This is a genomic window from Nonomuraea sp. N2-4H, from assembly GCF_045291505.1.
Classification (GTDB): domain Bacteria; phylum Actinomycetota; class Actinomycetes; order Streptosporangiales; family Streptosporangiaceae; genus Nonomuraea; species Nonomuraea fastidiosa.
Genome location: NZ_CP147987.1, coordinates 8,137,280 through 8,194,339, shown reverse-complemented (window position 1 = coordinate 8,194,339; position 57,060 = coordinate 8,137,280). Strand labels below are relative to the sequence as shown.

Here is a 57,060-nt window from a genome sequence, read left to right as displayed (position 1 = left end):
CCCGCCGGGCCGCGCTTCGGGTCCGCCTGCTGCTGGTCGGGCGAGTAGTCGCCGACATACAGCTCGCCGGTCCTCTTGTTCAGCTCGATTCTGAACGGGTTACGCAGCCCCATCGCGTAGATCTCGGGCCTGGTGCCCTTCGTGCCGGGCCGGAACAGGTTGCCCTTGGGGATGGTGTAGCCGCCGCCGTTCTCCTTGGGCTTGATGCGCAGGATCTTGCCGCGCAGGTCGTTGGTGTTGCCCGAGCTGCGCTGGGCGTCGAACGCGGGGTTGCGGTCCGGCCGCTCGTCGATCGGCGTGAAGCCGTCGGAGGAGAACGGGTTGGTGTCGTCGCCGGTGGACAGGTAAAGGTTGCCCGCGGCGTCGAAGACGATGTCGCCGCCGACGTGGCAGCAGATGCCGCGATCCACCGGCACGTCCAGGATGCGCTGCTCGGAGCGCAGGTCGATGGTGGATCCGGTGAAGCGGAAGCGTGACAGCCTGATCAGGCCCTTGAACGGGGCGAAGTCGGCGGGGGTGCCGGTGACGGGTGCGTCGCCCTCGTTGACGTCAGGGGTGGCGGGATCGTCGACGGGGGTGTCGAGCGGAGGCGAGTAGTAGAGGTAGACCCAGTCGTCCTTCTTGGAGCCTTTCCCGAAGCCCGGGCTGAGCGCGATGCTCTGCAACCCCTCCTCGTCGTGCTGGTACACGTCGAGCTTGGCGGCGAGGGTGTTGAGCCCGGTCTTCGGGTCGTGTAACCAGACCTCGCCGCGCCTGGTGGTGTGCAGCACCCGGTTGTCGGGTAAGACCGCGAGGTCCATGGGCTCGCCCGGATGGTCGTTGAGCGTCACCTTCTGGAACTGGTCGTCCGGCGGTGGGGCCGCCGTCTCGGCGTGCGCCGCGGACTGCGCGCCGAACGGCACGATCATCGCCGCGGCGGACAGCACCGCGATCATGGTTCTCGCTCTCACGCCTCTCTCCTTCGGTCTACTCGGGTGGATAAGAGAGGGCAAATTAACGTGAATGTAACCCGAGTTACGCCGATCGAGGAGGGCCTAATTCACGCCCGCCCGCGTATCTCCCGCCCCCGATCGCACTAAGTGAGAAAGGCGTACGACAACGCGATCGCCCCTGCCGGAGCAAGGGGCGATCGGGATCGTCTATAACGTCAGTTCTTCTGCTCCTCCATGGTGACGGTCACCGTGGACTCCTTGCCGTCGCGCTGGTACGTGATCTGCACCTGCTGGCCGACCTTGAACCCGCGCACCTGGCCGACCACCGTGTCACCGCCCTGCACCGGCGTTTCGCCGATCTTGGTGATGAGGTCGCCCTCCTTCAGCCCCGCCTTGTCGGCCGGGCTGCCCTTGGTCACGTCGCGGATGAGCGCGCCGGGCACGTCGCCGGTCGCGTCGGTCACGCTCACGCCCAGGTAGACGTGGGTCACCTTGCCGTTCTTGACGAGCTGCTCCGAGACGTGCTTGGCGGTGTTCACCGGGATCGCGAAGCCCAGGTTGACGCCTTCAGGAGCGATCGCGCTGTTGATGCCGACCAGCTCGCCTGCCGCGTTGACCAGCGCGCCGCCGGAGTTGCCCGGGTTGATGGCGGCGTCGGTCTGGATCATGCCGCCGAGCGTGGTGACCTCCTCGGCCTGCCCCCGCCCGCCCCAGCCCGGCGGGAGCTGCTGGTCGCGCGGGCCGCTGCCGGCCGTCACCGTACGGTCGAGCGCGCTGACGATGCCCGCGGTCACCGTGCCGTCCAGGCCCAGCGGGCTGCCGATGGCCAGCACGTCGTCGCCCACCTTGAGCTGGTCGCTGTCGCCCAATGCCACCGCGGCGAGGCCCGAGACGTCCTGCGCCCTGATCACGGCGAGGTCGGTGGCCGGGTCGGTGCCGACGACCGTGGCTTTGGCCATTTTGCCGTCGTTGAACTTCACCGTCAGTCCGCTGTCCTGCCCGGACACCACGTGGTTGTTGGTGAGGATCAGCCCGTCGGCCGACAGGATCACGCCGGAGCCCTCGCTCGTACGGCCCTGGATCATGACCACCGACGGCTGCACCTTCGCCGCCACCTCGGCCACCGTGTACTGGTCCGAGGCGGTGCGGAAGACCGGGCTCGGCGTGTTCGGCGTGGCGGTCGCCGCCGGCACCGGGGTGCCGCCTCCGGCCAGGGCCGCCCCCACGGCCCCGCCGCCCACCGCGGCGGCTCCCAGCGCCGCGACGGCGGCCAGCGCCAGCCCGGCGATCGCCTTGCGGGTCAACGTGAACGCGTGCTTGCGCGCGGGCGGTGGCGGCGGCGGCATCGAAGGGATCGGCCGGGTGAACCCTCCGGCGGACGGTGGGGTCGCACCGAACTGGCTCCAGCCGTCGGTGCGAGGCTCGCTCGGCTCGTTCGCGCTCATGTCATCTCCTCAGGTCCCGATGACACAAGCGTGCGCGCTGATCCGTAAACACCGGCTAAGCAGGGGATCGCGCGCGTTCGCACCCCCTGATACCGGCCTTATCACCGCTGGTGGCAAGCCGCGGGCCCGGAAGAATCCGCCCGGAAAAAGAGATGAGATGTGAGAGTTCTCGACACCCTCACATCTCCTGACGGTCCCTCGGCGTATCAGCGGCGGCGCCGTCGGCGCCGTCGGGCCCGTCCGTAGGTGTCGCCCCCGTTGCCCGGCGTGGGCTCGGGCGCGAACGGCAGGCGGAAGGCTCTGAGTCCGAGATAACGCTGTATGGCCATCGTTCCCCCTCGTGGAAGCCGTGGGGTTCGGCACACCGGACGGCTGCGCGTCCGGCGGTGCCGGACTGAAGCCCCCATACCCGCCACGCTCGGCCAGTACCCTGACCTGCGAAATCCGGTTACTTGTTGGAGAGCTTGCGGCCCTTGAACGTCGGGTGCTTGGTCTCCCAGTAACGCCAGCCCTCCACGCGGGAAGGCACGTTCGCGATGCCGGTGGCGACCCTGTGGCGCTCGCAGGTGCCGAGCACGTTCCAGGCCGACCAGCCGATGCGGTAACCGAAAACGCGGTACCACATGTTGCCGTACTTGCCCGGGCTGATTTCCCGGGTGTATTCGTGCCCGGTGAAGACCATGTGCCGCTCTTCGAGGTGCGGCAGGCCGAGCCGGCGCAGGCTCTCCACCACCGACTTGGTGTCGGGGGTGCCGTCCTCGTCGTCATGCGTAAAGGTCTTCTCCAGCGTCTTGGTCTTCTCGTTCTCGGCTTCGAGGAAGGCGAGGACCTCGTGCTCGCGCGTGACCGACACCGTCATCGAGCCGCCAGGGCCGTCGATGAAGCGGGTGCGGGGCACGAAGAAGTTGCGCGGCGAGAGCTTGTGGATCCGCCAGAACGTGTGCGGCCTGCAGTTACGGCCGCCGTCCTCGTCCTTCCTGCCGGTGTGGAAGCCCCTGTCGCTGTGGATGCCCTTGAACTTGCGCAGATGGTGGTCGTCGCGGTTATCCGCGCTCGCCGCAGGTGCCATGGTGACCGCAAGCGCCACCGCGAGCAGCCCGTGCACCGCCGGCCTCGCCATTTTTCTCATTGGGGTGAGCATTTACCGTTCCTTTCGGAATACGACCCATGGTCGCCAGACCGGTACGATGCTTACAGTTGCCGCGAGCCGAATGACAACGCCACGCCGCAGCCGAATATCCCACACCCGGAAAGAATCGGTGAAAAGCACCAACTGCGAATGGCTTTTCAGTAAAGAAAAATTAGCGCCTCGGCCTATGCGTGCCATATGACACCCTGCGCGATGTGTCGCCTTCGTCCCGTGATGTCGGTATATCCATTTGGGCAGGCGTTGAGGAACATCGTTCGCACCGTACGTACCTCCCTACGGCAGTTACCGGGTTTCGGGAGGTACGTAATGCACCGCAGAGTCGCCCTGCTCTCCGCCGCCGCGCTCGCCCTCGCGGGCGCCCTGGCCCCCATGGGCACCGCGAACGCCGCCGGCGGGCCGGACTTCCGGCGGCCCGCCACGTGGACCGCCACGGATTCCTGGTCGGAGCGCAGGACCGTCTCGCAGTACTGGACCGCCAACCGCATGCTCGCGGCCAAGCCGCTCAACGCCCCCGCCCCCCGGCGCAACCAGTGGCGCGGGCCGTCGCGGGGCAACCCCTGGTCCGCGCGGCCCACGCGGGGCTCGGCCGGGAGCCGTACGACCTGGTCGGCCCAACAGGGGACGGGCCACTACGGCAACGGCGGCCAGGGCACGGGCAACCGCGGCACCGGCAACCCGGGCACGGGAGGCCAGGGCAACCAGGGCAACGGCGGTCAAGGCAGCGGCGGCCAGGGCAATCAGGGCAACGGTGGCCAGGGCACGGGCGGTCAGGGGAACGGCAACCAGCAGCGCAGCGCCGTCAACAACAGCCCCGGCCTGCGGTGGACCGACGGCGGCGCCGTCGTCCGCACCACCGGCCGGGTCTTCTTCACCACCGCGGACGGACGCAACTCCTCCTGCTCCGGCACGGCCGTGACCAGCGCGAACGAGAGCGTCGTCATCACCGCGGGCCACTGCGTCAAGCTGAACGGCGCCGCCCACCGCAACTGGGTCTTCGTGCCCGCCTTCGAGAACGGCCGGCGGCCGTTCGGCACGTGGGTGGGCACCAGGATGTTCACCACCCAGCAGTGGAACGCCCGCGAGGACATCAACTTCGACGTGGCCGCCGTCGTGGTGGCGCCGCTCAACGGGCAGACGCTGACCGACGTCGTCGGCGGGCAGGGCGTGGCGTTCAACCAGGCCAGGAGGCAGCAGATGTTCTCCTTCGGGTACCCGGCGGCGGAGCCGTTCGACGGGGCACGGTTGATCTACTGCAGCGGGCGCGTGTTCAACGACACGGTCATGACGCAGGATCAGGGGCTGCGCTGCAACATGACCGGCGGGTCGAGCGGCGGGCCCTGGTTCCTGAACTTCGACCCCGCCACCGGGCTCGGCTCGCTCAACTCGGTGAACAGCTTCACCTATAACTTCGCGCCGGGCTTCATGTTCGGACCCTTCTTCGGAGACGAGGCGATGGCCGTCTACCGGGCCGCCGAGAGCGCCGACGCGGTCTGACCGGCGGCCCTGACCGAAAGCGGACAAGGACGGCGGCCTGGGACGGCGGTCCTGTTCCTGGGACGGTGGTCGTGCTCCTGGGACGGTGGTCGTGCTCCTGGGGCGGTGACGGTGACGCGCGCGCTCGGGGCGGGCGTCACCGTCGCGTCATGTCACACCCAAGATCGTCACGTAATCACACCAGTCACTTAAATCCCACAAGCCTCAAAAATATCCGAAAAACAGGGCATTGACGAAAAATCCTTACATGGTACTCATAGATCGAGTCGGAAACCTTCAACCCCCCGCAGAGATCGTCAACGAGCGCACCCAAGGAGGACGCGCATGGCGCGAAGCAAGGCCACCGACCCGCCCGCCGACTTACTCGGCCCCGTCCAAGGAGAGGTCTCCTGGTTCTGCTGCGGCACCGCCTGGGGCCCGTGCAGCAGCACCGGCAAGGGGGCCTGCGGCACCTGCAACTCAGGAAACCTGCAGCACGCCTGGCCGAACGCCTCCGACGCGTGCTGGTCCATCACCCGTCCCGACCGCTGCGGCGTCAGCCTGTCGCGCCGGACGTGCGGCTTCCGCCACCGCATCACCTCGCTGTGCGGCGGCGGCAGCGTCGTCACCGCGATCGCCGACTGCGGCCCGCAGACCGACCTGTTCTGCGGCGAGCGGAGCTGCTGCGGCTCGACCTGCGCCAGCAACCGGCTCATCGACCTCACGCCCGCCGCCTACAGCCAGATCGCCAGCCTCTCCTCCGGCCTGCGGCCGGTCGAGATCTCGACGGCCTGAAGGGCGGGGTACTCATGCGCAGCAGAAGAGACCTGCTCAAGTCGGCCGTGCTCGGTGGCGGCGCGAGCGTCGTCGCCGCGACCGCGATGGGCTCGCTCGGCCCCGAGGCGGCCTTCGCCGCCACCGCCCCCACCAAGCAGAAGGTCGAGCCGGGCGCGCCCGACCCCGACTTCGCCGAGGGCAGGATCCGTTCGATCAAGGACGACACCATGCTCGTCCTGGGCTCGAACATGGTCCTGCACACGATCAGGGTGGTGAACGGCACCAGCCTGTGGAAGCTCGGCCCGGTCGGGTTCGACGCGGCCAAGCCGGGCGACGGCCTGTACGCCAGAGGCGTCCGCATGCCGGACGGCGTACTGGCCGCCGAGTCGGTGTGGCTGAACATCGTCAACATCAAGGGCCACATCACGAACATCAAGGACCAGACGCTCCACCTCGATCACAACGGGCAGGAAGTGCTCTGCCACGTCGTGGCCGGCACGTCCGTCGCCATCCGCTCCGACGGGCCGCCGACCACGGACCTGTCGCTGCTGCGCGTCAGCCAGCACGTGCAGATCCTGGGCGCATGGCGTCCGGATACCAACGAAGTGGACATCGCCACGGTCTTCTCCCCGCACTAGGAGGCAGTTCGTGAACGGGATCGCCGCGTCGCAGCCGTATGTGATCGCTACCTTCCTCCTCTGGGCAGGTCTGCTGAAGCTGCTCAGCCGGCGGATGCGGGCACAGGCCGGGCGCACGGCCCTGGCCCGGCTCACCGGCCCGGCGCGCGCGGTCCCCGCGCTGCGGCTGGTCGGTCTGGTCGAGCTGGCGGTGGCGGCCGGGCTGCTGGTGCCGTCCGCCCACCCGTGGAACGCGGGGGCGGCGGCGCTGCTCTCGGCCGGGTTCCTCGCCTACCTCGGGTACGCGCACGTCGCCGCGCCGACCGCGTCCTGCGGCTGCCTCGGTACGCACTCGCGCCCCGTGGACGTGCGCTCCTTCGCCCGCGCCGCGCTGCTGCTGCTCGCCGCCGTGCTCGCGGCGCTCGCGCCCGAGGGCACGCTTCCCGCAGCCGTCGTCGCCGTGGTCGTCGTCGTGGAGGTGCTGGCGCTCCTCGCGCTGTCGTCGGAGCTCGACGGCTACTGGCTCACGCCGCTGCGCCGCCGCCTGGTCCGCCTGGTGGCCGCGCCGCCCCCGGACGGGGTGCCGCTTGAGGCGTCCCTGCACCTGCTGCGCCGCAGCCCCGCGTTCTGCTCGGCGTCCGCCCAGCTCACCTCGGACGTCCAGGAGACGTGGGACGAGGACGGCATCCGCTTCGTGGTGTACGGGGCCCGCGACCGCACGGCCGTCTTCGCCATCCCGCTGGGCGTCGACGACCCCCGCCAGGTCAAGGTGGCTCTGGTCTGATCCGGTGGCGCCGCCGCACACAGCCTGCGATACTCGAAAACCTGATCGAGGATTGGAGGGCCGGCGTGGCCGAGGTGCTGCTGTTCCATCACGCGCACGGACTGACGGAGGGCGTACGCGAGTTCGCCGCCACACTGCGGGCGGCGGGTCACACCGTCCACACGCCCGACCTGTACGAAGGGCAGGTCTTCGACGCGCTGCAGGACGGCGTGGCGTACGCGCAGAAGGCGGGCTTCGGCACGATCGTCGAGCGTGGCAGGACCGCCGCGCTCGACCTGCCTGCCGAGCTGGTCTACGTGGGGTTCTCGCTGGGGGTGCTGCCGGCCCAGAGCCTCGCGCAGACGCGCGCGGGCGCGAAGGGCGCGGTGCTGATCGACGCGTGCGTGCCCGTCACGGAGTTCGGCGACGCGTGGCCGCAGGGGGTGCCGGTGCAGGTGCACGGGATGGAGGCCGACGAGATCTTCGCCGGTGAGGGCGACCTCGACGCGGCGCGGGCCCTTGTGGGGTCGGCCGCACACGCGGAGCTGTTCCTCTATCCCGGCGACCGGCACAACTTCGCCGACCCGGGTCTGCCTTCTTACGATCGGGCCGCCGCCGGGCTGCTCACCGAGCGGGTGCTCGATTTCCTCGGCGAAATCAGGTAGCGCGGGCGGCCGCCCGGTTGCTGGCGATGAGCTCGTGGTGCCTGACGACCTCGGCGATGATGAAATTCAGAAAACGCTCGGCGAAAACGGGATCGAGCTTCGACTGCTCGGCCAGGGCGCGCAGGCGGCGGATCTGCGCGGCCTCCCGCTCGGGGTCCGCCGGGGAAGCTCGTACTCCGCCTTGAGGCGGCCGACCTCCTGCGTACACTTGAACCGCTCGGCCAGCAGGTGGACGAGGGCGGCGTCGAGGTTGTCGATGCTGTCGCGGAGCCGCTGCAGCTCCTTGCGTACGTACGCTTCCTGATCAGGACGATTTTCCGAGGCTTTTTCCACAAATATCCCCTTTCATCCTTGGAAGGGGAAATCCTACCCACCGCCGGCTGACAAGCGGCGTGGCTCGCTGAGGGAGAGATTCCCACCCACCGCCCCCGTACGGCAACGCCGCCACACACGAACGTGCCGACCGGACGCGCAACCTCTTCCGCAGAGCCGGACGCGAGGGCAGGACGCGGGACCACCAGCCAGACGCGCAACCCCTCCCCAGAGCCGGACGCGAGGGCAGGACGCGGGACCCCAGCCAGACGCGCACCCCCTCCCCAGGGGCCGAGGCGGAACCCCCTCCCGGCCGGACGCGAACTCCCTCGGCCGGACGTCCGAACCCCTCCCCCGCCGGACCGCGGCGGGGGCGCAAGGCGGGCGGGCGGCGGGGGTCAGTGGCGGCGGGTGGCGTAGTGCTGGTGGATCAGGGTGGCGGCGCAGGCGAGGGCGGCCAGGCCGAAGCCGACGCCCACGTACACCGGCAGGGTCGACACCGACGTGACCACGTTGGCGACCGCGAAGACCGCGAGCAGCGCCCACAGCAGGGGGCGGCTGACACGGTGGCGGGCGGCGGGACGGATCTCGGTGGTGTGCTGGGTCATGGCGTAACTCCTTTGCCGTTGCGGTGCTCGACTCGCTGACACCGAAAACGCTACGAATCACCCCGGTGCCCCATCGATCCCGTCAACGCGACAACCCGCGTACAGGCTGCTGTACTCGCCGGCCACCCCCTGAGGGCACCACACAGCCCGTGAGCTGGTGAAACAGGCGCCCTGCCGCTCTGCCACCGGTCCCCGCACGACGCACACCCGCGAACCGGCGAGGCGCACGCCCCGGTCACTCACGCGCCCCGTGACCACGCCGGCACGCTCACAATCCGACGATCGGACGAGTGGTACAGCCTGCTGTACTCTTCCGGCCCGCCCCTGACGTCGGTGCCTGCTCGTGACCTACATTCAGGTGGCGAGGAGGTGCGGATGACAGGTCACGACATGGCGGACGGGCGAAGGCGTGCCCGTGCGCGGGGCCTGTCCGCCCGCGCCAGGACGACGCTCGACGGGATCGAGCACCTCGTCGGCGGCATCGGGACCGGCGCGCTGGCGCTGCTGGCGCTGGTCGGCCTCATCCTCGTGGGGGTCGCCTGCCTGGTGGGCGTGGGCCTGCCGCTGCTGCCGACGGCGCTGCGCGCGTTGCGCGCGGTGGCCGACAGGGAGCGGGCGCGGCTGTCCCGCTGGGGCCCGGACGAGCTGATCAGCCCGGATCCGGTGCCCGACGGGTGGCGGGAGGCCATCGCGCGGCCCGCGAGCCGCAGAGAGCTGGCCTGGGTGGTGCCGCACGCGACGATCGGCCTGCTCATCGGCTTCATGGGGCTGACGCTGCCGTTCAGCGCGGTACGCGACCTGCTCTACCCGCTCTACTGGCGGCTGCTGCCGCCGGGCGAGACGGTCGGGGCCGGGCTGTTCATCTGGGACGGCGACACCGTCGGCAGCGCGTTCGCGGTGAGCGCGCTCAGCCTGTTCTGGCTGGCGCTGACCTTGATCCTGGTGCCGCCGATGGCGAGGCTTCAGGCGTGGCCGGGGCGGAAGCTGCTGTCCGCCGACCCCACCACCGACCTGGCGCTGCGCGTCGCCCAGCTCACCGCCACGCGGGCGGCCGCGCTCGACGCGCACGCCGCCGAGCTGCGCAGGATCGAGCGTTCGCTGCACGACGGCACGCAGAACCGCATCGTGGCCGTCACCATGCTGCTGGGCGCGGCCCGGCGGGCGCTGGAACGCGATCCGGCCACCGCGGACGCCGTGCTCGAAAGCGCGCAGAACGCGGCCGAGCAGGCGCTGGCGGAGCTGCGCGGCGTCGTACGGAGCATCCTGCCGCCGGTGCTGGCCGACCGCAGCCTGCCGGACGCGCTGACCGGCCTGGCCGCGGGCAGCCCCGTGCCGTGCCAGATCGACGCCGACGTGCCGGGACGGTGTCCCGCCTCCGTCGAGGCCACCGCCTACTTCGTGGTGGCCGAGGCACTGACCAACATCGCCAAGCACAGCCAGGCGACGCGGGCCCGGGTCACGGTCCGGCGTACCGACTCCTGGCTGCGCATCGAGATCACCGACGACGGGCGCGGCGGCGCGGCCGAGTCCGGAGGGTCCGGGCTGAGCGGCATCCGCCGCAGGACCGAGGCGCACGACGGCACGTTCGAGCTGACCAGCCCCGTCGGCGGACCGACCACCATGATTGTGAGCCTTCCATGCGGATTGTGATCGCCGAGGACGACCCGTTGCTGCGCGAGGGTCTCGCGCTGCTGCTGCGCGCCGAAGGGCTCGACGTGGTCGCCACCGCTTCGGAGCCGGACGGCTTCCTGAAGGCGATCGACGAGTACGAGCCGGACGTGGCCATCGTGGACGTGCGCATGCCGCCCACCCACACCGACGAGGGCATCAGGGCCGCGGTCGAGGCCAGGCACCGGCTGCCCGGTCTTGCGGTGCTGGTGCTGTCGGCGTACGTGGAGCAGGCGTTCGCCACCGAGCTGCTGTCGCACGGCAGCGCCAGGCTGGGCTACCTGCTGAAGGAGCGGGTGGGCCGGGTGCAGGAGTTCCTGACGGCGCTGCACCGGGTGGCCGAGGGCGGCACCGCCATCGACCCCGAGGTGGTCGCGCAGCTCCTCACCCGCACCAGGCCGGACAACCGGCTCGACCGGCTCAGCCCGCGCGAGCGCGACGTGCTGGCGCTGATGGCGGAGGGGCTCGGGAACGCGGCGATCGCCGAGCGGCTGGTCGTCACCGACGGCGCGGTGCACAAGCACATCCGCAACATCTTCGCCAAGCTCGACCTCGCGCCCACCGACAGGACCGACCGGCGGGTGGCCGCCGTCCTGCAGTATCTGGAGAGCGGCCACCGGCGCGCGTGACGCGCGAGGGCGCTATGAGCCCAGGTCGCGGACGATGTTGTCGAGGCGGTGCGCCAGCTCGTCGAGCTCCCGGTCCGACGGTGTGCCGCCGGCGAACCTGGCCATGAGCTCGTCGCGGCTGGCGATCACCAGGCCCTTGTGCGCGTCGTCGATCTCCGAGGCGGGCAGGACCTCGCAGCCCCCGCGGATGAACACCAGCGTGGCGTCCGGGTGCCGGGAGTCCAGCAGCCGGCGCACGCATTCCCTGTCGATCAGTGACGTCGCGGACATCGCACCACTCCTCCGATCAGGCCCTCCCAGCAGGCCGTTTACCCGGTGAGAAGCGGTGAAACCCGGCGCGGGGTCAGCCGAAGGTGGGCGGGCCGCCGTTCTGGCGGGCTCTGCGCACCCCGAACAGCACCAGGTAGACGGCGGCGGCCAGGGCCACCAGCGCGGGCGGCACGGCCAGCGGCGCGTTGCCCGCGAGCACGGCGAGCACGGCCAGCACCACGCCGCCGAGCACCAGCAGGGCGGCCGCGAGCAGGCACAGGCTGACCGCGTTGGACGGCGCGGGCCTGCGCGCCCAGTTCCCGTGTCCGGCCCCGTGCACGTGCGGCACGCCGGTGTCGCTGGCGTCCTCGCCGGGCGGCGGCTCTCTCAGCACGGGGGCGAAGAACTCGTCATCCTCACGTCGTTCGGGCATCGTGCCTCACCTCGCGCGATCGGTCACGTTGCGAAGAACGCTCCTCCGCGCCCCCTGCCCCGTGGCCGCCCCGTCTACCAAAGCCCGCTTACCAGAGCCCGCCTACCAAGAGCCCGCCTGTCAAGAGCCCGCCTACTGAGGCCCGCCGACCAAGAGCCCGCCTGTCAAGAGCGCGCCGACCAAGAGAACGGGCGCCGGCCGCGAAGACCGGCGCCCGTCTCACGGACCTTGACTCAGCGGACTCCCCTGTGCACGCACAGGAGCTGGTCGCGGGTGGCGTTCCTGTCGCGGTAGGCGATGACGGCGGGGCCCTCGCCGCTGAAGTGGCCGGGCAGCCGCTCGTCGGCGCTCCATGAGGCGCCGTTGAAGCTGCTCCACCACAGGCTCTGGTCGGCGGTGCCGCGGTGCACGCAGAAGAGGCGGTCCTTATAGACGGTCAGCGTGGGCCCCTCGGCCGCGTGGTGACCGGGCAGCCGCTGGTCGGGGCTCCAGGTAGAGCCGTCCCAGCGCGTCCACCACAGCGCGGTGTCGTCGCCCGCGCCGCGGTGCACGCAGTAGAGGTGGCCGCGGTAGACGGCCAGCGCCGGGTTCGCGCCGGTGGCGTGGGCGGGCAGCCGCTCGTCGGGGCTCCACTGCGAGCCGTCCCAGCGGGTCCACCACAGCGCCGCGTCGTCCCCCGCACCCCGGTGCACGCAGTAAAGCCGCCCGTCCCACGCCGCCAGCGCCGGGGCGGTCTCGCTGAAGTGCCGGGGCAGCCGCTCGTCGGGAGTCCACTGCGAGCCGTCCCAGCGCGTCCACCACAGCGCCGCGTCGTCCCCCGCACCCCGGTGCACGCAGTAAAGCCGCCCGTCCCACGCCGCCAGCGCGGGCGCGGCCTGGCTGAGGTGCTGCGGGAAGCGCTGGTCGTCGCTCCAGCCCTCCTCGGCGTCGTAGACCGCCCACCACAGGCTCTGGTCGCCGTCGCGGCCCCGGTGCGCCAGGAACAGCCGGTCCTGGAACTGGCCGAGCGCCGGGCCGGTCACGCTGAAGTGGTCGATGAACCGCTGGTCCGCGCTCCACCCCTCGTCGGGCTCGTGGACCGCCCAGTACAGGCCGGCGCCGCCCGCGGGCCTGCCGTCCTGCCTGGCGGGGACGAGCATGCCGGGCGCGGTCCACGGCGAGACCAGCTTGACCCCGTACGGCCTGGCGATGGAGGCGATCCAGCCGGCCTTGCTCCGTACGGCGCGCTCGATGAGCGGAGCCAGCCAGGAGCCCACGACGGTCGCCGCGGCCTGCCCGATGAGCTGCGGGATGTCGGCGGCGAGCAGCGCGGCCGACTCGTTGAGGTGGATCTCGAAGCCCCACCAGCGGGAGATCGGCCAGACGTCGGCGCCCATCGTGCGCAGCTCGCGCTGGATGTCGCGCATGCGCTGCTGGTCCTGGGCGGCGAGGTCGGCGATCTGGCGTTCGCTCTCGCGCCTGGCCTCGACCGCCTCGCGGGCCGGCGCGTCCTCCAGCAGCTCGGCCTCGACGGCCGCGTCCACGGCGGCGGAGGCCGCGGGGTCGTCCTGGGCGTGCAGCAGGGCGGCCTCGCCGCCGAGCACGCCGTCTTCCGCGTCGATCGTCGCCTTGCCGGCCCGGGTCTCGTCAGTCATATCCAGCCCCCTGGAGTGATAGGTGCGAACTGCGCCATCGTAACCAGGAGTAGCGTTTTGATTACTCTATGACGGTCTTGATCCCGGTAAACTCGCCGCAACCCCGGGCGCTCACCCCGTTGTCCCCACGGATCGGCGTCCATGGGGACAACCGGCGACCGGCTACCTCAGGTGCCCCAAAGCCATGCGGAGCGCGCCCGCCGGGTCGCCGTCGCGCCAGGCCACGTGCTGGTCGGGGCGCACCAGCGCCAGCGGCTCCCCGGGCAGGTGCACCTCCTCCAGGGGCACGCCCATCTCGCGCGCCTGGTCGATCAGCGAGGCGGCCTGCGGCGAGCCGAGGTCGCCGACCAGGCTGAAGCCGCGGCCGAGCCGGTCGTACAGCGACTCGCCGGGCGCGAGCCAGCGGTGCGGCAGGCGCTCGCCGGTGCCGGGCGCGACGATCGGCGAGCCGGTGTAGGTGTAGCCGAGCACCAGGTCGAGGCTGTGGAACTCGCTGTCCTTGGTACGGAAGATCGCCTCGGCGACGGCCGGGCGCACCCGCGCGAACTCCTCATCGCTGCCCATCAGCGCCGGGTCGGCGAGCTCGGGGGCGAGCGTCGCCATGTTCGCCGCGGCGGCCTCGATGGTGTCGGCCGCGATGGGCCTGCGCTCGCTCTCGTACGTCTGCAGCAACGCCGGCGGCGCCCACCCGCGCAGTACGGCGGCCAGCTTCCAGCCGATGTTGACCGCGTCGCCGACCCCGGTGTTGAAGCCGTGGCCGCCGTAGGGCGGGTTCTGGTGCGCGGCGTCGCCGGCCAGGAAGACGCGCTCGCCCGCGTACCTGTCGGCCAGCAGCATCCGCGCCGTCCACGGGTCGGTGGCGAGGATCTCCACGTCGATGTCGGCGCCGGCGAGGTTGCGCACCAGCCGTACGGGGTCGGCGTCCTCGGCGCGCACCCCCTGGGCGATGCACCACCAGGTGTCCTTGAGGTCGAGGCGGCCGACGATGCCGGGCTGTGCCGGGTTGAGCACCCAGTAGTGGACGGCGGGACCGTGCGGCACCCGGTCGGCGAGGTCGGGGGCGCGGAAGGTGATGTTGAAGTTGGGGCGGGCGTCCTGGCGGCCCTCGTAGCGGGCGCCGATGGCGTCCCTGGTGACGCTGCGGGAGCCGTCGCAGCCCACGACGTACTGGGCGCGGACCTCGCGCTCGGCGCCCCCGGCGTCGGCGATGCGCACGGTCACGCCGTCCGCGTCCTCCTCCAGGCCGGTCACCTTCCAGCCGGTGAGCAGCGCGTCGCCGACGGCCTCGCGCAGCACCTCCTCCACCAGCGGCTGCGGCACCTGCTGGCCCGGCTCGGCGGCCAGGTCGGAGCCGACGAGGTCGAGGCCGAAACAGCGGTCGATTCGCGCGATCTCCCGGCCGAGCAGGCTGCTCACGAACACCGCCTCGTCCGACCAGGACACCGCGAGCGGCGCACGCGCGCGTAAGGTGTCCGCCAGACCCCATCTGCGCAGGATCTCCATCGAGCGGGCCGAGGTGGTCTTCGCCCGCGGGCGCAGCCAGGACACCGTCTCGCGCGGCTCGACCACCAGGCATTCGATGCCGTGATAGGCCAGCTCGACCGCGGTCGACAGGCCGACGGGCCCGCCTCCGGCCACCAGCACGGGCACAGAGCCGGGAACTTGCCGTACCAAATCCATGGGCCGTCCTCTTCATCATGATGAGCGGGGGCATGTTTCCTGCGCCGCCGAGCGCGCGTCAACCCGCCGGCCGCCCTGCAGCCGCGATGCGGCCGAGGTTTTGGTACGACCCCGCAACGATTGATGATCGCTTCTAGTGAAGCGATCACCGGGATCAGTACGGTGCTGTGCAAGTAACGGAACCATCTCAGGGGATTGCATGAGCGAAACCTCGGCGATGCCGCTGCACATGCGGCGGGTGGCGTTCGATCCCGCGCCGGAGCTGGCGGCGCTCAGGGACAAGGAAGGTATCAAGAAGATCACGACCGCGTTCGGTTCTGAGGCGTGGCTCGTGACCAGGCACGCGGACGTCCGCGAAGTGCTGGGCGACGCGGAGACGTTCAAGGTGGCGCCGCAGACGATCGCCCGCCTGCCCGGAGCGCCGCCGATGACCGAGGAGCAGCTCGCCAAGGTCCGCGCGGGCAACCTGCTCGGCGTGGACCCGCCCGAGCACACGCGGCTGCGCAGGATGCTGACGCCCGAGTTCACCATCCGCCGCATGCAGCGGCTCGAACCCCGGATCAAGCGCATCGTCGACGAGCACCTCGACGCGATCGAGGCCGCCGGCTCCCCCGCCGACCTCGTGCCGGCGTTCGCGTTACCGATCCCGTCGCTGGTGATCTGCGAGCTGCTCGGCGTCCCGTACGCGGACCGCGACGAGTTCCAGCAGCGGACGAACCGGATGCTCGACATGACCGTGCCGGGCGAGGAGCGCATGAGGCTCCAGTTCGAGCAGCGCGCCTACATGGAGAGCCTGGTCGCGCGCATCCAGGCCGACCCGGGCGAGGAGCTGCTCGGCATGCTCGTCCGCGAGCACGGCGACGACCTGACCACCGACGAGCTGATCGGCATCGGCGGTCTGCTGCTGTTCGCCGGGCACGAGACCACCTCCAACATGCTCTCACTCGGCACGCTCGCGCTGCTGCGCCACCCCGAGCAGCTCGAGCTGCTGCGCCGCGAGCCCGAGCGCATCGACGCGACGGTGGAGGAGCTGCTGCGCTACCTCAGCATCGTCAACTCCGGCACCACGAAGGTCGCCACCAGGGACACCGAGGTGGGCGGGCAGCGGATCGCGGAGGGCGACCTGGTGCTGTGCTCACTGCCCACCGCCAACAGGGACCCGTCGTTCCTGCCCGACGCCGACACCTTCGACCTGCGCCGCGGCGCTCCCGGCCACCTCGCGTTCGGGCACGGCGTGCACCACTGCCTGGGCGCCCCGCTGGCCCGCATGGAGCTGCGCATCGCCTTCCCCGCCCTGCTCGACCGCTTCCCGGGGCTGCGCCTGACGGACAACGAGCCGCAGTTCCGCACGTTCAGCATCGTCTACGGCCTCGCCTCCCTGGAGGTGGCCTGGTAGCGGGCGGGTCTACGCTGTTCGCATGCGCGTTGTGGTGATCGGCGGTTCTGGGCACATCGGTACGTACCTCATCCCGCGTCTGGTGAGTGCCGGGCACGAGGTGATCAACGTGAGCAGGGGCACGCGCGAGCCCTACACCCCGCACGGCGCGTGGCGGAAGGTGACCACGGTCACCGCCGACAGGAAGGTGGACGAGGCCGATCACACGTTCGGGCGGCGCATCGCGAAGCTGGAGCCCGACGTCGTCATCGACCTGATCTGCTTCACCGAGAGCAGCGCGGCGCTGCTGGCCGACGCGCTGGCCGGCAAGGTGCGGCACTTCCTGCACTGCGGCACGATCTGGGTGCACGGGCCGAGCGCCCAAGTGCCGACGACGGAGGACGCCAAGCGCACGCCCTTCGGCGAGTACGGCGTGCGCAAGGCGGCCATCGAGGCGATGCTGCTGGAGCGGGCGCAGCGCGACGGCTTCCCGGCCACGATCATCCATCCCGGCCACATCACCGGGCCGGGATGGGTGCCGGTCAACCCGGCGGGCAACGTCAACCCGGAGGTGTTCCAGAAGCTGGCCGAGGGCTCGGAGCTGGCGCTGCCGAATCTGGGCCTGGAGACCGTCCAGCACGTGCACGCCGACGACGTGGCCAGGCTGTTCGTGGACGCCATCAACAACCGGGCGGCGGCGATCGGCGAGAGCTTCCATTCGGTGTCCACCACCGCCCTGACGCTGCGCGGCTACGCCGAGGCGGTGGCGGGCTGGTTCGGCAAGGAGGCGCGGCTGTCGTTCCTGCCGTGGGAGCAGTGGCGCAAGACGGTCTCGGAGGAGGACGCCACGCTGACGTACGACCACATCGCCCACAGCCCCCACTGCAGCATGGCCAAGGCCGAGCGGCTGCTCGGCCACCGTCCCCGCTACACCTCGCTGGAGGCGATCGCCGAGGCGGTCGATTGGCTGGTGCGCGCGGGGACGATCAAGCCGTAACGACGATCAAGCCGTAAGTGACGCTCAGCCGGTCAGCGGGCCGAACTCGGCGCGGGTGTCGATCACGTCGCCGAACAGCTCCCACCGCTCGCCCTTGAACCGCATGAGCTGCATCGACTCGATGGGGAACCCGTCGTCGGGCCCGGTGTCCATCGTGACGCCGGGCAGCAGCATGTCGACCTTGACGCCCTTGAGGTTGCGCACGGAGTCGCGCAGCCCCTCGCGGGTGGGGCAGGCGGCGGCCTCCATCGCCTTGTGGAAGCTGGCCGCCACGGCCCAGCCGAACGTGTGGTACGGCACGTTCACGTCGGCTTCGGGCGCGTACTGCTTCATCTTCTCCTTGTAGAGCCGCATCTCGGGGTCGTCGGCCCAGGTGGGGTCGTTGGGGTCCTTGTAGTAGGCGGACGACACGACGCCCTGCACGTTGTCGAAGCCGACCGGCTTGAGCACGGTGATCGAGGCGGCGACGTTGTTGACGATGTGCAGCGGGTTCCACTTGGTGTTCTTGGCGTCGGCGGCCAGCGCCTGCGAGCCGAACTTGGGCGTGGTGACGTTGAGGAACACATCGGCCTTCGACTCGGCCAGGTTGCGCATCTGCGGGTCCACGCTGGGGTCGGTCACCTCGTAGCTCTGCTCGGCGACGACCTGCACCTGCGTGCCCTCGATGGCCCGCTTGAACCCGCCGAGCAGGTCCTTGCCGAAGTCGTCGTTCTGGTAGAGCACGGCGACCTTGGCCTGCGGCTTCTCCCTCTTCAGGTACGCGGCGTAGACGCGGGCCTCGGAGATGTAGTTGGGCTGCCAGCCGATCGTCCACGGGTGGGCGGTGTCGGTGCCCCACTGGGAGGCGCCGGTGGCGACGAAGATCTGCGGGACCTTGCGCTGGTTGGCGTAGTCCCAGGTGGCCGCGGTCGAGGGGGTGCCGAGGGTCTGGAACAGGGCGAACACCTGCTCCTGCTCGACCAGCCTGCGGGCCTCCTCCACGGCCTTGGGCGGCTGGTAGCCGTCGTCGCGGACGATGAACTCGACCTTGCGCCCGTTGATGCCGTTCTTCTCGGCGTTGATGTAGTCGAAGTACGCCTTGATGCCCTTGGGGATGTCGCCGTAGGCGGAGGCGGGGCCGGACAGCGGGTAGATGCCGCCCAGCTTGATGCTGGTGTCGGTGATGCCGGTGGTCTGCTGCCCCTGGCACTGGCCGGTGGCCGCCGTGCCGGTGGTGCCGCCGCCGCTGTCACGCCCCCCGCAGGCGGCGACGGCGAGCAGGAGCAGCGCCGCACCGCCGATCGCAGATACTCGTCGCATCCCTCTTACTCCTTCCGGGGAATCTTCTGAAGCAGCCGCCCGGCCAGACCCGCGAGCCCCGTCGGGGCCACGTACATGACGGCGATGATCAGCAGGCCGAAGATGACGCCGGGCGCGGCGTCGTTGACGTCCTGCGAGATGCTCGGCACGAACATCACGAACAGCCCGCCGAGCACGGGTCCTGGCAGCGAGCCGAGTCCCCCGACGACCAGGCCGGCCAGCAGGGTGATCGACAGGTTCACGGTGAACGAGTCGGGCGAGACGAAGCCGATCACCCAGGTGTAGACGCATCCGGCGGCCCCGGCGTACATGGCGCTCCAGGCGAAGGCGAGCGTCTTGTACGACGACAGCCGCACCCCCATCACCTCGGCCGCCGTCTCGTTGTCGCGGATGGCGTGCAGCGCCCCGCCGACCCGCGAGCGCAGCAGCCCCGCGGCCACCAGGAAGGCGACGGCGGCGAAGGCGAGCGTGATGAAGTACAGCCACTGGTCCTCGGCCAGACCGCTCCAGGCGGGCGGCGCCGGCTTGGCCAGCGTCAAGCCCATGGAGCCGCCGGTCAGCTCCTCGAAGCGCTTGAGCAGCGGGACCAGGAAGATCGCGATGGCGAGCGTGACGAGCGCGAGGTACAGGCCGCGCAGCCGCATCGCCGGCACGCCGAGCGCGAGGCCGAGCACGAACGCCACGGCCGCGGCGGCGGGCAGGGTCAGCGGGTACGGCAGGTCGTACCGGTCGAGCAGGATGGCCCCCGTGTACGCGCCGACCGCGAAGAACGCGCCGTGCCCGAGCGAGATCTGCCCGGCGTGCCCGACGAGCAGGTTGAGCCCGAGCAGCGCCACGCTGTAGATCAGCACCATCGTGAGCTGGAAGACGTGGAAAGGCGCGAGCTGGAAGGGCGCGTAGACGGCGGCGGCCAGCAGCAGCGCCAGGGTGGCCCACCGCCAGCGCGGGTCGGATGCGCGCCGCACCTGCACGGGCGCCCGCGTGGCCTTTTCCGCATGTTTCACGTGGATCATGCGCGTTCCACCACCGCTCGCCCGAACAGGCCCTGGGGCCGCAGCAGCAGGACGCCGAGGATGATCACCAGCGGCACCCCCACCTTGAGATCGGATCCGATGACGCCGATGTACGCTCCGGCGAGCGTCTCCGCGACGCCCACGATCAGCCCCCCGGCCACCGCGCCGAGCGGGCTGTCGAACCCGCCGAGCGTGGCCGCGGCGAACGCGTAGATGAGGACGCCGCCCATCATGTTCGGCTCCAGGAACAGCAGCGGCGCGACCAGCACCCCGGACACCGCGCCGACGGTGGCGGCCAGGCCCCAGCCGAGCGCGAGCGTCCAGCCGACCCTGATGCCGACGAGCCGCGCCGATGCCGGGTTGGCCGCCACCGCGCGCATGCCGAGCCCGATCTTGGTGTGCCGGAAGAGCAGGTAGAGCAGGCCCATGACCAGCGCCACCACGCCGAGCACGCCCAGGGTGGAGAAGGAGACGCTGATCCCGGCCGCCTCCAGTGCGCCGCCGGGGAACGGGTTGGGGAAGTCCTTGATGAGGAACGTCCAGATCCACCCGGCCGCCGCGTTGACGAAGATGAACAGCCCGACGGTGACGATGACGATGGTCAGCTCGGGCGCGCCCTCGACCGGCCTGATGATGATCCGCTCGATGAGCATGCCGCCCGCGAACGACACCACCAGCGTCAGCGGCAGCGCGACCCAGAACGGCAGCCCGGCCGCCATGCACTGCCAGGCGATGTAGGTGGAGAACATGGCCAGCTCGCCCTGGGCGAAGTTCACGATGCCGGTGAACTGGTAGATCAGCACCAGGGCCAGCGCCAGGCTGGCGTAGATGGCGCCCGCGCCGAGCCCCTCGACGATCTGCTGCAGGAATCCGGCCATCGCCTACACCCGGTATCCGAGGTAGGACTGTGCGACCTGCTCGTCGGCCCGGATCTCCGCGGCCGTGCCGGACAGCACGATCCGCCCGGTCTCCAGGACGTGGGCCTGCTGGGCTATGCCGAGAGCGAGGTGGGCGTTCTGCTCGACGACGACCACGGTGGTCTGCTCCTCTGCGTTGATGGCCTGCACGATGCGGAACAGCTCCCGGGTGACCAGCGGGGCCAGGCCGAGCGACGGCTCGTCCAGCAGCAGCACCTTGGGGCGCAGCATGAGCGCCCTGCCGATGGCCAGCATCTGCTGCTCGCCCCCGCTCAGGCTGCCCGCGGCCTGCTTGAGCCGGGTCTTCAGCACCGGGAAGTAGGTGTAGATGCGGTCGAGGTCGCGCGCCACGGCGGCGCGGTCGCGGCGGACGAACGCGCCGAGCCGCAGGTTCTCCTCGACGGTCAGCGGCATGAACGTGCCGCGTCCCTCGGGCACGTGGGCGACGCCGAGCCTGGCCACGGCGTCGGGCGGCCGCCCGGTCAGGTCGGTGCCGCCGAGCGTGATCGTGCCACGGGCCTTGACCATTCCCGACAGGGCTCTGAGCAGGGTGGTCTTGCCGGCGCCGTTGGGCCCGAGAATCGCGCAGACCTCGCCCTGCCGTACGGTGAAGCGCACGCCGTGCAGCACCTGTGCGTCGCCGTAACCGGCGACCAGGCCGTCCACCACGAGATCGCTCATGCGCCCGCCTCCTCGCCGGCGGTCCCCAGGTAGGCCTCGATGACGGCGGGATCGCGCTGCACCTGCTCCGGCGGCCCTTCGGCGATCTTGCGGCCGAAGTCGAGGCAGACGATGCGGTCACAGGTGCCCATGACGAAGCCCATGTGGTGCTCGACCACGATCACCGTCAGGTCGTACTCGTCGCGGATCGCGCCGAGCGTGCCGGCGAACTCCTCCACCTCGGCCGCGTTGAGGCCGTTGACCGGCTCGTCGAGCAGCAGCAGCCGGGGCCTGCCGATGAGCGCGCGGGCCAGCTCGACCCGCTTCAGCGTGCCGAACGGCAGCCCGGTCGCCGGGTGCCCGGCCACGCCGGCGAGGTCCAGCCGCTCCAGCACCGCGTCGGCGTCGGCGCGCAGCTCCCGCTCCTCGCGGCGCACGCCGGGCAGCCGGAGCCCGGCGGACAGGAAGCCGGCGCGGGCCCGGTGGTGCGCGCCGACCAGCACGTTGTCGCGGACCGACAGGCGCGGGAACAGGCCGAGGTTCTGAAACGTGCGCGCGATGCCGAGCCCGGCGATGGCGTGCGGGGGCAGCGTGGTCAGGTCGGTGCCCTCGTACGTGACGCTGCCCGCGTCGGGGTCGTACCGCCGGGTCAGGCAGTTGAACAGGGTGGTCTTGCCGGCGCCGTTCGGCCCGATGAGCCCCACCATCTCCCCGCCCGCGACGCCGAACCCCACCCCGTCCAGCGCGGTGATGCCGCCGAAGCGAACGGTAAGATCGTGTACCTCCAGCATCCGGCCTCCTGGAGAACAATGTTCTGAAGTTGGCCTCAGCGTAGGAGCCGCTCGTCGCGAGCCGCATTGGGCACGGTGACCCAAGATGTTTCGGGCGAGTTGTCTTCTGAGCACAGCGAGGGTCTCATCACGGTTACGACCCGTTGACCGCCCGCCGCAGGCCATGGATCATCCCGGCATGTCCACCGGTTCGCACACCGTGGAAGCCGCCGTACGCGCGGAACGCACACGCATACTCTCCGAGCTGCTCGACGACCTGCCCCACCTCGCCGACATCGCCGTGGCGACGATGCGCGCGGAGATCCCCGCCTACGATGCCCAGGGCCCGGACTTTCACGCCGACGTTCGCGACCAGGTGGTCAGGCACTATCGCGCCAAGCTGGGCGTGCTGCTGGAGGACCGCACGGTCACGCTGGACGACATCTCCTTCACCAGGCGGGCGGCGATGCGCCGGGCCAGGGCGGGAGTGGCGCTGGCCGACTACATCAACGCGTTCAGGGTGGGCCAGCAGGTCTTCTGGGAAGCCGTGGTCGAGCGGGCGGGCACCGCGTTCGCCGGGCGGGAGGCGGCGCTGACGCTGGCGGGCCCCTTGATGCGCTACTGCGACTTCGCGAGCACGCACGCGGCCAACGCGTACATGGAGTTCCAGCAGTACGCGGCGGCCGAGGCGGTGCGCGAGAGCCGCGACCTGCTGGAGACGCTGCTCGCCGGCTCGGTGCCGACGCGCGGCAGGGAGCTGGCCGCCGCGCAGGCGCACGGCCTGGCCCCCGACGCGCGCACGCCGCTGCTCGTGGTGATCGCGGTGCTGGCCGGTCCTCCCTCCGTGACGAGCGGGCCCGACCAGGGGGCCGACGCCCGGCACGCCGCCTGCGCGGCGATCGCGCGTACCGGCGGCAACGGCACCCGCACGCTGTCGGTGGTGCGCCAGTCGGAGATCGTCGCGATCCCCGTGCTCGGCCCCGGAGCGGACGCCGAGGAGCTGTGCGACCGCCTGCAGAGCGTGCGCGACAGCCTGGCCGCCGAGGGCATCAGGCTGGCCATGGGCATCAGCACGGTCGTCACCGGCACCGAACGGATCCCGCAGGCGTACCAGGAGGCTCGGGCGGTGCTGGACTTCGTGGGTGAGGAGGGAGGGGTGGCGGCGCTGCCCAGGATCACCGCGTTCCAGTACCTCGCGCTGAAGGCCGACGACACCGCGCGCCACCTCGTGGACCGCCGCATCACCGCGCTGCTTGCGGAGGACCGGGCGCGCGGCGGCGTGCTCACGGCCACGATCAGGGCGTTCGCCGGGGCCGACCTCAACCTGCGGGCCGCCGCCGAACGGCTGCAGATCCACCCCAACACCGCCCAGTACCGGCTGCGCCGCATCCAGGAGCGCACCGGGCGGAGCCTGCGCTCGATCAACGATCTTTTGGAGCTGCTGGTCGCGATCGCGCTGCACGATGCGCTGCCCACCAATGCCGGGCGGGAAAGACTGGGCACCGTGACCAATGAGGGGCGTGGGAGAGCGGACGTACGGTCGATCCATGAACCTCGCTGACCGGCTCCACACCGCCGCCGACCGGCTCGGCGGGCGGGCGGTTCTCACGCTGGACGAGGCGGAGCTGACGTACGGGGCGCTGGAGGAGCTGAGCGCCCGCCTCGCGGGCCTGCTGCGGTGCCGCGGTATCGGCCCCGGCGACCGGGTCGCGATCATGCTGCCGAACGTGCCGGAGTTCGGCGTCGTCTACTACGGGGTGCTGCGGACCGGCGCGGTGGTGGTGCCGCTCGATCCGCTGCTGAAGCGGCGGGAGATCGCCGCGTACCTGGGGGACTGCGGGGCCCGGCTGCTCATCGCCTGGCACGCCTTCGCCGAGACGGCAGAGGCGGGCTCTGCGGGCACGAAGGCCGACTGCTTCTTCGTGGTGCCCGGCGAGTTCCGCAGGCTGCTGCGCCGCGTCACCCCCGAGCGCGAGATCGCCCCCACGGGTGCGCACGACACGGCCGTCATCCACTACACCTCGGGCACGACCGGCCGGCCCAAGGGCATCGAGCTGACCCACGGCAACCTGGGCGGCAACGCCGCCACCGTGGCCCGCATGCACGCGCTCGGCGTGGACGACGTGGTGCTCGGCGCGCTGCCGCTCTACCACACCTTCGGCCAGACCTGCTCGCTCAACGCCACCGTGCACGCCGGCGCCCGGCTGACGCTGCTCCCCCGCTTCGACCCTGGCCGGGCCCTTGAGGTGATCAGGCGCGACGGGGTGACGGTGTTCCAGGGCGTGCCCACCATGTTCATCGCGCTGCTCGACCATCCCGGCGCCTCCGACATGTCCATGCTGCGGGTCTGCGCGTCCGGCGGCGCTGCGCTGCCGCTCGACGTGCTGCGCGCGTACGAGACCCGCTTCGGCTGCGAGATCATCGAGGGGTACGGGCTCAGCGAGACCTCCCCCGTCGCCGCGACCAACCGCGGCGGCCGGCACCGCAGGCCCGGCTCGATCGGCTGGCCCATCAGGGACGTCGAGATGAAGGTCGTCGACGAGGAGGGCCGCGAGGTGCCGCGCGGCGAGATCGGCGAGATCGTCGTACGCGGCCCCAACGTGATGAAGGGCTACTGGAACGACCCCGCCGCCACCGCCGAGGCCATCCGCGACGGCTGGTTCCACACCGGCGACCTCGGCAGGGTGGACGACGACGGCTACTTCTTCCTGGTGGACCGCCGCCGCGACGTGATCATCCGCGGCGGCTACACGGTCTACCCGCGCGAGATCGAGGAGGTGCTCTACGAGCACCCGGCCGTGCGCCAGGCCGCCGTGGTCGGGGTGCCGCACGCGGAGCTCGGCGAGGAGATCGCGGCCGTGGTGGCGCTGCGCGCCCCGGTGAGCGACCACGAGCTGCGCGACTTCGTCCGCGAGCGGGTGGCGGCCTACAAGTATCCGCGCCGCCTGACGTTCGTGGACGAGCTGCCGATGAGCCCCACCGGCAAGATACTCAAACGCGCCCTGGTCCCCTGAGCTCGTTGACGCAGCGCAGCACCGGGTACGACGTGAGCGCCGCCGCGTCCAGCTCGGCCTCCGTGGCCACGTGGAAGGTGACGCTCTCGCCCGGCAGCAGCGTGACGAGCTGCTCGTCCACGCTCGCCGCCGGGTCGAGCCGGTCGGGGAAGAGCGCCAGCTCGCGCACGACCGTGGCGGCCGTGACGGTGACCGCGTATCCGCCGGGCTCGCGGTCCACGGTGGCGGTGAACTCGGCCGGCGGGTAGCCCATGGCCGGGTCCTCGGCCGCGGGGAACAGCGCCCGGTGCCCGTCCAGCTCGGCGGTCAGCAGCGCGGCCGCCTGGCCCTGCGGCGGGGCGACGCGCAGGGTGGCGCGGGCCGGCACCGTGACCTGCTCGCTCTGCGCGGCCAGCGCCCGGCCCGAAAGGTCGCGCAGGGCCAGGGTGAGCGTGCCCTCCCAGGCGGCGTCGGTGTCGTTGACCAGCACCACCTCGTCGCCGAGCCGGGTGATCAGGCGGTCGGCGAAGGCGCGGCGCAGCGCGTACCACAGGGGTTTCCTGCGGCCCGCGCCGTCCACGGCCGCCCAGGAGGTCACCGGCCAGCAGTCGTTGAGCTGCCAGACGATCGTGCCCATGCAGTACGGCATCAGCGCGCGGAACCGCTCGACGCCGAACGCCATCGCGCGGGCCTGGTTGAGCTGCGTGTAGTAGTGCCAGTCGTCGAACGTCTCGGGGCGCGGCAGGTGCTCGCCCAGCCCGGCGATCAGCTTCTCCTGCCCGCCCGGGGCCTTCTGGTGCGAGGAGCCGGGGGTCAGCGGCTCGTCGGATGAGGCGGCGCGCAGCGTGGCGTACGTCGGCGGCCCCTGGTAGCCGAACTCGGCGACGAAGCGCGGCGTGTAGTCGGCGTAATGGACGTAGTCCTGGCCGCCGCCCCAGACCGTCCAGATGTGCACGGTGCCGGTGGAGGGGTCGCGTACGTCCCGGTCGGGACTGCCCGAATACGGGCTGCCCGGCCAGTACGGCCTGGTGGGGTCCAGCTCCGACACCACCGACGGCAGCACGTCGTAGTAGAACCCGGCGCCCCAGCTCTTGTCGCCGAGCCGGCCGCGCCAGTCCCAGTGCTGATGTCCCTCGATGTTCTCGTTGTTGCCGCACCACAGCACCAGGCTCGGATGCGCGGACAGCCTGGCGACGTTCTCGCGCGCCTCGGCCTCGACCTCGGAGCGGAACGGCTCCTCCTCCGGGTAGGCCGAGCAGGCGAACGGGAAGTCCTGCCACACCAGCAGGCCGAGCCGGTCGGCCAGGCCGTAGAAGGCGTCGGACTCGTAGACGCCACCGCCCCACACCCGCAGCGTGTTGGCACCGGCGGCGACCGCCTGCGCGAAGCGCTCGGCCAGCCGCTCCGGGGTGACGCGGGCGGGGAAGCAGTCGTCGGGGATCCAGTTGAAGCCGCGGACGAACACCGGCCGGCCGTTCACGATCAGCCGGAACGCGTCGGTGTCCAGCTCGACCGTGCGAAAGCCGATCTCGCGCCGCCACTGGTCGGAGCCGGCGCGCACGGTCAGCGGGTAGAGCGGCTGCGCGCCGTGGCCATGCGGCCACCACCGCTCGGCGTGCGGCACGTCCAGGCGCAGCACGGCCTCGCTGCGGCCCTGCCCCAGCTTGGCCTCCACGCTCACGCCGGCCACCTCGGCGGTGACGGTGACGGGGGCCTCGCCGGTACGCTCGACGCGTACGTGGACGTCCACGCCGTCGCCGCGCACCAGCGGCCGCACCTCGGCCAGCCGGGCGCCCGACCAGGAGTGCAGCCCGATGGGCCGCCAGATGCCACTGGTCACCAGCGTGGGGCCCCAGTCCCAGCCGAAGTTGCAGGCCATCTTCCTGATGAACGCGTACGGCTCGTCGTAGGCGGCCGGCCGGTCACCGAGCCTTTCCCGCTGCTCCTCGGCGTAGGCGTAGGGGGCGCGGAAGCGCACTTCGAGCGTGTTGCGGCCCTCCTGAAGCAGGTCGCGGGCGGCGAAGCGGTAGGTGCGGTGCATGTTGGCGGTGCGGCCCAGCTCGTGGCCGTTGAGCAGCACGGTGGCCACGGTGTCGAGCCCTTCGCAGACGAGGTCGGTCCGCTCCGAGCCGTCGTCGTGCCAGTCGAAGGCGGTCTCGTAGATCCAGTCCGTACGCCCGATCCAGGTCAGCCGCCGCTCGTTGTCGTCGCGGTAGGGGTCGTCGATGAGGCCGGCGGCGAGCAGGTCGGTGTGGACGCTGCCCGGCACAGCGGCCGGAACGCCCGCCAGGTCACGCCTGTCGTCGCCGCCTGCGCGGAGGGTCCAGCCGTCGTGCAGCGCACGGAACACGTGTTTCTCCCATACCGCTCTCACTAAACCGAGTAAGCCCACGCGACTCTACGTGGGAGCCATAGGGCCGTCAACGGCTGGCATAGCGAGATTAACCGGTTCCCTCAAGAGCGCACGGGAGGCGCTGTCCGTCGTGGGCGAGGCGCCCAGCGGGCGCAGGTCCGTCGGCGTCGCAGTGCGCTCTCACGCGCTCAGGCGGGCTGCTCGCCCGCCGTGCTCTCGCGGACGATCCAACCGGCTTCCGCTACCTGACCGCCGTCCACCTCACCGGCAACCAGTGCGCCGTACGCTACGGCATCAGCACGCTCCCCAGCCCGGCCCGCCAGATCACCGGGCCCGGCGGCAAGTGCCTGGACGCCGGCGCGCAGGGCACCGCCGACCACACCAAGGTGCAGCTCAGGGAGCGCGACGGCCTGTACCCGCAGAAGTGGTCATGACCCCGTGACCTCGCCGGGCCCTGTCCTATGGGCGGGGCCCGTTCGGTCTGGGGTCACCTGAAGGGGCGGGCCATCTGGTCGAGGGTCTCGCTGACGACCTCGCGCAACGTACGGGCCTCGTCCTCTTCGGTCCACTGATGGGACGCCAGCCGCAACGCCACCAGGAACGCCGCCGCCAGCACCCGCGGCGGCACGTCGGCCTTCCTGTCGGCGACGGCCTCGACGAGATCCCGCTCGAGCCCCGCGTGGTTGGCGAGCTGCCGGGCCAGCAGCGACGGATGCCTCTTGGCGAGCCGGGTGCGCACCGCCCACTCGCGATGCGGCTCGCCCAGCTCGTCCTGCAGCTCGTCGGCCGAGACGCGCAGCGCCTCCCAGGCGCTCAGCTCGGGCGGCTGCGCGCGCACCCGCTCGACCAGCGCTCTTATCCGCTGCTCCTCGCCGTAGAGCAGCGCGTCCTCCTTGCTGGAGAAGTAGTTGGAGAACGTGCGCCGCGAGATGTTGGCGGCGTCGGCGATGGACTCGACGGTGACCGCGTCGAGGCCGTGCTCGACCACCAGCCGCAGCGCCGCCTCGTGCACGGCCTGGCGAGTCTCGGCCTTCTTGCGTTCGCGCAGCCCGGGCGTGGCGTCCATAGTGTGGTCAGCCTACCGGGGGGCGTGCGAGCCCCGGCTGCGGACAGGGCTCGCACAAGATCATTCTGCCCCAAAAGGATCTTGGAACGCACACCGCCCCCTCCGGCGCGGACCCAGACCCAGGGGTGCGGGACGCACGACCCCGCCCCCGCGACCTCCAAGATCCGAGGCCCCGGGAGCGAAGAGCGGGCCCTCGGCGGCAAAAGCTGAGGAACAATCGGAAGGGTGCAGTTCCGCGTCCTTGGTCCGCTGGACGTGCGGACCGATGCCGGCGAGCCCGTCTCCGTCGGCGGTCCGCGCCCGCGCGCGCTGCTCGCCCTGCTGCTGCTCGACGCCGGACGACTGGTCAGCCTCGAACGTCTCATCGACGGCCAGTACGGCGAGCGGCCCCCGTCCGGCGCGGCCAACGCCGTACAGGCGCAGGTGTCCCGGCTGCGACGGCGCCTGCCGAGCGGGCTGATCGAGTCCCACGGGTCCGGTTACCGCCTCGCCGTCGACCGGGACGACGTGGACGTCCACCGCTTCGAGCGCCTCGCCCGCGACGGCCGCGCCCTGCTCACCGCCGGACGGCACGCCGCCGCCGCGACCGTGCTCCGCGAGGCGCTCGACCTGTGGCGCGGCCCGGCGTTCGCCGACGTCGCCGACGCGCCATTCGCCGCCCCGCAGGCGCTCCGGCTCGACGAGCTGCGCCTGGCCGCAACCGAGGACCTGTACGAGGCCGAACTGTCGCTCCCCGGCTCCGCCCCGCCCGTGGCCGGGCTGCGCGACCTGCTGTCCGCCCACCCGTTCCGCGAGCGCACGCGCGGCCTCCTCATGCGCGCCCTGCACGCGGCCGGCCGCCAGGCGGAGGCGCTGACCGTGTACGACGAGGGCCGCCGCCAGCTGGCCGACGAGCTGGGCGCCGACCCGTCTCCCGAGCTTGCCGCCCTCCACCTGGAGATCCTGCGCGGCCCTCAGGAACGCACCTCCTTGGCCCGCCCACCGGCCCAGCTCACCAGCTTCGTCGGACGCGAGGACGAGCTGGCCCACCTGGCCTCACTCCACGACGCCCGCCTGATCACCATCGTCGGCCCCGGCGGCACCGGCAAAACCCGCCTGGCCATCGAACACACCCTCCGCACCGCCACCGCCGCTCCGGCCGCCTTCACCGACCTGACCCTCGTGGACCCCGCCCCGCCCGCCGAAGCCCACCGTGCCACCGAGGCCGGTGGGGACGGGGCGGTGGCACGGGTGGTGTGGCAGGCGCTCGGGCTGCGAGAACCGGCGCTGCGCCCGTCGGGCCCCGGCGGGCCCGACCCCGTGCGGCGGCTCGTCTCCGCGCTGGCCGAGCAGGAACTCCTGCTCATGCTGGACAACTGCGAACACGTCATCGACGAGGCCGCCGCCCTCGTACGCCGCCTGCTGTCCGCCTGCCCCGGCCTGCGGATCCTCGCCACCAGCCGGGAACCCCTCGGGCTCACCGGCGAGCACCTCGTCCCGCTCACCCCGCTCCCCGTGCCGCCACCCGGCGAAGAACCGCCGCAGGACCCGCTGGCCTACCCGGCCGTCCGCCTGTTCGCCGAGCGAGCGGCGGCAGTACGGCCCGGCTTCGCCCGTACCGCGAAAGGCCGCACCCTCGCCGCCATCTCGCGGATCTGCGCCGACCTCGACGGGTTGCCGCTGGCGATCGAGCTGGCGGCGGCGCGGGTGCGAACGTTCGGGGTGGCGGAGATCGCGGAGAGGCTGGCCGAGCACGGCCGGTTCAGCCTGCTGTCGCGCGGCGACCGTACGGCGGCGGCCCGGCACCGGACGTTGCGCGCGGTCGTGGAGTGGAGCTGGAGCCTGCTCGACCCCGGCGAGCAGGCTCTGGCCCGCCGCCTGGCCGTCTTCACCGGCGGCGCGACGCTGGAGGCCATCGAGCGCGTCTGCACGCCTGACCGGCCGGAGGAAGGGGCGGAGGTGCTGGCCGGGCTGGTGGACAAGTCGCTGGTGGAGACCGACGGCGAGCGGTACCAGATGCTCGACACCATCCGCCTGTTCTGCCTCGAACGCCTGGCGGCGGCCGGAGAGGAGGAGACGGCACGGCGGGCGCACGCGGCCTGGTTCCTGGAGTTCGCCGGGCAAGCGGACGACCACCTCTACCGGGAAGAGCAGCTCGACTGGCTGGCCCGGCTGTCGGCCGACGACGCCAACCTGCGGGCGGCCCTGCGGTGGAGCGCCGAGCACGACCCGGCGACGGGGCTGCGGCTGACGGCGGCGCTGGCCATGTACTGGTGGCTGAGCGGGCGGCGGGGCCAGGCCGCACCGCACGCCGCCCGCCTGCTCGACCGCGTCGGCACCGAGCCGCCTGCCGGGCTGGCGGAGGAGTACGTGATGACCGTGCTGCACGCCGTACCCGAGTCCGGTTCGCCGCACTGGCGGCGGGCCGGGGAGATCGTCGCGTCGCTGGGACGGCCGATGCGCCACCGGTTCGGTGTGGCGCTGTGGAGCATGATCGCGGGGCCGCCCGGCGAGGCCGAGGATGAGCGCGTACGACGCGAGACGCTCAGCCAGGACCCGTGGAGCCGGGCGCTCGGCGACCTCGGCACCGCCCTGCTGAAGGTGCTCGATGGCGCGCCCGCCGAGGCGGAGCCCGAGCTGGAACACGTCCGCGCCGCCTTCGCCCGGCTGGGCGAGCGCTGGGGCACGGCGCAGGCGCTCGACTGGCTCGCCGTGATCGCGGGCTGGCGCGGCGACTGGGCGCGGGCCCGGCGGCTGTGGCGGGAGGCGCTCGGGCTGCTGGAGGAGCTGGGCGCCCTCGACGAGCTGGCCGACGTGCTGATCCGGCGGGCCGCCGCCCTGTGGCGGGCCGGTGACGTCGCCGCCGCCCGCGCCGACTGCGCGCGGGTCGCCGAGCTGGAGCATCGGCTCGGACGGCCCGAGCTGACCGCCGCGCTGCGGCTCCAGCTCGGGGAGATCGCCCGGCACGCAGGTGACCTTGACGAGGCGGAGCGGCTGCTGTCGGCGGCGCTGGCCGGGTCGGAGAGCGGGGCGTTCACCTCGGCGGGTACGCGCTCGCACGCGCTCACGGCGCTGGGCCGGCTGGCCGAAGCGCGCGGCGACACCGAACGAGCGGCCGGCCTGCACGCCCAGGCCCTGGCCACCGCACTCACCTCCCCCATGGCCGCCGACCTCGCCGACGCCACCGAGGGCCTGGCCGGCGTCACGGCCGCCGGTTCGCCGGATCGCGGCCCGGCGGAGAGGGCGGCGTGGTTGCTCGGGGTGGCGGTGGCGTTGCGGGGGATGGCGGTGGCCGGTGATCGGGACGTGGCGCGTACCGCAGCGAGAGCCACCACGATCCTAGGCCCCGAGGAATTCGCCGCCGCGTACGCCAGAGGCGCCGCCATGACCAAGGGCGACGCCAGAGGCGCCGCCATGACCAAGGGCGACGCCAGAGGCGCCGCCATGACCACGGACGACGCCCTGTCCGCGCTCAAGCGCGGGCGCTGACAGCCCAGGGAGCGGCTGTCAGCCGATCGTCGCCCGGCTGTCAGCGAGGCTTACGAAGCTGGCGGGCATGAAGAACACCACCGTCCTCATCTCCGGCGCGAGCATCGCCGGACCCGCACTCGCACACTGGCTCATCCGGTACGGCTTCGCCGTCACCGTCGTCGAACGCGCCCCGTCGCTCCGCCTGGGCGGCCAGGCCGTCGACTTCAAGGGCGAGACCCACCGTACGGTGCTGAGCCGCATGGGCATCCTGGACGACGTGCGCCGCCACCAGACCGGCGGCAGCGACCAGGAGATCGTGGACGCGGCGGGCCGCACGCTGGCGGTCATCCCCGGCGAGTTCAGCGGCGGCGACATCGAGATCACCCGTGGTGACCTGTCCCGCCTGCTGTACGAGCGCACCGCCCCCGCCTGCGAGTACGTCTTCGGCGACTCGATCACCTCGCTCACCGAGACCAAGGACGGCGTGCACGTCACCTTCGAACGCTCGGCGCCCCGCACCTTCGACCTGGTGGTGGGCGCGGACGGCATCCACTCGAACGTGCGCAGGCTGGTGTTCGGGCCGGAGGAGCGGTTCGTCCGCTTCCTCGGCCATTACTACGCGCTAGTGGAGACCGGCCTGGACTTCGGCGAGCCGGGCAAGATGTACAACGAGCCTGGCCGCATGGTGGCGGTGGGCGGGACGAAGGCGCCGGCGTTCTTCGTGTTCGCGTCGGAGCCGCTGCAGTACGACCGCTACGACGTGGAGCAGCAGAAGAAGCTGCTGGATCGTGCGTACGCCGGGATGGGCTGGCGCGTCCCCGAGATCATGGAAGCGGTACGCGGCGCGCGCGAGGTCTACTTCGACTCGATCAGCCAGGTCAGGATCGACCGGTACAGCCAGGGCCGGGTGGTGCTGCTGGGCGACGCGGCCTACGGCAACACCCTGGGCGGCTTCGGCACCGGGCTGGCCGTGGTGGGCGCGTACGTGCTGGCGGGCGAGCTGGCTGCGGCGGGCGGCGATCACCGGGTGGCCTTCGCGGAGTACGAGCGCCGGTTCCGCCCCTACGCCAAGATCGCGAAGAGCGGCAACGCCGGGCCGTTCCTCGCACCCGGCAGCCGGGCCAAGATGCTCATGCGCAACTGGACGTTCAAGTACGGCTTCCTGCTCGGCCTGATGCTGAAGGTGACCGACAAGTTCGCCACCGACATCAAGCTCAAGACGTACCCGCCGACCGCCGCGTGAGGACCCTTCGGGAGAAAGCGCGAAGGCGGGTGAGGGCGAGCCCTCGGGCGGTAACGCCAGAAGGCCGGTGCGGGGCCCTCGGGGGAAGAGCCCCGTGAGGCGGGCGCAGGGGCGTCAGGCGGGGACGCGGCCCACCGCGCCGTCGATGCGGAGCCGGGGTGGCGCGTCGAGCAGCGGGATGCGGGTGTCGTCGGGGCCGATGTGCCAGTCCTGCACGGGCACGAGCCCAGGCCCGATGAGCTCGAATCCCTCGAACAGCGCCAGCACCTCCTCGCGGGTGCGGAACCTGGACTGCACGGGCGAGCCCGCCGCACCGGCCTGGAGCTGGGCGATGGCCTCGGGGTCGCTCTCGGCCATGGCGTGGGAGATCACCAGGTGGCTGCCCGGCGCCATGCGCTTCTTGAACGCGGCCACGATGCCGGCCGGATCCTCCTCGTCCATGATGAAGTGCAGCACGCCGACCATGAGCACGCACACCGGCTGGTCGAAGTCGATGAGGCCGGTGACGTGGGGGTCGGCGAGGATGTCGCCGGGACGGCGCAGGTCGGCCTGGATGCCGGCGACGCCGGGCGAGTCGGCGAGCAGCACCTGCGCGTGCAGGCGTACGACGGGGTCGTAGTCGACGTAGATCACCCGGCAGGCCGGGTGCACCGAGCGTACGGTCTCGTGGATGCTGGGCGAGGTCGGGATGCCGGTGCCGAGGTCGATGTACTGGCGGATGCCCTGCTCGGCGAGATGCCTGACCACTTCGACCTGGAACTGCCTGTTGGCCCTGGCGACCAGGCGGCTGTCGGGCGCGACCTTGAGGAGGCGTTCGGCCATCTGGCGGTCCACCGCCAGGTTGTCCTTGCCACCGAGCAGGTAGTCGTAGACCCGCGCGGAGCTGGGGACGTTGGGGTCGACGCCGGGTGGTACCCGCTCAAGCTCGGTCACAGGGCCGTCTCCTTCGCCACGGGCAGCTTGGCCGTCATATTACTCGGCGGTCGGCTTCCGTACCCGGCGTGTGCCTGCCTCAGGCATGAAGGTACTGTCCTCGGCGTACGGAATTACCGCCTCATGACCGATGCGCTGAGGGCATGAGCCTGTGCATCCTGGTGGGGACGGGTCCGGCGCGAGGGCTCGTTCCGGACCTGAGAGGAGTCGCGAGGACATGGACAACGCGACAGGCCGCCCGACCGTGATCTTGGACAACGGCGTCGTCGGCAGGGTGGTGCTGGCGCATCCGTCCCAGCGCGACCTCGTGCTCGTGCTCGCCATGGACGGCACCTTGCTGAGCTGCCGGCTCGACGACATCGCCTGCGTGCTGGGCGGCGACCCGCTGTGCCGCGACGGCTGATCACCCCACGGGTGACACCATCGGGCTGGGGACGGCCGACCACCCCGCGGATGGCGGCACCGGACCGCGGACGACCGACCACCCGCAGGTGACGCCGCCCGGCCCGGTCAGCCCTTCAGGAAGCGTTCGATCCCGTCCGCCATCGCGGCGGCCATGCGCTGGCGGAACGCGGGGTCGGACATCTTGGCCGCGTCGCCCTTGTTGCGCATGTTGCCGCACTCGATGAACACCGCGGGCCGCGTCGACAGGTTGAGCCCGCCGAGGTCGGTGCGGGTCTGCAGGCCGTTGCGCGCGGTGTAGTTCGCGTACGGCATGCCGGTGCCCTCGCGGTAGGCGTCGCGGACGTCGCGGCCGAGCCGACGGGACGGCTTGATGACGGCCTCGTTGTGCCCCTTGATCAGCCCCGGCATGATCACGTGGAAGCCGTGGCCGCTCGGCGCGGCGCCGTCGCCGTGGATGGACAGCACCGCGTCGGCCTCGGCCTTGTTGCCGATGGCGGCCCGCTCGGTGATGCAGGGGCCGACGCCCTTGTCGTTGGGCCGGGTGAGCACGACCTTGGCGCCCTTGCTCTCCAGGATGGGCCGGAGCCGGGTGGCCACGTCCCAGGTGAAGGCGTGCTCCTGGTAGCCGGCGGCGGTCTGGGTGCCGGTGGTGTTGCACGGCTTGCGTCCGGTGATGATGTCGACCGGCCGGTTGATCTCCTCAGGGTGCGAGGCGTTGCCGCCGTTGTGGCCGGGGTCGATCACCACGACCTTGCCCGCCAGCGGGCCCGAGCCGGGTGTTCCGGTCGCGGTGGGCGAACCGGCGACGGGGGTCTCGCGTACGGCGGGCGCCGCCTCGTCACCCCCGCATCCGGCGACCAGGCCGACCGGCGCCACCAGCGTGATCAGCGTGATCAGCAGGGCCGTACGGGTACGCATGCCGAGGGCCGTACCCGGGCTGTTCATCGCTCACCGCCCGGCAGCGAGGGCTCGTCGTGCTTGCGGATGACGTACGGCGGCAGCGCGAGCGCGTGCAGGCCGGTCGTCCGCAGCACCTCGATCGAGTGCTCCGGCGTCTCGGCCAGCGGCTCTCCCGGGCCGTGCAGCGAGGTGTTGATGAGCACCGGTACGCCGGTGAGCGCGTTCCACTCGGTCAGCAGCGCGTGCAGGAAGGGCGTGCTCGACCGTTCCACCGTCTGCGGGCGCGCGGTGCCGTCCACGTGGGTGATGCCGGGCAGCCGGTCGCGGTAGCCGGGACGTACGGGGACGACGAACTGGCCGAACGGCGACGGGCGGTCCACCTCGAAGACGCGCCCGGCGTGCTCGGCCGGCACCAGCGAGGCCAGCGGGCGGAACCACTCGCGGCCCTTGACCTCGAAGTTGATGTAGTCCTGCATGACCGGGTTGCGCGGGTCGGCGAGAACGCTTCGGTTGCCGAGCGCTCTCGGGCCGGACTCGCTGCGTCCCTGGTGCAGGCCCACCACCCGGCCGCTCGCGAGCAGCCCGGCCACCTCGGCGGCCAGGTCGGCGGGGCGCTCGGCGTACAGGCCGGCGGGCAGGCCGCGTACGGCCGCCTCGATCGCGTTGTCGTCCTGGTCGGGGCCGAGGAAGTCGTCGCCCCAGCGGAACCCGCTCTCGACCTCCAGGTGCTCGATCAGTCCGTACAGGGCGCAGCCGACCGCGGTGCCGCCGGTGTGCGGGCTCGGCGGGATGAACACCTCGCGGAACGGCGACTCGCGGACGATCCTGGCGTTGGCCGCGCAGTTGAGCGCCGCGCCGCCCGCGTAGGCCAGGGCGTCCAGACCGGTCCTGTCGTGCAGCCAGGCGGCGAGGCGGATCAGCGCCCGTTCGAAGGCGCGCTGACCGGCGGCGGCCAGGTTCGCGGCGCGGCGGAACTCCTCGCCGCCCGGCTCGTAGACGTAGTCGTCGCGGCGGGCGAAGAGCTCGCACCAGGCGGGCGGGATGTGCACCTCGTGGCCGCGTACGTCGAGGTCGGGCAGGCCGAGCGCGTCGGGGTCGCCGAACGCGGCCAGCGCCGCCACCTTGCCCTCGTCGCTCTCATCGCCCTGGCTCTCCGGCCAGATCATCGCGGTCAGCAGCGCGTAGAAGCTCCCGAGCCCGGCCTGCCGCTCCCAGTCGCCGTCCCAGAGCTGCTTGGCCAGGCACTCCACGCGTCCGCGCGTGCACCGGTAGAAGGAGGCGACCTCCATCAGGTCGCCGCCGGTGCCGGGCGGCAGCTCGACCTGCTCGGTGAAGTCCCTCACGTGGCTGCCCCGCGTACCGATCACCAGCCCGGCCGCCTCCTCGAACGGCGACGGGTGGAACGCGCTGTAGATGTGCGAGAGGTGGTGCGAGACCAGCACGACCTGCGCGCCGTCCTTGAGCCCGAGCGTCTCGCGCACCTCCTGCTGGTACGCGACCGCGTGCTCGATCTCGGTGTCCGACGAGTAGCCCTCGACCACGAGGTCCACCGGCTCCTTGAGCAGGGGCATGGCGGGCAGGTAGCGGTCGGACAGGTCGCCGAGCCGGCCCCAGTGGTGCTTCCTGCGGCTGATCCGTTCCTTTTGCAGGCTGTACATGCCCGACTCGCCGAGGGCGACGGCGATGGAACCATCCTGGGTGCGATTTATCCCGACAACAATGGGGAAGTCCGCCATCTCGCTGCCTCCTGATCGTGATCTCGGGCACCGATACCCCAGGCCAGAACAAGTGGATCTCCCAACCGCGTAAGGGGCACGTCAGCTCTTAGCGGCCGAAGCCCTAACGGCTGAGACCGGGCCGGTCACGGGCGGTGAAGCCGCGGACGTGCAGGAAGCAGGCCGGGCGGCCGGGTGTTCAACCTCCGGCCCGCCATCCGCACCGCCACCGCCGCCGACGCGGCCAAGGTCGCCGAGCTCATCGCCACCGCGTTCGCCGGGCTGCGCTCCGTGACCTACCTGGTGCCCGAACGCGGGCAGCGGCACCGGGTGCTGACCGGCGGCTTCCTGATCAGCGTCGAGCAGGGCATCGAGCAGGGCGAGGTGCACATGATCGGCTCAGGCGCGCACTGGCCGGTGGCCCGGCACGCACTGATCCATACCACCTCAGCATCGCTCTCTCCGCGCGGTTCACAGACCGGCGGCCATGGCTCATCGTGTGGGTGATCGCCCACGCCACCGGCCAGCACCCCCGGCCGGTCGTGGCCGCCCCCCAACACCTGCCGGAGGGAGTCCTCATGGTCCGACGGATGCTCGTCGTGTTAGGCGCGGCCTTACTCGTGCTCAGCCTCGCGCCGCCCGCCCAGGCCGCCCAGGGAGAGGTGTACGTCGCGCTCGGCGACTCGGCCGCCGCGGGCCCGCTCATCCCGAACCAGATCGGCCCTCACTACGGCTGCTGGCGCTCCGACCGCAACTACGCCCACCTGACCGCCCAGGCCATCGGCGCGCGCGAGCTGCGCGACGCCACCTGCTCGGGCGCCAAGACCGACGACCTGTACGAGTCCCAGAACACCGACCTCGGCGACGTGCCGCCCCAGTTCGACGCGCTCGGCCAGGACACGACGCTGGTCACGCTGCAGATCGGCGCCAACGACCTCGGCCTGACCGACTTCATCGAGGACTGCCTCAACCTGCTGCCCCCGCCCGTCGGCGACGCCTGCAACGACGACTACGTGGTGAACGGCCAGGACAAGTGGCGTGTGGAGACCGACGCGTTACGCCCGCGGCTGCTCAGCGTCATCTCCGACATCCGCGCCCGCGCTCCGCAGGCGCGGATCTTCGTGGTCGGGTACGCCACGTACGCGCCGCCGGACGGCTGCTACCCGCGCGTCCCGATCATCCGCGCCGACGCCAACTACATCAGGGCCACGCTGATGTACTTCAACCGGATGCTCGCCGAGCAGGCCGCCGCGGCCGGTGCCGGCTTCATCGACCTGCAGACCCCGAGCGCCGACCACTCCCCGTGCGCCTCGTCGAGCCAGCGGTGGATCGAGCCGTACGTGCCCGCCTCCCCCGCCGCGCCCTTCCACCCGAACGCGCGCGGCATGCAGAACTTCGCCACCATCGTCACCGGCGCCGTCAGCTCCGACCTGTGATCGCCCCCGCCGGTCCCGTCACCGTCAGGGGCGGGGCCGGCGACGCAGACCGGCGCCAGGACCGGCGCGGGATCCGGCGACACGGACCGGCGCGATAGCGACGCCGGATCCGGCGACACGGACCGGCGCGATAGCGACGCGGGAGCCGATGAGCCGGGACGCGTGCGATGAAAGTTTCAGCGTCTTGCCACGGGCGCACCGTGGGCCCGGCCGTGGCGCGCCGCCCGGCCGGGCACGGGGCCGTTGACGGCGCATCAGGGGTTGAGGAGGATCGGGGCGTTCCGTTGGGAGCGCTCCCAAAACGAGCAGAAGGACCTCCATGACCCGATGCCGAGCAGCCTTACTGGCCCTCCTCACCACTCTCGCGTTATCCGCCGTCCCCACCACCGCCCACGCGGCCGACGAGGGACCCGAGCAGATCGTGAACGGCACCTTCGACGACGGCACCGCTCCCTGGTGGGGCACCGAGAACGTCACGCTCGCCGTGGACGACGGCCGGCTGTGCGCCGACATCCCCGGCGGCACCGCGAACCCCTGGGACGTCATCATCGGCCAGAACGACATCCCGCTCGTGGCCGGCGAGACGTACGCCTTCCGCTTCTTCGGCTCCGGCACCCCCGCCAAGGTCGGCAAGGCGCTCATCCAGCTCCCGGTGGACCCGTGGACGCAGTATTTCGCGGCCAACCCCGAGCTGAGCGTCTCGGGCAATGAATACTCCTACACGTTCACCGCCCCCGTGTCGCTGCCGGACGCCCAGGTCGTCTTCCAGCTGGGCGGCAGCGCCGACCCCTGGAGGTTCTGCATGGACGACGTGTCGCTGCGCGGCGGCGCGGAGCCCGAGGAGTACGTGCCGGACACCGGCCCCCGGGTCCGCGTCAACATGGTCGGCTACCTGCCCGGCGGCCCGAAGAAGGCGACGCTGGTGACGTCCGAGACGCAGCCCCTGGAGTGGGAGCTGAAGAACGACGACGGCAAGACCGTGGCCCGCGGCAGGACCGTCCCCAGGGGTGTGGACGCAAGCTCGGGCCAGAACGTGCACACCCTCGACTTCGGCGCCTACCGCAAGGAGGGCACCGGCTACACGTTGAGCGCGGACGGCGAGACCAGCCGCCCGTTCGACATCAAGGAGGACCTGTACGACGAGCTGCCGACGGACGCGCTGAAGTTCTACTATCCGCAGCGCAGCGGCATCGAGATCCTCGACAGCCTCAGGCCCGGCTACGGCCGCCCGGCCGGTCACGTGGGCGTCGCCCCGAACCAGGGTGACGTGGAGGTGCCGTGCCAGCCCGGCGTCTGCGACTACACGCTGAACGTCAAGGGCGGCTGGTACGACGCCGGCGACCACGGCAAGTACGTCGTCAACGGCGGCATCTCGGTGCACCAGCTCATGTCCGCGTACGAGCGGAACAAGGCCGCCTTCGGCGACGGCCAGCTCGAGATCCCGGAGAGCGGCAACGGCCGCCCGGACATCCTCGACGAGGCCCGCTGGGAGCTTGAGTTCCTGCTGAGCATGCAGGTGCCGGACGGCAAGCCGTTCGAGGGCATGGCGCACCACAAGATCCACGACCGGGAGTGGACGGGCCTGCCGCTGCTGCCGCACCTCGACCCGCAGCCGCGCGAGCTGCACCCGCCGTCCACCGCGGCCACGCTGAACCTGGCCGCGACGGCGGCGCAGGCGGCCCGGCTCTTCGCGCCGTACGACGCGGAGTTCGCCGGGAAGAGCCTGGCGGCCGCGCGCAAGGCGTGGGCGGCGGCCAAGACGAACCCGGACAAGTACGCCGACCCGAACGACGGCGTCGGCGGTGGCGCGTACAACGACTCCGATGTGACCGACGAGTTCTACTGGGCGGCGGCGGAGCTGTTCATCACGACCGGTGAGAAGGAGTTCAGGGACTTCGTGCTGGCGTCGCCGCACCACACGGGCGACATCTGGCGCGACCGGGGCTTCGACTGGGGCAACACCGCCCAGCTCGGCCGCCTGGAGCTGGCGACCGTGCCGAACGCGCTGCCGGACCGCGAGCGGGTGCGCCAGTCGGTGGTCGAAGGCGCGGAGAAGTACCTGGCGATCCAGCGGGCGCACCCGTACGGCATCCCGTACGACGTGCCCGACTACGACTGGGGCTCCAACAACCTGATCCTGAACAACCTGGTCGTGCTGGCCACCGCGTACGACCTGACGGGCGAGGAGAAGTACCGGGCCGCGGTGCGCGAGGGCATGGACTACATCCTCGGCCGCAACGCGCTCAACCAGTCGTACGTGACCGGCTACGGCGAGGTGGCCTCGAAGAACCAGCACAGCCGCTGGTACGCCCGCCAGCTCAACCCCGACCTGCCCAACCCGCCGCGCGGCACGCTCGCGGGCGGTCCCAACTCCTCCATCCAGGACCCGATCGCGCAGCGCCTGCTGAAGGGCTGCAAGCCGCAGTTCTGCTACATCGACGACATCGAGTCGTGGTCGACCAACGAGCTGACCATCAACTGGAACTCGCCGCTCGCCTGGGTCTCGGCGTTCCTGGCCGACAGGGGCGAGCGGTCGGACTGCCGGGTGCGCTACTCGGCGCACGGCGCGTGGCCCGGCGGGTTCACCACCCAGGTCGTGGTCGAGAATCGCGGGAAGAAGGCGGTGGACGGCTGGGAGCTGCGCTGGTCGTTCCTGGCCGGGCAGCGGGTCGGGCACGCCTGGGGCGCGGCGATCTCGCAGTCCGGCTCGGTGGTGACGGCCAAGAGCACGGACTGGAACGGCCGGATCAAGCCGGGCGACGTGGTGACGTTCGGCTTCAACGGCACCAACCCGTCGGGGCCGAACCCGGCGCCCGAGGTCTTCCACCTGAACGGCGCCCGCTGCCGATGAGACCGAAACTCGCTGCCGAATCGCCCGGATTCTGGTAGTTACGTCCTGGTACGGCAGGAAGACCACTACGCTGCCGGACGGAGCCGTAACCGGCCGCCCCCGCGACCGGACCGGCTTCGTCGTCCCGCCCTTCCACCTGCGCCCGCGCAGGGTGCGGAGGCGCCGCGCCCGCCGTGAAGCGGGCGACGGCGTCGCGGAGGAGAGGGGAACGGGCCCTGGCGGCGCCGGAACGTCTCGACCCCGGTCGCCGGGACGGGTGCGCTGACACCCGACCGGCTGTCCGGGAGGCGAGGCCCCGGTGCACGGCCATCGCCAGGGCCCGCTTTCACTCGGCCCGCCCGCATGCGCCGGCTCACGCCCGCACCTCGACCGGCCGCATCACCTCCCCGCCCGGCCGTCAGCCGGCTCACGCCCGCACACCCTCCCACCCCCGACCGGCCGCAAGCCCACCCAGGACCGCCGCATCACCTCCCCGCCCGGCCGTCAGCCGGCTCACGCCCGCACACCCTCCCACCCCCGACCGGCCGTGAGCCGACCCAGGCCCGTCGCATGTCCCCCGGTCGGCCGTGAGCCGTTTGAGGGCGGGATACGTGGAAGAGGGCATGACGTTGTGGCGAATCGCGCTCCTGCCCCTGCTCCTCCTGCTCCCCAGCACGTCCATGCCGCCCGCCCAGGCGACGGCGGCGGACCGGGCGACGGGCAAGCGGGTGCTGGTGGAGCTGCGCAAGGAGGGGGGTTTCGCGGGCCTGCTCGACCGCGTGACCGTGCACGCCGACGGATGCGCGCGCTTCGACCGGCGCAGAGGGCGGGCGATGGGCGCGTGCCTGACCGCCGGGGAGCTGCGCAGGCTGCGAACCCACCTGCGCGCGCTGCGGCTGGGCGCGCCGGAGCCGCCGCCGCAGGGGGCCGACTTCATCAAGTACACGCTGGCCTACGACGGGCGGCGGGTCAGCCGCTACTCGCTTCCGCCGACCTGGAAGCCGGTCGTGACCGACCTGGAGCGGGCGCTGGAGAAGTACTGGAAGCCCAGGTGAGCGGGTCTGAGCCGCCCGGTCGCGGGCAGGAGGACGGCGTGCTGAGTATCGGGGCGCCGCTCTCGCTGTCCGGCCGGTTCGCCCGGTTCGGTGAGCAGGCCGCGCGCGGGCTCGCCGCCTGGCGCTCGCTCGCGGACGGCGCCGAGCTGCTGGTCGAGGACGACCGCAGCGACCCGGACACGCTGGAGCGGGTGCTGCGCGACCTGGCGGGCCGGTGCGACCTGCTGCTCGGGCCGTACTCGGTGGGCCTGGTACGCCGGGCCGGGCAGGTGGCCGTGGACGAGGGGCTGCTGCTGTGGAACCACGGCGGCTCTGGCGGCCCGGCCTTCCCCGGGCACGTGGTCCCGGTGCTCACCCCCGCGTACCGGTACGCCGAACCGTTCGTCCGGCACCTGGTGCGCAGCGGCGACTTCCGGCCGCTGTGGATCGTCCAGGGCAAGGGCCGCTTCGCCCGCGAGGTGGCGCTCGGCGCGCAGCTTCAGGCGCGGGTGGCGGGGCTGGCGGTGACCGCGCGGCAGCCGCGCGAGCCGTCGTGGCACCTGTTCAGCGCGGGCTCGTTCGAGGAGGACGTCGCCGCGGTGACGCGGATCGAGGTGCCCGGCGCGGTGTGCGCGGTGGCGGCAGGTGTGCGGGCGTTCGGCGGCGCCGTACCGGATCCGCGCGGCGTCTACGGCGTCGGCCAGTGGTTCCCGGGCAGCGGGCCGAGCCGGCGATCGGGTGCGCCGAGCGGGAGTTCATCGCCGCGTACGGCGCGCCGCCCGACTACCCCGCCGTCCAGGCCGCGGCCGCCGCGATCATCGCCGTGCACTGCGCGGGCCTCGCGGGCGGCACCGCGCGCGAGGACCTCTGGCAGGCCGCCGCCGGGCTGCGCACCACCACCCTGTACGGCGCGTTCGCCCTCGACCCTGGCACCGGCGTGCAGACCGGCCACCGTACGGTGCTCACCCGCTGGGAGCCGGACGGCCCGGTGCGCTTCGGGCGCGGGTGAAGCTCTCAGAACGCGAGTAATGCCCCCTGAGAACGCGAGTGATGCCCCCTCAGCGCGCGAGTGCAGCCCCCTCAGCGCGCGAGTGCAGTACCTCAGAACCCAAGTGAAGCCCCACAACGCGGGTGAAGCCCCTAGCACCGGTAAAGAGCCTCATCACCTCGTAAAGCTCTCCATCAAGTGATTGACCGGGAGGCCGGGGCACAATTAGCGTCGCCCTATGACTCCCGCTGAGAGCACCCAGGCCGACCTCATACTCAAGGTCGCGACCCAGCTCTTCGCGGCGCTCGGCTACGACGGCACCTCCACCCGCCAGATCGCCGAGGCCGCCGGGCTGAACATCGCCACCGTCAACTACCACGTGGGCGGCAAGCGGGAGCTGTATCTCGCGGTCATGGAGCGAGCCCACCAGGCGGAGAAGGCGGCGCTGGAACGCGCGCTCGAACGCCTGCCGGGCGGCGACCCGGTGGCCGCGCTGCACCGGCTCGCCGACGACTACCTCGACTTCTGCGTCGACCACCCCGAGGTGCCGGCCCTGTGGATGCACCGCTGGCTCTCCGACGCGGGCGACATCACCCAGCTCGAACGCCAATACGTCAAGCCGCTCATGGAAGCGGTGAGCGCGGCGCTGCGGCCCGCCGTCGAGTCGGGGCTGATCTCCCATGAGGCCGACGTGGAGTACACCGTCTGGACCGTCATCTGGGCCGTGCACGGCTTCGCCAAGGGCGGCGTGCTCGACGCGGAGGGCCGCCGCAGGGCGGCGGGTGACCGGGCGGCGCTGCGCCGCTTCCGCGCCCACCTGCACCACGTCGTGCACCGCACGCTCGGCCTGCCCGGCGACCCCCGGTGACCGCCCGCGGTGCCGTCGCGCTCGGGCGCGGCCGGTTGCTCGGCTACGGCATCGGCTCGGTCGGCACCGGCGTGTTCTCCGCCGTCCCCGGGCTGCTGCTGCTCTACTACCTGACCGACATGCTGGGCGTGCCCGCGGCGGTGGCCGGGGCCGTGCTGGTCGCGCCCAAGATCTGGGACGTGCTGCTGAACCCGCTGGTCGGCGCCGCGAGCGACCGCGAGGCCGTGCGGACCGGCCGCAGGACGCGGCTGCTGATGGCCGGTGCGGTGGCGCTGCCGGTGGCGTTCGCGCTGATGTTCAGCGTGCCGGGCGACGTGCCGGGGGCGGTCTGGTCGGGGGCGGCGTTCCTGCTCGCGGCCACCGCGTTCGCCTGCTTCCAGGTCCCGTACGTCGCCCTGCCCGCCGAGATGTCGCCCGACCAGGGCGAGCGGACCAGGATCATGTCCTGGCGGGTGGTCTGCCTGACGGTCGGCATCCTGGTCGCGGGCGGCCTGGCCCCTGCCCTGGTGGACGTGGCGGGCGGCGGCAGGCCCGGCTACGCGGTGATGGGCGTGACGATCGGCGCGATCATGGGCGCGGCGCTGGTCGCCGCGACGCTGGCCACCCGGTGGGTGCCGTCGCTGCCGGGGCAGCGCCAGCTCGGCCCCATGGCGGCCTTCCGGCTGGCCAGGGGCAACCGGCCGTTCTTCGTGCTGCTGGCCGCGTTCGTGACGCAGGCGCTGGCGGTGGCGGTGATGCTGGCGGGCGCGCCGTACGTGGCGGCGTACCGGCTGGGCGACGACGGGCTGACCTCGGTGATGTTCGTCTGCCTCGTCGGGCCGAGCATGCTCGCCGTGCCCGTCTGGGCCAGGCTGGCGCGCGCCCACGGGACGGTGCGCTGCTACTTCGCCGCGTCCGCCGGCTTCTGCGCGATCGCGGTGGCGTTGATCTGGGCCATCGCGGCGGGCGGCCTAGTCCCCACGCTGGCGCTGACCGCGCTGGCCGGCGTCTGCTACGCGGCGCTGCAACTGCTGCCGCTGTCGCTGCTGCCGGACACCGTGCACGCCGACGCGGCGCGTACCGGGCAGACGCAGGCGGGGGCGTTCACCGGGCTGTGGACGGCCGGCGAGACGGCGGGCCTGGCGCTCGGCCCCGGCCTGTACGCGCTGGTCCTCGCCGCCTCCGGGTTCGTCTCCGCCGCGACGGAGTCGCCGGTCGCGCAACCGGCGGGCGCGCTGACCGGGCTGCTGCTCGGGTTCACCGCGCTGCCCGCCCTGCTCATGCTGATCAGCCTGCCGTTCATCCTCCGGTACGGCAGGCTCGCCCTCACGAGAAAGGAGGCCGCGTGAACCTGCCCCCGGCCGGACGATCGACCGAGGACCTGCTGGCGGAGATCGCCCGGCTCAAGGAGCACGACCTGCCGGTACGCGGCGGCCAGGTGACCGCCTACGTCTACGACACCGGGCGGGCCGCCGTGCACGACGCCGCCACCCGGGCCTACCTGGAGATGCTGGAGGTCAACTGCCTCGACCCGACCGCGTTCCCCAGCGTGGTCGCGATGGAGCGGCAGGTCGTCGGCGCGGTCAGCGACCTGCTCGGCGGTGGTCACGGGATCTTCACCAGCGGCGGCACCGAGTCGATCATGCTGGCCGTCAAAGCCGCCCGCGACTTCGCCGCCGCAAAAGACCGCGCCACCGCAGACAGCGCCACCGCAGACAGCGCCACCGCAGACAGCGCCACCGCAGACGGGGCAACCGCAGACGGGGCAACCGCAGACAGCGCCACCGCAGACGGGGCCACCGCAGACGGGGCAACCGCAGACAGCGCCACCGCAGACGGGGCCGCGCGGCGCCTCGCCCCGGGCGAGCGGCCGAACCTGGTGCTGCCGGTCACCGCGCACCCCGCCTTCCACAAGGCCGCCCACTACCTGGGCGTCGAGGTGAAGCCGGTGCCGGTGGACCTGGAGACGTACAAGGTGCGGCCCGGCGACGTGGCGGCCGCGATCGACGAGCGCACGATCCTGGTCGTCGTCTCCGCGCCGTCCTACCCGCAGGGCGTGATCGACCCGGTCGAGGAGGTCGCGGCGCTGGCCGCGCGTGCGGGGATCCCGTGCCACGTGGACGCGTGCGTGGGCGGATGGCTGCTGCCCTGGTTACGCGAGGCGGGCGCGCCGGTGCCGCCGTTCGACCTGTCGGTGCCGGGCGTCACGTCGCTCTCCTGCGACCTGCACAAGTTCGGCTACGCCCCCAAGGGCGCGTCGGTGCTGCTGTTCGCCGATCCGGCGATGCGCCGCAAGGCGTACTTCGCGTCGGCGGACTGGCCCGGGTACACGATCATCAACGCGACCGTGCAGAGCTCGCGCTCGGCCGGGCCGCTCGGCGGCGCGTGGGCCACGCTGCAGGCGCTGGGCCGCGAGGGCTACCTGGAGCTGGGCCGGGCCACGTGGGAGGCGACCCGCAGGCTGCGCGACGGCCTGTCCGGGATCCCCGGGCTGCGGGTGCTGGGCGAGCCGGAGTCGTCGCTGGTGGCCTTCACCGGCGCGGACGTGGACGTGTTCGTGCTGGCCGACGAGGCGCGGGCGCGCGGCTGGTTCCTGCAGCCGCAGCTTTCGTACGCGGGCATCCCCGCGAACCTGCACGTCACGGTCACCGGCGTCACGCTGGCCGGGGTGGACGCCATGCTGAAGGTGATCGCCGAGTCGGCGCACGCCGCCCGCGAGCGCGGCCCTGCGGTACTGCCGGAGGGGCTGGTCGAGCTGGTCGCCGGGCTCGATCTGGAGGCGATCGACGACGCGACGTTCGCCGAGCTGAGCGCCTCTGTCGGCGTGGACCTGCGGCCGGGCTCGGGACAGCCGGAGATGGCCATGGTGAACGCCGTGCTCGACGCGCTGCCCCCGGCGTCGAGGGAGGCGGTGCTGGTGCGCTTCCTGTCGGTCATCTACGGCGACTGACGCAAGGCGCGCCCCCGTGCGAGGCGCTCGCCTGGACGGTGGCCGCGGTCAGATGGGAAAGTTCGCCTCGATGCGCTGTCCGCCGTCCGGCAGCGGGCCGCACTCCAGCGTGCCGCCCGCCAGCTCCACCTGCCGCCGCAGATCGAGCAGGTCCATGGCGGAGGTGGCGGTGAAGTGCGGCGGGCCGGCGTCGGGGCGGCCGCAGGTATGCCGGACGCACACGCGTACCGTGCCGGGCAGCCACCGTACGAGCACCCGCGCGCCCGCTCCCGGCGCGTGCTTGCGCGCGTGCGCCAGCGCGGTCTCCACCACCACGTACGCCGTGCGCCCCACCTGGCCGGGCACCGGCGCGGGCTCGCCGTCCACCGACAGCTCGACCGGCAGCCCGTCCCTGGCCGCGTCGATGACCAGGGGCCGCAGGTCGGGCAGCGGCAGCCCGAGGTCGAAGCCCTCGCCGGTGCCGCGCCGTAACAGCGCGACCATGTGGCGCAGCTCGTCCAGCGTCTCCGTACCGGCCGCCCTGATCTCCTCAGCCGCCGCCCTGGCCCGCTCGTCACCGGTGCTCATCGCGAGCACGCCGGCCTGGAGCACCATGCGGCTGACCCGGTGGATGACGACGTCGTGCAGCTCGCCGGCCAGCCGTTCGCGCTCGATGCGCTGCTCCCGCTCGGCCAGCTCGGCGCGCAGGCGCTCCCTGACGCGGACGTAGCGGCCGTACATGACGGACAGGGCGAGCGCGGCCTCGGTGCGGCCGGCCAGCGGAAGCCGGTCGGGCAGCGCGAACACGCCGAGCGCCAGCACGGCCAGCGGGAGCCAGCGGGCGGGCGTGCGGGCGGCCGACGCGAAGGCCATCACGCCGTAGGCGGCGAACGGGCCGGCGGGCGGCCAGATCGGGGCGTCGGCCACGGGAGGCGGCACGGCCGAGGGCAAGAGCACCGACAGGACGGGCAGCGCGACCGCCGTGCCCGCGCAGATCCAGGCCACGACGAGCGGCGCGCGGCGCAGCCACAGCACCGGCACCGCCGCCGCGAGCAGGATCGCCAGGACCGCGCCCCGGTGGCCGGTCGCGAGGGTCAAGCCGGCCGCGACCAGGACCGCGAGGGCGTCGATCGGTCGCGGGCGGGCACCGTCCACCGCATCATCGTACGATCACCCGCCGTGCCTGCCCACCCCTGTTCCAGTAGCCGGTCAGACCCGGGTGATCCGGACGGCGTCGGCGATGACGTAACCGGAGGCCGATGTCCAGCGGCTCACCCCGACGACGTTGTAGGTGCCGGCGTTGAGGGAGAAGGTCCCCAAGGAGCGCCAGGCGCCGCCGCCGCTGCGCTGGTCGACGGTGACCGTCCGGTTCCCGCCCGATGCGGCCACGATGTACGGCGTCGCGCTGTTGTAGCCCGCGTCGGCCGGATACCACACCTCGACCCGGTAGGTGCCCGCGCTCGGGATCGCGGCGCGGAACCACGCGGGGTCGCTGGCCGCGACCGGCTCGGCGAAGCGGTAGTCGGCTCCGTGGCGCTGCCCCGAGTACGCGGACGTGCCCCAGGACGAGCTCGCCGTGAACCCGGAGTCGGCGTTGTCCACCACGACGCTGAACCCGCTGTTGCCGTCGCCTTCCGGCGCGCGGCCCTGGCTGGGCGCGCTCTCCTGGTGGGTGCGGTTGAGCGCGGTCACGTAGTAGGTGGGCGAGGACGTCGGCGCGGGGTCGGTGAACGTCTTCTGCCTGGTCGTGCCGATGAGGTTCCTGGCGTCGGCGAACGAGCACTCGTCCGCGGTCCCGTCCACCCGGTAGACCGCGTACGCGGTGCCGGAGCCGTTCCATGCGAGCTGCACGCCGCCGCCGGAGCGGGTGGCCGAGGTGATCGACGGCGCGGCGGGCGCGGCGGCGGAGCCGCGCGCCGGCACCAGCGCCGGCCTGCCGTAGTGGTCGCGGACGACCCTGGTGAACGCGCCGATCCTGTCGGCCTTGACGTCCTTGGCGCTGAAGAAGACGTCACCGGTGATCTCGGGGTGATTGCGGTTGTCGGTGAGGTGGTCGCTCAGCTCGGCCGGGTCCTGCCAGGCGGGGTCCTGCCCGGACGCGCCCGCGCGGTAGGCGGCCTGGCCGACGACGAGCTGCACGCCGGTGCCCCTGACCACGTCGGACCACCAGGCGGTGAGCACCTCGTACGCGGCGGTGCCGAAGCCGATGTGCCAGTAGATCTGCGGCGCGAGGTAGTCGACCCAGCCCTGCTTGACCCAGGTGCGGCTGTCGGCGTAGATCGCGTCGTACGACTGCAGGCCCGAGGTGCGCGAGCCGAGCGGGTCGGTGGAGGCGTTGCGCCAGATGCCGAACGGGCTGATGCCGAACGCGATGTGCGGCTTGGCGGCGTGGATGCGCTGGTCGAGCTCGCGGACCAGGCGGTTGACGTTGTCGCGCCGCCAGTCGCCGATGTCGCCGAACGAGCCGCCGTAGCGGGCGTAGGTGTCGGCGTCGGGGATGCTCTCGCCGCTGACCGGATAGGGGTAGAAGTAGTCGTCGAGGTGCACGCCGTCCACGTCGTACCTGCTGACGGCGTCCATGATCGCGTCTTCGATGAAGTCGCGGACCTCCGGGATGCCGGGGTTGTAGTAGAGCTTGCCGCCGTAGGCGAAGCGCCAGTCCGGGTGCTGCCGCGCGGGATGCGTGGAGACCAGCCTGGACGGGTCGGCGTGGTTGGCGATCCGGTACGGGTTGAACCAGGCGTGGAACTCCAGGTTCCTGGCGTGGGCCTCGGCGACCATGAAGGCCAGCGGGTCGTAGCCGGGGTCGCGGCCCTGGGTGCCGGTCAGCCACTGGGACCATGGCTCGTACGGCGACGGCCAGAACGCGTCGGCCGTCGGCCTGACCTGCACGATCACGGCGTTCATGCGCTTGGAGACGGCGAGGTCGAGCCAGGCGCGGAACTCCGCCTGCTGTGCCGAGACGCTGAGCCCGGTGCGGCTCGGCCAGTCGATGTTGGCCACGGAGGAGATCCACATGGCGCGGAGCTGGCGCTTGGGGGTCGCGGGGTCGGGGGTGCAGGCCGCTGCCGCGGCGGAGACGGGGTTCACGAGGCTGAGGAGCGCGGCGGTGAGCGCCGCCAGGACGATACGCGGAAGCGCGGTCACGAAGGGAAGTTTCAGCGCAATTGACGGCGAGCGCAATAGTTTTCAGAAAGATCGCTATGTCAAGGCCACGCTAGAGGGAGAGAATTTTCACTTAACTCAGAAGTAATGTCAATTATCGACATTAGTCAGGAGATTGCCGTAGCGTGCTGGCGTCACGTCTGTGAACGAGGAGCCCTCCATGACTCTCGCCCGCACGCGATTAGCAGCCCTCGCCACCGCGATCCTCACCCTCATCCTCGTCGGCGCAGGCCAGCCGGCCTGGTCCCAGACCGCCGCCGAATCCCCGCTGGCCACCGCCTTCGCCAAGGCGGCGCAGACGCACGACGTACCGCGTGACCTGCTGGTCGCGCTCGCCTACGCCGAGACCCACCTCGACGGGCACGACGGCGAGCCGAGCGCCAGCGGCGGCTACGGCGTCATGCACCTGGTCAGCAACCCCACCAACCACTCGCTCGAACAGGCGGAGAAGCTCACCGGCATCCCCGCCGACAAGCTCAAGACCGACGACGCGTCCAACATCCTCGGCGGCGCGGCCGTCCTGCGCGCCCACGCCGACGCGCTCGGGCTCGACGAGACCGCGAGGAAGGACCCGGGCCGCTGGTACAAGGCCGTCGCCAAGTACGGCAACGCCAGTTCGCCCGAGCTGGCCCGCCTGTACGCCGACGCCGTCTACGAGCAGCTCGGCCTCGGCATCGACATCCGCGGCGTGCGCGTCGCGCCTCAGGAGGTCACCGCCGACCGCGGGGAGTACGCCAAGGCCCGCGACCTGAACGCGCGTGCGAGCGACAAGTCCGGCCAGGCCGCCGACGGCCCCGTCGGCATCGCCAGCCCCGACTACCCGCCCGCCGCCTGGGTCGCCGCCAGCTCCAGCAACTACCGCGTCTCCAACCGCGAGACCAGCTACAACATCGACCGCGTCGTCATCCACGTGACGCAGGGCTCCTACGCGGGCACCATCTCCTGGTTCCAGAACCCCTCCGCGCAGGTCTCCGCCCACTACGTGGTCAGGTCCTCCGACGGCGCCATCACCCAGATGGTCCGTGACAAGGACGTCGCCTGGCACGCGGGCAACTCCAGCTACAACAACCGCTCGATCGGCATCGAGCACGAGGGCTGGGTCAACGACGCCTCGTGGTTCACCGACGCCATGTACCGGTCGTCCGCCGCGCTGGTCCGCTACCTGTGCGACAAGTACGGCATTCCGAAGAACCGGACCGGCATCATCGGCCACAGCGAGGTGCCCGGCGCGACCCACACCGACCCCGGCTCGAACTGGAACTGGACCACGTACATGAACTACGTGACCGGTGGCGGCACCCCGACCTGGCAGACCACGGTCGACAACGCCACCGCCGGCCAGTTCACCGCCAGCGAGAACTGGGGCACCTCCGCCTACTCCAGCCAGCGCTACGGGACCAACTACCGCTTCGCCGAGCCGGTCGCCGCCAGCGACCCGGCCTGGTACTCCGCGACCATCCCCAGCGCCGGCACGTACCAGATCGAGGTCTGGTATCCGGCCGACCCCGGCTATAACAGCTCGGCGCCCTACATAGTGGCGACATCGAGCGGCAACCAGACCGTGTACGTCGATCAACGATCAGGCGGCGGATCCTGGCGCTCCATCGGAACCTTCTCCTTGAACGCGGGCACGTACAACGTGGTCGCCGTGAGCCGCTGGACCGGCGGCACCGGCCTCGTCATCGCCGACGCCGTCCGCATCAGCCGCTGACCCTCCAGGAACCACGGCCCGCGCCTGCTACCTCCCGGGCGCGGGCCGTCTCCTGTGCAGGCGCCGTCTTCTGCTCCCCGGCGAATCGAGCCGGCCCAGGCGCTCGGCCTGCCACCGGCGGACTGAACGGGTCAGGCGGCGGCGCCGCCGTCCACGACGTGGTCGGTGCCGACCACGAAGCTCGACTCCTCCGACGACAGCCACAGCGCGGCGGCGGCGATCTCCTCAGGCGTGGCGACCCGGCCGATCGGCAGCGCCGCCTTCATGCGGGCGTCGCGGTCCTCGCGGGTCTCGCCGGGCCGCAGGGACATGGGCGAGTCGATCGGGCCGGGGCTGAGCGCGTTGATGCGGACGCCGTCGGCGATGTGGTCGCGGGCGGCGGTCCTGGTCAGATGACTGACCGCGGCCTTGGACGCGACGTACGCGCTCGCGCCCGGCCGCCGGTAGTGCGCGCCGAGGTTGGAGGCGACGTTCACGATGACGCCGCCGCCGTGGGCCCGCATGTAGGCGATCTCGTGCTTCATCGACAGGAACACGCCCTTGAGGTTGACCGCGATGACGTCGTCCCAGGTGTCCTCGTCGTAGTCGGCGAGCGGCGCGACCGCGCCGAAGACGCCGGCCGCGTTGAGCGCGACGTCGAGGCGGCCGTAGCGGGTGGCGGCGGCCTCGACCATGCCGGCGACCGAGGCCGAGGAGGTGATGTCCACGGCGTACGCGCTCGCCCGGCCGCCGCTCCCCTCGATCTCCTTCACCAGCTCGGCGAGCCGGGCCTCGTCGCGGCCCGCGGCCAGGACGGCCGCGCCCTCCCTGGCGTACGCGAGGGCCGATGCCCGCCCCACGACTCCGCTCGCGCCCGTGACGAGCGCGACCTTCCCCTCGAACCGTCGCACCATCATTCAATACCAATCGTTCTCATATTTGCACCGCCACCATGGCCTGATCGACCGCGTCGCGCAGCCTGCGCGGGTCAGGGTCGGCCCTCGCGAGCACCTGAAGCCCCTGCAGCAGCACGAGCAGGAACCTGGCCAGGGCCTGCGGGTCCTTGCTCTCGGGGATCTCGCCCTGGGCGCGGGCCCGGGTGAGCGCGCCGGCCAGCGCGGTCTCCAGCTCCGTCCAGCTCGCCGCCACCTTCGCGAGCACGCCGGGGTCGCGGGAGGCGAACTCGACGGCCGAGTTGACCACCATGCAGCCCCGCCGCAGCTCGTCGGCCAGGCAGGTGGCCACGTACGAGTCGAGGAAGGCGCGTACGGCGGGCACCGCGGGCCCCGGCTGCGCGAGCGGGCCGATCACATCGCGCCGGCGCAGGTAGCGGTCGAGCGCCTTGATGTAGAGCTCGCGCTTGCCGCCGAACGTGGCGTAGATGCTCGCCTTGGCCACGCCGAGCCGCTCGACGAGGTCGTTCATCGAGGTCGACTCGTAGCCGCGCTCCCAGAACAGCTCCAGGGCGCGCTGCAGCGCCACGTCCGGGTCGAACTCCTTGGTCCTTGCCACGGACGTGACGCTAGCAGTATCGAGACCGATCGGTCAAAAATCTATCTGGGAGTGAGGACCCAGTCCCAAGAGCGGCTCTCCTCGTTGTCGGTGTTGGCGGCGAGCTGGGTCATCTCGGAGCCGTCCACGCTGACCAGCACCAGCCCGTTGTTGAACTCGTTCTCGCACTTGCCCGCGCAGCCGAGCGCGATGACGTGCTGGTCGTCCGCCCAGGCGAGCAGCCGCAGCACCCGCTGCCTGGCCACCTTGCCCGTCTCGATGTCGGTGATCCTCGTGGGCAGCCCGTCGGGGCCGAGCAGCAGGCGGCCGTCCGGCGAGAGCGCCGAATGGCGCGAGTGGCGGACATAGCGCTGCCCTTTCGGCGCGTCCGCCGTGCGGCCGTCGATCGTGTACCAGACGCGGTCGGACCTGCTGATCGTGGGGCCCCAGATCAGCTTGCCGTCGAGGCTCCAGTCGAGGTCCTGGCGGGCGTTCGCCTCGGGCTGCGAGAGGTAGGTGCGGTCCGTGGTCCGCGGCCGGGAGATGGTGGACTGACCGGAAGTCGGCAGCGGCGCCAGCTCGCGGTACTCGTACACGCCCGCCGGCACGTCGATCACGTAGTAACCGGTGCGCGGGCTGGGCTGTTTCTGGGGCATGAGCTGGCCGGGCTGGTCCTTCACGGGCTCGAAGACGTCCGGATACGACGAGTACGCGGTGGCGAGGATCTTGGTACCGTCCGGCGACCAGGCGACCGAGGCCACGTCGTGGTCCAGCTCGTACCAGTCGATGATGCTCCGGGTGTTCAGGTCGAGCACGCCCACCCGGTTGCCCATCAGGTCGCCCTCGATGACGGCCGCGACCTGGAGCCCGGGGGCGACGTCCACCCACGCGTACGGGGTCCGCGCGTAACCGCCGCTCGCCGGGTCGTACACCGACCAGGTCCGCCGCTCCCGCACCATGCCGTCCTCGGTCTTCTCCCTGGTGGTCACGTAGTACGCCGACACGGCCAGGTTCCCCGCGGCGATCAGCTTGGCCGGCGGGACGTTCCCGGTGTCGGTGCGCACGTCCGTGGGCGCGGGCGAGGGCCGGACGGGGAGCTCCACGCCCTGTGCGGGCTGGACGTCGGGCTCCTGCCGCATGGTGACGAACACGGCGACGGCCGCGATCATCGCGCCGACGAGCAGCGCGGCGCCCAGCGGCAGCCAGAGGGAGCGCCTGCCGCGCAGCGCCCGGTCGGCGAGGTCGTGCGGCACCCTGACCTCGTCGGCCCACTCATTGAACGTGTCGCGCAGCAGCCTGGTCACCTGGCCACCTCCTTCATCTCCTGGGCCAGCTCGGGGGCGATCTCGCGCAGCCGTGCCAGCGACCGGTGCGCGGTGCTGCGTACGTTGCCGACGGAGCAGCCCAGCACCCGCGCCACCTCCTGCTCCGGCAGGTCCTCGAAATAGCGCAGCACCAGCACCGCCCGCTGCCGGGCGGTGAGCCTGGCCAGGGCCGAGCGCAACATCAGGCGCAGCTCGCTCTGATGGTGGGCGTCGCGGGCCGCGCGTTCGGGCAGGATCGGCTGCACCACCTCGGGCCTGCGCACGCGCGCCCGCAACCAGCTCACCTGCTGGCGGTACATGATCTGCCTGACGTACGCCTCCGGCGCCGCCACCTGCCGCCATCTGCCCGCCAGCTTCGCCAGCGCCGTCTGCACCAGGTCTTCGGCCGCGTGCTGGTCCCCGCCGGTCAGCAGAAACCCGAGCCGCATGAGGGCAGGCGAACGATCGGCGACGAACTCGCGGAACAGTGGCTCGTCCGCGGCGTCCACGGTCACCTCCAAGGGAATCGACTATCACCCTTGCAGACGCCGTGCGGCCGCGCCGCTATGCGACCTAGCGCATGATGTCCGGGTCGTCGTCGTCCGTCATGGAGCCGAGGTGGTCCCGTACGGGCTTGTCCTCCGCGGCTCGCTGCCTGGGCACCTCCAGCAGGCCGAGCGTGTCCTGCTCGCCCCTGCGGGTGATCACCTCGTTGATGGCCTCGGTCAGCTCCCGCCTGTCGTAGTCGCCTTCCGTCAGCTCGTTGAGGTGTCCGAGCAGGTCGGCGGGCAGGCCGACGTGCCGGGACGCCTGCGCGTACACCTCTCTCATCGCGACCCGCTCGCGCCCCTGGAACGCCTCGTCGATGGCTTTGCGCAGCTCGTCGAGCACCACGTGATCCGTCATCCGCTCTCCCCGAAGTTCCGTGGAGCAGGTCGTACGCCTGCTCCGCCACCATGTCCACCGTCACGTCGCGCACCCATGACTCCTCGTGCGGGCAGCGCTCGGCCGCGGGGTCGACGCCGTCGGCGCCGCAGGTCGGGCAGGCCGTGGTCCACGAGATCAGCGGCCGGTGCGCGGCCCTGCTGAGCGGGCCCGCGTTGATGAGGTTGCCGCACCAGTAGACGGCCACCGTAGGGGTGCCGACGGCCGCCGCCAGGTGGCGTGGGCCGGTGTCGTTCGAGATCAGCAGGTCGCAGCGCTCGTACAGGGCGGCGAGGCCGCCGATGCCGAGCACGCCGACGACGGGGATCGCGGGCCCCCGCATGGCCGCGACGACGCCCGCCACCAGGTCCTCCTCGGCGCGGGTGCCGGTCACCACAACGGGCCTGCCGGTACGGTCGGCGACCTCGGCGAAGCGCTCGACCGGCCAGCGCCGCCGCGGGTCGGTCGCGCCGGGATGCACGGCGACCAGCCCGGTGGGCGGCAGGCCGAGCGTGCGGGCCAGCTCGGCGCGGTCGGCGGCGGTCACCTCGATGCGCGGCTCGAGCCCGCCGCCCACCCCGCCCACGAGCGCCGCGACCTGGAGGAAGCGCAGCGTGTCGTGATGGTAGTGGGTGTACGGCAGCCACCGGTCGAGGCTCTCGGCCCCCGGCGCGCGCAGCCCCGCGGTCACCCTGGCCCCGAGCCGCCTGATGAACGGGTTGGAGTAGCGCCCGCCGCCGTGGATCTGCACCGCCAGGTCGAAGCGCCGGTCGCGCAGCTCGTCGTAGAGCGCGTCGGGGGCGGTGCGCCCGTTCTCGTACGTGGACACGCCGGTGATCGGCGGCAGCGCCACCACGTCGTCCACCGGTCCTGGCCGCCCGTCGAGGAACGTCGCGTGCCACGGCGTGGCGAGCAGGGTCAGCTCCGCGTCCGGGTAGGCGCGCTTGAGCGCCTCCAGCGCGGGCACCGCCATGAGGTAGTCGCCGAGCGCGTTGGCCCGCAGCACCGCGATCCGCCGCACTCCGTCGACCGGCCCGGCGTCCATCGCGAGGCCGGGCGACGCGCCCGCGTTCCCGCCCTCCGGGTCGGCCGGTACGAGCACATCGAGGTCTCCAGGGCCCTGCATAGCGGCCTGGCTACCCGCCCCCTATCGCGCCTAACTTCCCTTATGCCGGGTTTGAACAGCGCTTTTGCTGGTACTCGCCACTCATGGGCACAGACAAGATCGTCAGCGCCGTGGTCGTCGGTGACGTGATGCTCGACTCGTGGCTCCACGGCTCTGCCAAGCGCCTCGCCCA

General features: G+C 71.9%; 50 protein-coding genes and 1 pseudogene (2 of these 51 only partly in view). 24 read left to right on the top strand and 27 right to left on the bottom strand.

Going from position 1 to position 57,060, the window contains the following annotated elements:
• From WBK31_RS37925 to WBK31_RS37915, 3 genes are all read right to left on the bottom strand, one after another.
• Positions 1-950, bottom strand: the 5' portion of a protein-coding gene (locus tag WBK31_RS37925; RefSeq protein WP_406673962.1) for a PQQ-dependent sugar dehydrogenase. The gene continues 1,165 nt to the left of window position 1, outside the view; 950 of the gene's 2,115 nt are visible here — the first part of the coding sequence; the start codon lies at positions 948-950; its stop codon lies beyond the left edge, outside the window.
• A 197-nt stretch (positions 951-1,147) separates the two neighbouring features.
• A complete protein-coding gene (locus WBK31_RS37920) occupies positions 1,148-2,377 on the bottom strand; it encodes a trypsin-like peptidase domain-containing protein (protein WP_364063650.1) in 1,230 nt (409 codons plus the stop codon).
• Positions 2,378-2,825: 448 nt separating this feature from the next.
• Positions 2,826-3,497, bottom strand: a complete 672-nt coding sequence (locus tag WBK31_RS37915; protein ID WP_364063653.1) for a hypothetical protein — start codon at positions 3,495-3,497, stop codon at positions 2,826-2,828.
• Between the two features lie 336 nt (positions 3,498-3,833).
• Between WBK31_RS37915 and WBK31_RS37910 the strand changes: the two genes are divergently transcribed.
• The 5 genes from WBK31_RS37910 (at position 3,834) to WBK31_RS37890 (ending at position 7,822) form a co-directional block, all read left to right on the top strand.
• Entirely contained in the window at positions 3,834-5,021 is a 1,188-nt protein-coding gene (locus WBK31_RS37910) for a trypsin-like peptidase domain-containing protein (RefSeq protein WP_364063656.1), read from the top strand.
• A gap of 324 nt (positions 5,022-5,345) precedes the next feature.
• Positions 5,346-5,795: a hypothetical protein gene (locus tag WBK31_RS37905; protein WP_364063658.1), complete on the top strand. Its 450-nt coding sequence runs from the start codon at positions 5,346-5,348 to the stop codon at positions 5,793-5,795.
• A 14-nt stretch (positions 5,796-5,809) separates the two neighbouring features.
• Positions 5,810-6,415, top strand: a complete 606-nt coding sequence (locus WBK31_RS37900) for a cell wall protein (RefSeq protein WP_364063661.1) — start codon at positions 5,810-5,812, stop codon at positions 6,413-6,415.
• 10 nt (positions 6,416-6,425) lie between these two features.
• Positions 6,426-7,178, top strand: coding sequence for a MauE/DoxX family redox-associated membrane protein (locus WBK31_RS37895; protein ID WP_364063664.1), 753 nt, complete (start codon positions 6,426-6,428; stop codon positions 7,176-7,178).
• 65 nt (positions 7,179-7,243) lie between these two features.
• Positions 7,244-7,822, top strand: coding sequence for a dienelactone hydrolase family protein (locus WBK31_RS37890; protein ID WP_364063667.1), 579 nt, complete (start codon positions 7,244-7,246; stop codon positions 7,820-7,822).
• On the opposite strand, the pseudogene WBK31_RS37885 reads toward WBK31_RS37890, so the two are convergent.
• Positions 7,815-8,155 (bottom strand): annotated as a pseudogene (locus WBK31_RS37885) (chorismate mutase). The gene WBK31_RS37890 and the pseudogene WBK31_RS37885 sit on opposite strands and share 8 nt — an antisense overlap.
• 377 nt (positions 8,156-8,532) lie before the next feature.
• Positions 8,533-8,742, bottom strand: coding sequence for a hypothetical protein (locus WBK31_RS37880; protein ID WP_364063672.1), 210 nt, complete (start codon positions 8,740-8,742; stop codon positions 8,533-8,535).
• A 375-nt stretch (positions 8,743-9,117) separates the two neighbouring features.
• Here WBK31_RS37880 and WBK31_RS37875 point away from each other — a divergent pair, with 375 nt between their 5' ends.
• Positions 9,118-10,392, top strand: coding sequence for a sensor histidine kinase (locus WBK31_RS37875; protein WP_406673961.1), 1,275 nt, complete (start codon positions 9,118-9,120; stop codon positions 10,390-10,392).
• On the top strand, positions 10,380-11,039 hold the full coding sequence (locus WBK31_RS37870) for a response regulator (RefSeq protein ID WP_378785653.1): 660 nt from the start codon (positions 10,380-10,382) through the stop codon (positions 11,037-11,039). Before WBK31_RS37875 ends, WBK31_RS37870 begins: the two co-directional genes overlap by 13 nt.
• 12 nt (positions 11,040-11,051) lie before the next feature.
• On the opposite strand, the gene WBK31_RS37865 is transcribed toward WBK31_RS37870, so the two are convergent.
• The 4 genes from WBK31_RS37865 to WBK31_RS37850 form a co-directional block, all read right to left on the bottom strand.
• Positions 11,052-11,309, bottom strand: coding sequence for a hypothetical protein (locus tag WBK31_RS37865; RefSeq protein WP_364063680.1), 258 nt, complete (start codon positions 11,307-11,309; stop codon positions 11,052-11,054).
• 73 nt (positions 11,310-11,382) lie between these two features.
• On the bottom strand, positions 11,383-11,721 hold the full coding sequence (locus WBK31_RS37860; protein WP_364063683.1) for a hypothetical protein: 339 nt from the start codon (positions 11,719-11,721) through the stop codon (positions 11,383-11,385).
• Between the two features lie 233 nt (positions 11,722-11,954).
• On the bottom strand, positions 11,955-13,355 hold the full coding sequence (locus WBK31_RS37855; RefSeq protein WP_406673960.1) for a hypothetical protein: 1,401 nt from the start codon (positions 13,353-13,355) through the stop codon (positions 11,955-11,957).
• 162 nt (positions 13,356-13,517) lie between these two features.
• Positions 13,518-15,035, bottom strand: a complete 1,518-nt coding sequence (locus WBK31_RS37850) for an FAD-dependent monooxygenase (RefSeq protein ID WP_406673959.1) — start codon at positions 15,033-15,035, stop codon at positions 13,518-13,520.
• A gap of 199 nt (positions 15,036-15,234) precedes the next feature.
• Here WBK31_RS37850 and WBK31_RS37845 point away from each other — a divergent pair, with 199 nt between their 5' ends.
• Together WBK31_RS37845 and WBK31_RS37840 are read left to right on the top strand one after the other, a co-directional pair.
• Complete coding sequence (locus WBK31_RS37845) at positions 15,235-16,431, top strand: cytochrome P450 (protein ID WP_406673958.1); 1,197 nt, start codon at positions 15,235-15,237, stop codon at positions 16,429-16,431.
• 22 nt (positions 16,432-16,453) lie between these two features.
• Positions 16,454-17,407 (top strand): NAD(P)-dependent oxidoreductase, encoded by a 954-nt coding sequence (locus WBK31_RS37840; RefSeq protein WP_364063694.1) that lies wholly within the window; start codon positions 16,454-16,456, stop codon positions 17,405-17,407.
• A gap of 24 nt (positions 17,408-17,431) precedes the next feature.
• Here the strand turns inward: WBK31_RS37840 and WBK31_RS37835 are convergent, their stop codons facing one another.
• Genes WBK31_RS37835 through WBK31_RS37815 form a run of 5 tightly spaced genes read right to left on the bottom strand, consistent with a single transcriptional unit; the run spans position 17,432 to position 22,087 of the window.
• Positions 17,432-18,706, bottom strand: coding sequence for an ABC transporter substrate-binding protein (locus WBK31_RS37835; protein ID WP_364063697.1), 1,275 nt, complete (start codon positions 18,704-18,706; stop codon positions 17,432-17,434).
• A 5-nt stretch (positions 18,707-18,711) separates the two neighbouring features.
• Positions 18,712-19,719, bottom strand: coding sequence for a branched-chain amino acid ABC transporter permease (locus WBK31_RS37830; protein ID WP_406673957.1), 1,008 nt, complete (start codon positions 19,717-19,719; stop codon positions 18,712-18,714).
• Positions 19,716-20,597: a branched-chain amino acid ABC transporter permease gene (locus WBK31_RS37825; RefSeq protein WP_364063702.1), complete on the bottom strand. Its 882-nt coding sequence runs from the start codon at positions 20,595-20,597 to the stop codon at positions 19,716-19,718. Before WBK31_RS37825 ends, WBK31_RS37830 begins: the two co-directional genes overlap by 4 nt.
• 3 nt (positions 20,598-20,600) lie before the next feature.
• Positions 20,601-21,317: an ABC transporter ATP-binding protein gene (locus WBK31_RS37820; RefSeq protein ID WP_364063705.1), complete on the bottom strand. Its 717-nt coding sequence runs from the start codon at positions 21,315-21,317 to the stop codon at positions 20,601-20,603.
• Positions 21,314-22,087 (bottom strand): ABC transporter ATP-binding protein, encoded by a 774-nt coding sequence (locus WBK31_RS37815; RefSeq protein ID WP_364063708.1) that lies wholly within the window; start codon positions 22,085-22,087, stop codon positions 21,314-21,316. Before WBK31_RS37815 ends, WBK31_RS37820 begins: the two co-directional genes overlap by 4 nt.
• A 178-nt stretch (positions 22,088-22,265) precedes the next feature.
• Between WBK31_RS37815 and WBK31_RS37810 the strand changes: the two genes are divergently transcribed.
• On the top strand, positions 22,266-23,627 hold the full coding sequence (locus tag WBK31_RS37810; RefSeq protein ID WP_378785661.1) for a PucR family transcriptional regulator: 1,362 nt from the start codon (positions 22,266-22,268) through the stop codon (positions 23,625-23,627).
• Positions 23,614-25,080, top strand: coding sequence for a long-chain-fatty-acid--CoA ligase (locus tag WBK31_RS37805; protein WP_406673956.1), 1,467 nt, complete (start codon positions 23,614-23,616; stop codon positions 25,078-25,080). The genes WBK31_RS37810 and WBK31_RS37805 overlap by 14 nt, the downstream gene beginning before the upstream one ends.
• Here the strand turns inward: WBK31_RS37805 and WBK31_RS37800 are convergent.
• Positions 25,058-27,409: a glycosyl hydrolase 2 galactose-binding domain-containing protein gene (locus tag WBK31_RS37800; RefSeq protein ID WP_364063716.1), complete on the bottom strand. Its 2,352-nt coding sequence runs from the start codon at positions 27,407-27,409 to the stop codon at positions 25,058-25,060. The two genes, WBK31_RS37805 and WBK31_RS37800, sit on opposite strands and share 23 nt — an antisense overlap.
• Positions 27,410-27,899: 490 nt before the next feature.
• Entirely contained in the window at positions 27,900-28,478 is a 579-nt protein-coding gene (locus WBK31_RS37795; RefSeq protein ID WP_364063719.1) for a TetR/AcrR family transcriptional regulator, read from the bottom strand.
• A gap of 225 nt (positions 28,479-28,703) precedes the next feature.
• Here WBK31_RS37795 and WBK31_RS37790 point away from each other — a divergent pair, with 225 nt between their 5' ends.
• Positions 28,704-31,946, top strand: coding sequence for a BTAD domain-containing putative transcriptional regulator (locus WBK31_RS37790; protein ID WP_406673955.1), 3,243 nt, complete (start codon positions 28,704-28,706; stop codon positions 31,944-31,946).
• A gap of 67 nt (positions 31,947-32,013) precedes the next feature.
• Positions 32,014-33,171, top strand: coding sequence for an FAD-dependent monooxygenase (locus WBK31_RS37785; protein ID WP_364063725.1), 1,158 nt, complete (start codon positions 32,014-32,016; stop codon positions 33,169-33,171).
• A gap of 114 nt (positions 33,172-33,285) precedes the next feature.
• Here the strand turns inward: WBK31_RS37785 and WBK31_RS37780 are convergent, their stop codons facing one another.
• The gene (locus tag WBK31_RS37780; RefSeq protein WP_364063728.1) at positions 33,286-34,104 is read right to left on the bottom strand and encodes an SAM-dependent methyltransferase; all 819 of its coding nucleotides are present in this window, start codon (positions 34,102-34,104) and stop codon (positions 33,286-33,288) included.
• A 217-nt stretch (positions 34,105-34,321) separates the two neighbouring features.
• Here WBK31_RS37780 and WBK31_RS37775 point away from each other — a divergent pair, with 217 nt between their 5' ends.
• Complete coding sequence (locus WBK31_RS37775; RefSeq protein WP_364063731.1) at positions 34,322-34,507, top strand: hypothetical protein; 186 nt, start codon at positions 34,322-34,324, stop codon at positions 34,505-34,507.
• A gap of 107 nt (positions 34,508-34,614) precedes the next feature.
• Here WBK31_RS37775 and WBK31_RS37770 read toward each other — a convergent pair whose 3' ends face one another.
• Entirely contained in the window at positions 34,615-35,427 is an 813-nt protein-coding gene (locus WBK31_RS37770; protein ID WP_364063734.1) for an N-acetylmuramoyl-L-alanine amidase, read from the bottom strand.
• A 23-nt stretch (positions 35,428-35,450) separates the two neighbouring features.
• The gene (locus WBK31_RS37765; protein ID WP_406673954.1) at positions 35,451-37,067 is read right to left on the bottom strand and encodes a carbamoyltransferase C-terminal domain-containing protein; all 1,617 of its coding nucleotides are present in this window, start codon (positions 37,065-37,067) and stop codon (positions 35,451-35,453) included.
• Between the two features lie 252 nt (positions 37,068-37,319).
• Between WBK31_RS37765 and WBK31_RS37760 the strand changes: the two genes are divergently transcribed.
• From WBK31_RS37760 to WBK31_RS37745, 4 genes are all read left to right on the top strand, one after another.
• Positions 37,320-37,631 (top strand): hypothetical protein, encoded by a 312-nt coding sequence (locus WBK31_RS37760; protein ID WP_406673953.1) that lies wholly within the window; start codon positions 37,320-37,322, stop codon positions 37,629-37,631.
• 83 nt (positions 37,632-37,714) lie between these two features.
• Positions 37,715-38,560, top strand: a complete 846-nt coding sequence (locus WBK31_RS37755) for an SGNH/GDSL hydrolase family protein (RefSeq protein ID WP_406673952.1) — start codon at positions 37,715-37,717, stop codon at positions 38,558-38,560.
• A gap of 319 nt (positions 38,561-38,879) precedes the next feature.
• The gene (locus WBK31_RS37750; RefSeq protein ID WP_406673951.1) at positions 38,880-41,411 is read left to right on the top strand and encodes a glycoside hydrolase family 9 protein; all 2,532 of its coding nucleotides are present in this window, start codon (positions 38,880-38,882) and stop codon (positions 41,409-41,411) included.
• A gap of 602 nt (positions 41,412-42,013) precedes the next feature.
• Positions 42,014-42,445, top strand: coding sequence for a hypothetical protein (locus tag WBK31_RS37745; protein ID WP_364063746.1), 432 nt, complete (start codon positions 42,014-42,016; stop codon positions 42,443-42,445).
• On the opposite strand, the gene WBK31_RS37740 is transcribed toward WBK31_RS37745, so the two are convergent.
• Positions 42,367-42,984, bottom strand: a complete 618-nt coding sequence (locus tag WBK31_RS37740) for a hypothetical protein (RefSeq protein ID WP_378785669.1) — start codon at positions 42,982-42,984, stop codon at positions 42,367-42,369. The genes WBK31_RS37745 and WBK31_RS37740 overlap by 79 nt on opposite strands.
• 143 nt (positions 42,985-43,127) lie before the next feature.
• On the opposite strand from WBK31_RS37740, the gene WBK31_RS37735 reads away from it, so the two are divergent.
• The 4 genes from WBK31_RS37735 (at position 43,128) to WBK31_RS37720 (ending at position 47,209) form a co-directional block, all read left to right on the top strand.
• Positions 43,128-43,433 (top strand): hypothetical protein, encoded by a 306-nt coding sequence (locus WBK31_RS37735; RefSeq protein WP_378785671.1) that lies wholly within the window; start codon positions 43,128-43,130, stop codon positions 43,431-43,433.
• Between the two features lie 217 nt (positions 43,434-43,650).
• Positions 43,651-44,280, top strand: coding sequence for a TetR/AcrR family transcriptional regulator (locus WBK31_RS37730; protein WP_406673950.1), 630 nt, complete (start codon positions 43,651-43,653; stop codon positions 44,278-44,280).
• Entirely contained in the window at positions 44,277-45,608 is a 1,332-nt protein-coding gene (locus WBK31_RS37725; protein ID WP_364063753.1) for an MFS transporter, read from the top strand. The genes WBK31_RS37730 and WBK31_RS37725 overlap by 4 nt, the downstream gene beginning before the upstream one ends.
• The gene (locus tag WBK31_RS37720; RefSeq protein ID WP_406673949.1) at positions 45,605-47,209 is read left to right on the top strand and encodes a pyridoxal phosphate-dependent decarboxylase family protein; all 1,605 of its coding nucleotides are present in this window, start codon (positions 45,605-45,607) and stop codon (positions 47,207-47,209) included. Before WBK31_RS37725 ends, WBK31_RS37720 begins: the two co-directional genes overlap by 4 nt.
• Positions 47,210-47,257: 48 nt before the next feature.
• On the opposite strand, the gene WBK31_RS37715 is transcribed toward WBK31_RS37720, so the two are convergent.
• On the bottom strand, positions 47,258-48,343 hold the full coding sequence (locus WBK31_RS37715) for a histidine kinase (protein ID WP_364063758.1): 1,086 nt from the start codon (positions 48,341-48,343) through the stop codon (positions 47,258-47,260).
• Positions 48,344-48,397: 54 nt separating this feature from the next.
• On the bottom strand, positions 48,398-50,335 hold the full coding sequence (locus tag WBK31_RS37710) for a family 10 glycosylhydrolase (RefSeq protein WP_406673948.1): 1,938 nt from the start codon (positions 50,333-50,335) through the stop codon (positions 48,398-48,400).
• 178 nt (positions 50,336-50,513) lie between these two features.
• Between WBK31_RS37710 and WBK31_RS37705 the strand changes: the two genes are divergently transcribed.
• On the top strand, positions 50,514-52,064 hold the full coding sequence (locus tag WBK31_RS37705; RefSeq protein WP_406673947.1) for an N-acetylmuramoyl-L-alanine amidase: 1,551 nt from the start codon (positions 50,514-50,516) through the stop codon (positions 52,062-52,064).
• A gap of 131 nt (positions 52,065-52,195) precedes the next feature.
• Here WBK31_RS37705 and WBK31_RS37700 read toward each other — a convergent pair whose 3' ends face one another.
• Genes WBK31_RS37700 through WBK31_RS37680 form a run of 5 tightly spaced genes read right to left on the bottom strand, consistent with a single transcriptional unit; the run spans position 52,196 to position 56,888 of the window.
• Positions 52,196-52,960: an SDR family oxidoreductase gene (locus tag WBK31_RS37700; protein ID WP_364063767.1), complete on the bottom strand. Its 765-nt coding sequence runs from the start codon at positions 52,958-52,960 to the stop codon at positions 52,196-52,198.
• Between the two features lie 16 nt (positions 52,961-52,976).
• Positions 52,977-53,555 carry a TetR family transcriptional regulator C-terminal domain-containing protein gene (locus tag WBK31_RS37695; RefSeq protein ID WP_364063770.1) on the bottom strand — a complete coding sequence of 193 codons (579 nt, stop codon included), beginning with the start codon at positions 53,553-53,555 and terminating at the stop codon, positions 52,977-52,979.
• Positions 53,556-53,596: 41 nt separating this feature from the next.
• Entirely contained in the window at positions 53,597-54,838 is a 1,242-nt protein-coding gene (locus WBK31_RS37690; protein ID WP_406673946.1) for a hypothetical protein, read from the bottom strand.
• Positions 54,835-55,347, bottom strand: coding sequence for a SigE family RNA polymerase sigma factor (locus WBK31_RS37685; RefSeq protein ID WP_406673945.1), 513 nt, complete (start codon positions 55,345-55,347; stop codon positions 54,835-54,837). The genes WBK31_RS37690 and WBK31_RS37685 overlap by 4 nt, the downstream gene beginning before the upstream one ends.
• Positions 55,348-55,349: 2 nt before the next feature.
• Positions 55,350-56,888, bottom strand: a complete 1,539-nt coding sequence (locus WBK31_RS37680) for a glycosyltransferase family 9 protein (protein ID WP_406673944.1) — start codon at positions 56,886-56,888, stop codon at positions 55,350-55,352.
• Positions 56,889-56,971: 83 nt separating this feature from the next.
• Here WBK31_RS37680 and rfaE2 point away from each other — a divergent pair, with 83 nt between their 5' ends.
• Positions 56,972-57,060, top strand: partial view of a D-glycero-beta-D-manno-heptose 1-phosphate adenylyltransferase gene (gene rfaE2, locus WBK31_RS37675; protein WP_406673943.1) — the beginning only. Its footprint extends 1,336 nt past the window's final position; 89 of the gene's 1,425 nt are visible here — the first part of the coding sequence; the start codon lies at positions 56,972-56,974; the stop codon falls past the right edge of the window.

Bases quoted from the DNA above. Each gene is read 5' to 3' on its own strand.
- WBK31_RS37920 (WP_364063650.1), bottom strand. From the start codon at position 2,377: ATGAGCGCGAACGAGCCGAGCGAGCCTCGCACCGACGGCTGGAGCCAG.
- WBK31_RS37915 (WP_364063653.1), bottom strand. From the start codon at position 3,497: ATGGCGAGGCCGGCGGTGCACGGGCTGCTCGCGGTGGCGCTTGCGGTC.
- WBK31_RS37910 (WP_364063656.1), top strand. From the start codon at position 3,834: ATGCACCGCAGAGTCGCCCTGCTCTCCGCCGCCGCGCTCGCCCTCGCG.
- WBK31_RS37905 (WP_364063658.1), top strand. From the start codon at position 5,346: ATGGCGCGAAGCAAGGCCACCGACCCGCCCGCCGACTTACTCGGCCCC.
- WBK31_RS37900 (WP_364063661.1), top strand. From the start codon at position 5,810: ATGCGCAGCAGAAGAGACCTGCTCAAGTCGGCCGTGCTCGGTGGCGGC.
- WBK31_RS37880 (WP_364063672.1), bottom strand. From the start codon at position 8,742: ATGACCCAGCACACCACCGAGATCCGTCCCGCCGCCCGCCACCGTGTC.
- WBK31_RS37875 (WP_406673961.1), top strand. From the start codon at position 9,118: ATGACAGGTCACGACATGGCGGACGGGCGAAGGCGTGCCCGTGCGCGG.
- WBK31_RS37870 (WP_378785653.1), top strand. From the start codon at position 10,380: ATGCGGATTGTGATCGCCGAGGACGACCCGTTGCTGCGCGAGGGTCTC.
- WBK31_RS37865 (WP_364063680.1), bottom strand. From the start codon at position 11,309: ATGTCCGCGACGTCACTGATCGACAGGGAATGCGTGCGCCGGCTGCTG.
- WBK31_RS37860 (WP_364063683.1), bottom strand. From the start codon at position 11,721: ATGCCCGAACGACGTGAGGATGACGAGTTCTTCGCCCCCGTGCTGAGA.
- WBK31_RS37855 (WP_406673960.1), bottom strand. From the start codon at position 13,355: ATGACTGACGAGACCCGGGCCGGCAAGGCGACGATCGACGCGGAAGAC.
- WBK31_RS37850 (WP_406673959.1), bottom strand. From the start codon at position 15,035: ATGGATTTGGTACGGCAAGTTCCCGGCTCTGTGCCCGTGCTGGTGGCC.
- WBK31_RS37845 (WP_406673958.1), top strand. From the start codon at position 15,235: ATGAGCGAAACCTCGGCGATGCCGCTGCACATGCGGCGGGTGGCGTTC.
- WBK31_RS37840 (WP_364063694.1), top strand. From the start codon at position 16,454: ATGCGCGTTGTGGTGATCGGCGGTTCTGGGCACATCGGTACGTACCTC.
- WBK31_RS37835 (WP_364063697.1), bottom strand. From the start codon at position 18,706: ATGCGACGAGTATCTGCGATCGGCGGTGCGGCGCTGCTCCTGCTCGCC.
- WBK31_RS37830 (WP_406673957.1), bottom strand. From the start codon at position 19,719: ATGATCCACGTGAAACATGCGGAAAAGGCCACGCGGGCGCCCGTGCAG.
- WBK31_RS37825 (WP_364063702.1), bottom strand. From the start codon at position 20,597: ATGGCCGGATTCCTGCAGCAGATCGTCGAGGGGCTCGGCGCGGGCGCC.
- WBK31_RS37820 (WP_364063705.1), bottom strand. From the start codon at position 21,317: ATGAGCGATCTCGTGGTGGACGGCCTGGTCGCCGGTTACGGCGACGCA.
- WBK31_RS37815 (WP_364063708.1), bottom strand. From the start codon at position 22,087: ATGCTGGAGGTACACGATCTTACCGTTCGCTTCGGCGGCATCACCGCG.
- WBK31_RS37810 (WP_378785661.1), top strand. From the start codon at position 22,266: ATGTCCACCGGTTCGCACACCGTGGAAGCCGCCGTACGCGCGGAACGC.
- WBK31_RS37805 (WP_406673956.1), top strand. From the start codon at position 23,614: ATGAACCTCGCTGACCGGCTCCACACCGCCGCCGACCGGCTCGGCGGG.
- WBK31_RS37795 (WP_364063719.1), bottom strand. From the start codon at position 28,478: ATGGACGCCACGCCCGGGCTGCGCGAACGCAAGAAGGCCGAGACTCGC.
- WBK31_RS37785 (WP_364063725.1), top strand. From the start codon at position 32,014: ATGAAGAACACCACCGTCCTCATCTCCGGCGCGAGCATCGCCGGACCC.
- WBK31_RS37775 (WP_364063731.1), top strand. From the start codon at position 34,322: ATGGACAACGCGACAGGCCGCCCGACCGTGATCTTGGACAACGGCGTC.
- WBK31_RS37770 (WP_364063734.1), bottom strand. From the start codon at position 35,427: ATGCGTACCCGTACGGCCCTGCTGATCACGCTGATCACGCTGGTGGCG.
- WBK31_RS37765 (WP_406673954.1), bottom strand. From the start codon at position 37,067: ATGTACAGCCTGCAAAAGGAACGGATCAGCCGCAGGAAGCACCACTGG.
- WBK31_RS37755 (WP_406673952.1), top strand. From the start codon at position 37,715: ATGCTCGTCGTGTTAGGCGCGGCCTTACTCGTGCTCAGCCTCGCGCCG.
- WBK31_RS37750 (WP_406673951.1), top strand. From the start codon at position 38,880: ATGACCCGATGCCGAGCAGCCTTACTGGCCCTCCTCACCACTCTCGCG.
- WBK31_RS37745 (WP_364063746.1), top strand. From the start codon at position 42,014: ATGACGTTGTGGCGAATCGCGCTCCTGCCCCTGCTCCTCCTGCTCCCC.
- WBK31_RS37730 (WP_406673950.1), top strand. From the start codon at position 43,651: ATGACTCCCGCTGAGAGCACCCAGGCCGACCTCATACTCAAGGTCGCG.
- WBK31_RS37705 (WP_406673947.1), top strand. From the start codon at position 50,514: ATGACTCTCGCCCGCACGCGATTAGCAGCCCTCGCCACCGCGATCCTC.
- WBK31_RS37700 (WP_364063767.1), bottom strand. From the start codon at position 52,960: ATGATGGTGCGACGGTTCGAGGGGAAGGTCGCGCTCGTCACGGGCGCG.
- WBK31_RS37680 (WP_406673944.1), bottom strand. From the start codon at position 56,888: ATGCAGGGCCCTGGAGACCTCGATGTGCTCGTACCGGCCGACCCGGAG.